The sequence below is a fragment of the Inhella proteolytica genome (assembly GCF_016093275.1).
Taxonomy (GTDB): domain Bacteria; phylum Pseudomonadota; class Gammaproteobacteria; order Burkholderiales; family Burkholderiaceae_C; genus Inhella; species Inhella proteolytica.
This window is the reverse complement of sequence record NZ_JAEDAK010000005.1, coordinates 54,389-108,616: the sequence shown is the minus strand read 5'-3', so window position 1 is coordinate 108,616 and position 54,228 is coordinate 54,389. Positions and strand designations below refer to the sequence as shown.

The window sequence follows — 54,228 nt, the reverse complement described above, 5'->3', positions numbered from 1 at the left end:
CCGGCCTGCGCGCCGACGCTGGCCTGGCCCCGGTGCTGGCCGCGCTGATGCAAAGCCGCCTGCCGGGCCCGCTGCCGCTGCCACCGGAGCCCCCGCTGCCCCCGGCGCGCCAGGCCCCCACGGTGACGCAGGTGGTGGACGCGCTGTTCACGCGCTTCGACGGCAACCGGGATGCCGGCATCACGCTGACCGAGCTGCTGGCCGTGCTGGACCCCAAGGGCCACCGCGGCAAGCTGGAGGCCGCGATGCAGGAGCTCGTGACGGCGGTGGACACCGACCACAACGGCAGCATGAGCCTCGCCGAGATGCAGGCCGCCGTGGCCTCGCTGGACCGCAACCAGGACGGCCAGCTCGACCACGACGACCATGTGCCCGGCCCGCCGTCCGACGAGGCCGTCGACCTGATCGGCGTGCTGCTGCCGCATCTGCGCGACTTCGACATCGGCACGCTCGGCCACTTCGGCTGAGCCGCTGACCGCCTCTCAGTCCGTCGCGCCCGCCAGTTCGGCGGACCAACGCACCGCCGCATTGCGGCCGCGCCGCTTGGCCGCATACAGGGCCTGATCGGCGCGCCGCAGCAGGGCCTCGCGGTCGGCGTCATCGGGCTGCGATTCGCTGAGCCCGAAGCTCGCCGTCAGCGTGATGGGTGCGCCGGCAGCGCCGCGGAGCTCCAGCGCCGCCACGGCCGCACGCAGGCGCTCGGCCAGGCGCTGCCCTTCCTGCGCCACCTGCGCCTGCGGCATCAGCACCAGGAACTCCTCGCCACCCAGGCGGCTGAGCTGGTCGGTCTCGCGCACCTGCGCCTGCAGGGCCTGGGCCACGGCCTGCAGCGCGCGGTCGCCGACGGCGTGGCCATGCTGGTCGTTGATGCGTTTGAAGTGGTCCACGTCCACGGCGATGGCCACCAGCGGCCTGCCGTAGCGGCGCGCGCGCTCCCACTCCAGGTGCAGGCGCTCCTGCATGGCGCGGCGGTTGGCCACGCCGGTCAGTGCGTCGCGGCTGGCCTGCTCGCGCAGGCGGTTCAGCAGGCGCAGCGCCACCAGGAAGATAAACAGGAAGTTGAAGGTGCCCGCGCTGACCAGGGCCACCGCCCAGGTGGCGGTGGGCACCGCCTGCGCGCCGGTGATGTCCAGCGGCAGCTGCAGCAGGCCCCAGCCGACGAAGAACAGGTTCAGCGCCAGCTGGGCCAGCACCGGCAGGGTGGCGATCCAGGCCATGCGCCGGCCGAACTCGGCCAGGAAGGCCGGGCGCGCCTGCATGAACACGGCGCCCAGCAGCAGCGCATTGAAGAAGGCCATCGCGCCCACGCGCGCCGACGTGGCCGCCGGCCCGATGAACAGCAGCACGCCCAGCGCCAGCAGCGGCAGGCCGAACCAGAGCGCATCGGGCGGGCGTAGGCGCAGGAACACCAGCACGCCACGGCCGGCAAAGGCCAGGCTGAACACGGTGGCCACGTTGCTGCCGGTATGCGTCAGCCACACCGGCCCCTCGGGGCGCCAGGCCACCAGCGCCGCCTGCAGCGCCGCCAGCAGGGCAAAGCCCAGCCAATGCAGCAAGGCCGGGCGTTCTTCCCTGTGCACGGCACAGCCCAGGCCCCACACCAGGGCGTACAGGATGAGCTGCAGGCTGGTGAGAATGCTCATGGCGGGGCAGTATGCCGGCCGACCCGGGCGCGCTAGGCTGGCGGCTCAGCCACCCGCCGCCTTGCGCCATGCCCCCCTTCGCCCTTCAACGCATCGACCACCTCGTGCTGCGCGTCAGCGATCTGGCGCGCAGTCTGAACTTCTACGAGCAGGTGCTCGGCTGCCAGCTGGCGCGCCGGCGCGACGACCTGGGCCTGCTGCACCTGCGCGCCGGCAGCTCGATGCTGGACCTGGTGGCAGTGAGCGGCCCGCTGGGCCAGCGCGGCGGCGCCGGTCCGGGCGCCGAGGGCCGCAACGTCGACCATCTGTGCCTGCGCATCGAGCCCTTCGACGCCGAGGCCCTGGTCGCGCACCTGGCACGCTTCGGCCTGCAGCCGCTGGGGCCGGTGACGGACAACTTCGGGGCCGAGGGCGACGGCCCCTCGCTCTACTGCACCGACCCCGATGGCAACACGATCGAGCTCAAGGGGCCGGCGCACGCGGCTTAACCGCGCACGTAGCGCAGGCCTTTGACGCGCTCGCTGTTGTACTCAAGGCCCTGCACACGGCCCTTGGCATCGCGCTGCAGCAGCAGCACGAAGCCGGGGCCCTGCAGCAGGTCGTTCGCCACCAGCTCCAGTGGCGCCGGGCCCTGGCCTGGCATCTGGGCCTGCAACTCTCCATCCTTGAACTGCAGCTCCCAGCGGCTGTTCAGCCCGGCCGCCGCGTAGCTGCCGGCCAGGGCCTGCAGCTGCGCCGGCTGGGGCTGGAAGGCGGGCAGGCGCTTGAGCAGCAGACGGACCTTGTCGCTGCGGCGCTGCAGCTCGACGCTCTGACCATCGGCCGACCAGCTCAGGCGCGTGATGCCGCTGGCCGATTGCAGCTCGCGCTCACCGAGGGATCGCAACGGCGCCCCGCCCCCGCCCAGGCGCATCTCGGTGCCACCGGGCACACGCGGGTCGGGCTGGATGCGCAGCAGGCTGCGGCTTTGCGGGTCGAAGTAGCGGCCGTGGAAGGCCTTGCCATCGAAGGGCTGGGGCGCTCCGGAAGGGCGGCTGACCGGCTCGGTGAACTGCTCGGCCAGCAGCAGGTTGGCCACCTGCTGCGCCAGGGCATCGGGTCGGGTGCTGCCCAGGTTGCAGGTAACGGCCAGGCCCAGGCGCTGCTGCGGGTACTGCACGGTCACGGCGCGGTAGCCCGCCCAGGCGCCGCCATGCTGGGTGCGCGGCAGGCCGCGGTCGCTGTCGATCATCAGGCCCATGCCGTAGCCCAGCAGCGTGCCGTCGTTCAGGCGCCCGGGGGTGCGCAGGGTCTCGATCAGCTCGGGCTTCAGCACCTTGGGGTTGGCCAGCTCGCCGTCCCAGCGCGCCAGGTCCTGCACCGTGCTCTGCACCGCACCGTCGCCGGCCTGGTTCCAGTTCGACATCTCGATGACGAAGCCCTTCTCGCCGGGCCCGTAGGCGGTGGCGCGGTTCGGCACGATCTGCGTGTGGTCGGTGCGCACATGGGTGGCCTGCATGCCCAGCGGCTGGAACAGGCGCGCCTGCAGCAGGGCGTCGAGCTTTTGGCCGCTGACGCGCTCGACCAGCTGCGCGGCCAGGAAGTAGCCGCTGTTGCTGTAGCTGTGCCGGCTGCCGGGCTTGAACTGCAGGGCGGGTGCGGCGCGCAGCGCCAGCAAGGCCTCGGCATCGCCGGTGACGTTTTCCAGCGCATGGCCGGCCAGCATCATCAGCTCGGTGTAGTCGTTCAGGCCGGCGGTGTGATGCAGGATTTGGCGCACGGTGAAGCGCTCGGGCAGGGCCTTGGCGAGCTCGGGCAGGTGCTGCTGCACGGCGTCGTCCAGGCCCAGCTTGCCGTCCTGCACCAGCAGCAGCACGGCCACGGCGGTGAACTGCTTGGAGCTGGAGCCGATGTCGAACACGGTGTCGGGCCGGATGGGCACGCCATGGTTCAGATCGGCCAGGCCATAGCCCTTGGCGTAGAGGATCTCGCCGGCGCGGTACACGCCGAGCGCACAGCCGGGGCTCTGCGCACCGAACTCGGCAAACACGGCGTCGATGCGCGCCGGGTCGAGCACGGGCTCGGCGGCGTGGGCGCTGCCCAGCAGGGCGGTCAGCAAGGCGGTGAGCAGGGGCTTGAGGCGGTGCGGCATGCAGGGTTCCTGGGTTGCAAAGGCGCGCAGCATCGTCGGCACCGGCGGCCTGACCCAGCGCGACGCGACAGGCTGCGCATTGCCACGCACAGGGCGCGGGCCGCGCGGACGGCTGCGCTGCGTTTGCTCACAAGGCCTGTCAGCCGGATGGCCAGAATCCGCGTTCCTTGCCAGCCGGCCTGGCCGGCCAATACGTCCAAACCGATGGAGCAACGAATGAGAACAAGCGGGATCCTGGTGGCGCTGGGTGCGCTGGCCCTGGCGGGTTGTGCAACCAAGGAATACGTCAACGAAGCCGTGGCACCGGTGCGTGCGGATGTGCAGGGCCTGCAGCAGCGTGCGCAGGCGCAGGACGACGGCCTGAAGGCGCTGGACGGCCGGCTGATGGGCCAGGGCGAGCGCATCAAGGCGCTGGAGCTGGAGGCCCAGGCCCGCGCCGCGGCGGCCGGCAAGATCAAGCAGCCCGGCTTCCTGATGAGCACGGTGCTGACCGACGACCGCTTCAAGTTCAAGCTCGGCCACGCCCAGCTGAGCCCCGAAGCGGGCACGCAGCTCGATCAGCTGGTGGCCCAGCTCAAGGCCGACAACCAGCCGGTCGTGCTGGAGATCCAAGGCCATACCGACAGCAGCGGCAGCAGCGCCTACAACCAGCGCCTGGGCCTGGAGCGCGCCGAGGCCGTGCGACAGCACCTGGCGCGCGCTGGCGTGCCGCTGCACCGCATGGCCACCATCTCCTACGGCGAAACCGCGCCAATGACCGACAACCGCAGCGCCGAGGGCCGCAGCCTGAACCGGCGCGTGCAGGTGGTGGTGATGCGCTGAGCGACTGAAGCGCAGGGCCGGCCGCGCCGCTCAGGCGGCGGCCGGCTCCAGCCCCCAGTGCGCGCGCGCCTTGCGGCATTGCGCATCACCCGGCTGCACGGTGCGGCAGGGCGAAGGGCGCTGCGCATAGATGCCACAGGCCACGGAGCGGCCCACCTCGCCCTGCAGGGCCACGCAGCGCGGCGGCAGGCTGGCGGTGCCCTGCATGCAGCGCTCCAGCGGGCGCAGGGCCTGCGTCAGCGCGGCCGGCACCTGGCCGCCGGGGGCGTCGTCGGCCTCGGCCCAGTAGAAGGACACCCGGTAGGTGGCGCAGCAGGCGCCGCAAGTCTGGCAATCCGGCACGGTGGCCAATCCCCTCAATGCTCAGCAGGGGCGGGATTTTGGCGGGCTCAGTGCAGCAGGCCGTAAACCCGCTCGGGCGGCAGCCGGGCCACCAGTTGCCGATCAGGCTCCAGCGCCTTGAAGGCGAACTCGGGCTGGCTGGTGTCGCGCTTGAGTGAGGCCTGGCAGGGCATGCCGCGCTTGTCGGTCAGCGTGGCCACCAGCGGGGTCTGCGGCGTGGCGCCGCGGCGGATGACGACGCCGCGCTCGCCATTGGCCAGGCTCACCACCTCGCCGGGCGGCAGGGGCCCGAACTCGCGGATCAGCGCCGCCACCATCGGGCTGCTGGGGTACTCGGCATAGGCCTGGCGCTCGGCCTCGCGCAGGTCCAGCGCGGGGCGGGATTCGCGCCGGCTGATCTTGGCCAGGAACACATCGGCCAGGCGCAGGAGTTGGGCGGGCTCGCAGACCTCGCGCAAGCCACGCGGGTAGCCCAGGCCGTCGGCATGTTCGTGGTGCTCGACCACGGCGCGCAGCCAGGTCTCGTCCTCGATGCCGGCGGCGCGCAGCCGGGCCACCGCGGCATCGGGGTGGGCGCGCAGCTCGTCGCGCTGCTCGGCCGTCAGGCGGCCGTAGATGGCGAAGCGACCCTGCAATTCGAGGCAGGACAGGTTCATCGTCAGCGCCGCCATCAGCAGGGTGCGCTGCTGCTCGGGAGCCCACTGCAGGCGCCGCGCCAGCAACCAGGCCAGGGCCGCGGTGTAGACGGCGTGGGTCAGGCCGTACATGCGCAAGTGGTGGGACTCCTGGCGCAGCATCAGGTAGAGCGCCACATCGGGCTGCTGCTCGACCAGGGACTGCAGGTTGTCCCCCAGCTCGTTGCAGGCGGCGCGGAAGTCCTCCGGCGCCAGCGGATCGCGCGCCAGCGCATCCAGGCCCCAGTAGCAGCGCCCCCAGCGCGCAAACAAGGTGGGCGGCTGCGGCTCGACCTTGCGGCCCGCGGCCAGAGCCTTGATCTCCTCGACATCGGCATGGATGCCGCGCGCCAGCAGGGCTTCGAGCTGGCGTTCGCTGCGGATGACCTGGGCCGCGGCCAGCAGCAGATGGCCGTGCTCGTCCCGCACATTGAAGGGCAGGGGCGCGCCCACCTTGATCTGGCTGGCCACCAGCTTGAGCAACTGCATGCGCAGCTCCTGCGTCGGTCGGCCTCCCTGGTCCGGATTGAGACCCAGGCCAGGGGCCGCTGTCAAGCCGCCGGCCGGGAGTCCAATGCGGGGCATGCGCATTCCTGCTCCTGAATTCCTGCCCCTGGACCCGAGCGAGGCCGACCAGGCCCGCCGCCTGCACGCGCTGCTGCAGGCCGCCTACCGGCAGGAGGCCGAGCAGCTCGGCCTGGGGGCCGACTACCCGCCGCTGCTGCGCACGGTGCATGCGCTGCAGGGCAGCGGCGAGTGCTGGATCGCCGCGGCCGAGCAGGGCGAACTGCTGGCCGCGCTGGGCTTCTACCCTGACGAGGACGATGAAGCCGTGACGCGCATCGGCGCCCTGGTGGTGCGGCCGGACCGGCAGCGCCAGGGCCTGGCCACCTGCCTGCTGCATGCGCTCAGGGCCAGCCTGGGTGCCCACGCCCGGCTCACGGTGCAAACCGCACAGGCCAACGCCGCCGCGCTGGCCTTCTACCGCCAGGCCGGCTTCAAGGAACTGCGCCGCTGGCAGGAGCGCTGGCCGGGTGGACAGCTGCGCGTGGTGAAGCTGCTGCGCTGAGCTTTCCTGTTGGGCCAAAGTCACGCAATCCGCTTTCTTTAGGGGAGCAACCTAGGAAATTTTGTTTCCTGAGGTAGGGGAGCCCGCTTAGAATCGCTTCGCTTGCCACGCCTTGCTCTCGCACGTGGCATCTGTCGTCTGACACCGCGCGGCCGCTCAAACTGCCCGCCGCCCAAACTGCCAGCCGCCCTGCTCACGGGGCCGCTCCAGCCGTCGACTACTCCAAGCGACGAGCCTCCCGGTCGGACCGCTCCCCGGCCAACATCCAGCGGCGCTGCGTTCGCCCTCCCCGTTTTTCCATTGCCCGGCGCACTGTCCCCGGGTCACGGTCCAAGGCCCAACGCAGGGTCCGGGCCGGTCGGCGCTCACGCGCCCATTCCATGAATCAAGTCGTACAACAACAAAAAAATCCTTCCAGCTTCGAGCTGGGCAAATACCTGATCTCGCCGCTGGCGCGCATGACGGAGCCGGGCGTGTACCGCGCCTCGGTGTCGATCCGCAGCGGCCGCGGCCGTGCCAGCCACGACCGCGTGTTCCGTTTCCTTCCCCAGTTCTCCAGCCTCGAGAGCGCGTGCAGCTATGCCGCGGAACAAGGGCGGGCCTGGGTTGTGTCCCCGGCGCGATAACGCGCGCCCCAACCGGAGTCCCCCCATGGCCAAAGAAGAACTGATTGAGATGCGCGGCAAGGTCGACGAAGTGCTGCCCGACTCGCGCTTTCGCGTGACGCTGGACAGCGGTCACCAGCTGGTGGCCTACACCGCCGGCAAGATGCGCAAGCACCGCATCCGCATCCTCGCTGGCGACAACGTCAGCCTTGAAATGTCGCCCTATGACCTGAGCAAAGGCCGCATCACCTTCCGGCACATCGAAGCGCGCGCTGGCGCGGCCGCTTCCCGTCCTGCCTACCGTCCGCGCTGAGCCCTTTGATTGGAAACACCATGAGCACCAAGATTTACGTCGGCAATCTGCCCTACACCGTGCTGGACGCCGAGCTGCGCGACCAGTTCTCGCACTTCGGCAGCGTGGCTTCGGCCCGCGTCATGATGGACCGCGACACCGGCCGCTCGAAGGGCTTCGGCTTCGTCGAGATGGGTGATGCCGAAGAGGCTCGCCAGGCCATCGCCGGCCTGGACGGCGTGCAAGTCGCCGGCCGCGCCCTGAAGGTCAACGAGGCGCGTCCGCGCGTCTAAGGCCCACGCTCCGCAAGGAGCGCGCAATACCGCACAAGGGCGCCGCAAGGCGCCCTTGTGTCTTTATGGCCTTGCGGGGCTAAGCTGCCCGCATGGACTGGCCCCTCGCCAAAACCAGCCGGCGCTTCGCGCTGAACTGGACCTACCTGAGCGCGATCGCGCAGGGCGTTTCGCCCATCGATCTGCAGGGCTTGGCGCTGCGCAACTTGGCCGACGCGCGCCAGTACGCGCGCGAGTACGGCTACGACGTCGACCAGCCCGGCGTCACCGACTACCTGCGTGCCATCCAGCAGGAAGCGCTGGGCTTCGTGCGCAGCCAGTTCCTCAGCGCGGCGCAGCAAAGCCTGATCCCCCCCGAGGTGGCGCAGCCGGAAGACCCGCTGCAACTGCTGCTGCTGGCCTCGCACAGCAGCCACCGGCCCGACCCGCAGCGGCTCTGGGCCTGCACCCTGCTGAAGGTGATGCACGGCCTCTTCTACATCGACAACAACCTCAAGCTGCGCCACTTCGAGACCATCCGCCAGCAGGTCTTCGCCGGCCTGGACGAGGTGCTGGTCGAGCGCGAGGGCCGCAGCTATCTGCGCGACGGCCTGCTGGAGCTGCCGCTCGTGCATGTGGAGCGCAAGCGCAACAAGGGCCGCCACAGCATCCTCCTGAAGCTGCTGCAAAAGCCCGAGTACGTGGCCGCCGACATCCACGACCACCTGGGCCTGCGCCTGACCCTGCAGACGCGCGTGGAATGCCTGCTCGCACTGGAGCTGCTGCGCCGCGCCCACCTGGTCTCGGCCAGCAATCTGGAGGTGAGCCGCACGCGCAACACCCTGGTGGACCTGGACGCCGCCAAGCAGGTCTTCACGCGCTGGCGCGCCCTGCTGGAACGCAGCCCCGGCTACCCGCAGGCCCTGCTGCAGCGCATGGATGAAGAGCTGGCCGCGCTGGCCCCGCAGCCGCAGCGGCGCGACAACCCGCACAGCGCGGCCGAGTTCCACAGCCTGCAGCTGACGGTGCGCAAAATGATCCAGCTGCCGCCCGACGCCGGTAGCGAGGCCGGCTGCCGCTTCTTCTTCGCCTACGAAATCCAGCTGCTGGACGCCGCCAGCCTGGCGCAGAGCCAGCAGGGCGCAGCCAGCCACGAGGCCTACAAACAACGCCAGGTCGAGACCGCGCGGCGGCGCGTGTTCGGGCCGCAGCTGCTAGCCTGGCTGGGAGCGCAAGACAAGCATCCGCCGCCTTCCTAAGATCGCACGCACGCCACCACCTCGAGCGGTGAACAGGGAGACTTCCATGCAGCCAAGCCCTCTGCGCGTGACCCTGGGCCTGACCGTACTGCTGCTGGTCAGCTGCTCGGATGCACCTCGCAACCAGATCAACGTGCCCTTGACGCAGTACGCCAATCAGCTCGCGCTGGCTCTGGGCAGCCCCTTGTGGAACCTCGACAGGGCGGCGACTGACAGGATGCTGCAGCTTTTCCTGGTGCCGGGCATCGAGCACATCGAGGTGCATCCGGGGGATCCGAAAAGTGCAGCGCTGGAAGTGGGGCAACGACCTGCGCAGGTTCCGCTCTGCCAGATCAAGCGGCCCATCATCTATGGATCCGGCGACCACCAGGTGCAAGTCGGCACGCTGCTCATCAATCCGCGCTGCGAAGCCCTCAGTTGAGGGCCTGATGGCCGTCGCGGCGGCTGGCCGGAGCGGCGCGCGGCACACTGGCAGCGAAGGAGAGCTCCCACATGCAGACTTGGCTCATGCGCCTGCCCGGCCTCTTGTTCAGCGGTGTGTTCATGCTCGCCTTCGGTCTCGTGGGCATCTTCTTCGGCATCAAGCCCACGATCGAGACCCTGGCCATGGCCTGGACGGTGCAGGGCTGGCAGGCCGTGCCGGCCGAGGTGCTGCATGCGCAGCTGCATGAGTCCCACGGCAGCAAGGGCAGCATCACCTACCGGGTAGAAGCGCGCTACCGCTATGTGATCGACGACCAGGCGCACGAGAGCGATCGCATCGGCCTGGATGAGTCCAGCGGCAGCGACAACATCGGTGACTGGCACCAGCGCTGGGCCGACCGGCTGCAGACCTCGCAGGCACAGAACCTGAAGGTGCTGGCCTATGTGGACCCGACCAACCCGGCGCGCGCGGTGCTGGAGCCGCACATCCGCTGGCCGATGCTGTTCTTCCGCCTGCCCTTCGCGCTGGTGTTCACCGGCGTGGGCCTGGGGGCGGGCTGGGCCTTCCTGCGCATTTGCCGCGGCCAGCCGGCGCAGCCTGAAATCCAGCGCAAGTTGGACACACGCGGCGGCGGCGCGGCGGCGCTAGGCCTGTTCGCCTTCTTCTGGTGCGGCCTGTGCCTGCCCATGGTGGCGCTGGTGTGGAGCGACGGCGACGCATCCTGGGTGGCCAAGCTGGTGATCTCGATCTTCGGCCTGATCGGCATCGGCCTGGCCGTCGGAGCATGGAAGGCGCGGCGATGAAACGAATCCTTCTTGCAGCCCTGCTGCTGCCGGCCTGGGTGCTGGCCCAGCCCATCCCCACGCTGAGCCTGACGGGCGGCCGCTACGCGCTGGAGCTGCCCTATCTGGACCTGGGCAGCGGCAGCGCGCGCACGGCCTGGAGGGCGCGCCTGCAGTCCGGCGATCTGGCCGTCTTCGAAGTCGAGGCCGGCTCGGTGGCGCAGCAGGCCTTGCAGGGCAGCGGCAGCAGCGCGGCGCGCCTGGAGGGTGGGCCAGGCGCTTACCGCCTGCAGCTGCCCTATCTGGAGTTCACGCGGGATGGCCAGACGCGAGCCTTCCGTGCCACGCTGCAAAGCCCCGACCTGGCGCGCTTCCAGGTAGAGGCCGCCAGCGTGGCCGAGCTGGGCCTGTACCCCGCCGCACCCGGCGGCCTGCAGCTGAGCGAGCAGAGTGTGCAGACCGTCGGGGCCCAGCGCTTCGGCAGCTCCACCCAGCTGCTGCTGAGCTGGCAGGCGCCTGGGGCCTTGCCGGCGCAGTACGAGATCGAGGCGCTCGACGCCAGCGGCAGCGTGCTGCGCTTCCAGGCCGGCGCCGTGGCCACCCAGGCCCTGCTGAGCGGACTGAGGGCCGCCACGGCCTACCAGGTGACGCTGCGCGCCTGTGCCGATGCGGCCTGCAGCCGTTCGCGCAGCGCCAGCGTCAGCGCGAGCACGCCCACCGAGTTCTGGCAGCTGCAGGGCAGCGGCAACACGGTGGCCGGCCTGCTGCAACCAGTGAGTGACGGCAATGCCCGGCTCTCGGCCACGCGCTTCGGGCCCGAGGCCGGGGTCAGCGCAAACACCGTGCAGTTCTATTACGGCCCGCGCGGCTTCAGCGGGCTGGCGGTGGCCAGCAGCGCGGCAGGCAGCTATCAGAGCTTCACCAGCCTGGCCGCCAGCAGTGGGGTGCGTTCGCCCGGCAGCAGCGGCAACCCCATCCAGAGCATCATGACCGGCCAGGGCGTGCCCCTGGGGGGCACGCTGGGCGCCAAGGTACGGCTGTTCTTCGAATCGAACGACGCCGATGGCCGCACGCGCATCTACTGGGTGGACAGCGTGGACGGCTATGCCGGGCGCGATTTCCACAGCGGCGCCGCCACCCAATGCAGCAGCCCGGCCGACTACGCCGCCGGCGGCCCCTGCGCGGCCACCCTGGTGATCGGCGTGGAGGGCGACGGCGCCTTCGCCAACGCCAAGCTGCGCGCCGCCCGCCAGCAGAAGCTGGCCTGGCCCACGCAGGACGACTGGCGCTGGCGCGGCGAGGCCGGCAGCTTCATGGTCTTCACGGTCGATGCCATCAGCGGCTGCAGCACCGCCAGCCACAACCACGGCTATGCGGTGTGGGACGGCAGCCGCTTCCAGGTGCAGTACGAGGCCGCTGGCTGCCCCAAGCTCTTCAAGAGCATGCAGGCCGCCGTGCCCATGCACCTGGGCGGCGCGCGCTACAAGCTCTACTTCGGCGACCCCTCCGTCACGAGCGGGCGCCTGCAGGGCTCGGGCCTGCCCTTCGTGGGGCCGAAGAAGCTGCTCTACGCCGATGGCGCGCTCAGCGGGGCGGCCGGCACCGTGGAGTTCGAGGACTGGGAGCCCATCGCCCAGGCGCGTGGCCTGGTGTTCCTGTGGCCGAACGGCGAGCTGCTGGACGAGCGCGCCGAGGGCTATATCGACGACTTCCACTTCCTGGCACCGGCCGGCAACCTGGCGCAACAGCTGGGCTACCTGAGCATCACCGATGGCGTGGTGGTGCCCTTTGCGGCCCTGGCGGTGCTGCTGAACCCCTGAGAGGGCGGGCCCATGTTTGGGCATAGTGCGGCGCTCCACCACGCTGGGAGGTTTGCATGGGGCCGCTGACACCGACGCACTGCACCGTGTGCGACAAGATCCTGCCGCTCTGGCAGGACGCCCGCCAGCCCCCCTGCTGCACGGACGCTTCCTGCCGGCTGCTGCTGGCGCAGCGCGCGCAATTGGGCGAGTTCCTGTTCCAGCACCAGGTGAGCCAGGGCCGCGCCCGTGCACGCGAACGGGCCGAGGAAGCGCGGGCCGTGGCGGCGCGCGCCGCCGCTGAAGGCGCCGAGAGCGAACGCGCCTTTGCGGCCCTGCGCGCCCAGCGCGGCACGGGCCCCGGCGTGCTGGAGACCGTGCTGCCCAGCGGGCCGCGGCGCACGCGGCCGGTGTCGGCGCGGCGGCGCGCGGCCTACGAAGCGCATCTGCGCGCCGTCGTGGCCGAGGCCTTTGTCGAGCCCCCTCCCAGTGCCCCGCCACCCGCGCCTGCGGGCGCTCCGGCGCTGGACTCGCGCCTGCCCGAACGCCTGTGCACCGCCTGCGGCGGCGGCTGCTGCACCGCGGGCAAGGAGCACGCCTACCTGATCCCCGCCAGCATCCAGCGTCTGCGCTTCCAGGACCCCAGCCTGCAGCCCGAGCAGATCGTGCAGTTCTATCTGCGCCACATCCCGGCGCAGGCCTGCGTGAACTCCTGCGTCAACCAGACCCGCCAGGGCTGCGCGCTGCCGCGCGAGTGGCGCTCGGACACCTGCAACACCTGGGCCTGCAAACCGCTGCAGACCCTGTACGAAGGCCTGCAGACCGAACCGCGCGTGCATACCGTGCGCGTGCTGCGGCGCCGCCAGGACCAATGGACGCAGACCCTGCTGCAGGCCGACAACGGCATCGTGGCGCGCGCCGAGTTGCGCGAGGACGCCCTGCTGACCCTGCGCGCCCCGCGCGATGACTGAGGCCGCCCCCCAGCTCTGCGCCGCCTGCGGCGGCCTGATGCGCTTCGAGCCCGGCAGCCAGCGCCTGCGCTGCGCCGCCTGCCGCGGCGAGCAGGTGCTGGACGACCCCGGCGGCGCCGCGCTGGCCCAGGCCCTGGCCGAGCAGGACTACGCGCACTACCTGGCCCTGCGCGCCGGCCAGGAGCCGGCCATTGCCGCGCAGACCGTGGACTGCCCGCAATGCGGGGCGCGCTGCGAGTTCCCGCCCATGGTGGTGGCCATGCCCTGCGCCTTCTGTGCCGCGCCACTGCAGGCCACGCAGGCCCATGCGCAGCGACAGATCCGCCCGCACGCGCTGCTGCCCTTTCAGCTGGACGACGGCGCCGCCCGCCAGGCCTTTGCACGCTGGGTGGGCAGCCGCTGGTTCGCGCCGAATGCACTGAAGGCCCTGGTGCGTTCGCCCGATGCCGGGCGCGGCGTCTACCTGCCGGCCTGGACGATCGACGCGCACAGCCATTCCGAGTACCGCGGCGAGCGCGGCACCCACCGCCAGGTGCGCGAGACGCGCCAGAACGCCCAGGGCCAGAGCGAGACCGTCACCCGCACGGTGACCGACTGGACCCCGGTGGCGGGCGAACTGGACCTGCAGTTCGACGACGAACTCATCCCCGCCAGCGCCAGCCTGCCCGCGGCCGGCGCGCCGGCCCTGGCCATGCCGGAACTGGCCGCGCTGCGCGTGGTCGATGCGGACTACCAGGCCGGCTTCCAGACCGAGGCCTACGCCCTGGGCCTGGAGCCCGCCTTCGCGCAGGCGCAGGCGCGCTTCGAGGCGCGCATCCGCAGCGCGGTGGAGCGCGAGATCGGCGGCGACGAGCAGCGCATCCACAGCCTGCACAGCCAGTTCGACGCGATCCGCTTCCGGCTCATCCTGCTGCCGGCCTGGATCTACAGCTACCGCTTCCAGGGCAAGGTCTGGCAGGTGGTGGTGAATGGCCACAGCGGCACGGTGGCGGGCGAGCGGCCCTGGTCGGCCTGGAAGATCGCGCTCACCGTGGCCGGCGTTGCGCTGGGCGCCGCGCTGCTGTGGTGGCTGGGGCAGGGCGGTAGCGTGGCGTGAGCCCGGCGGGCCGCTGAGGCGCACCCGAGCTCGCGCGCGCTTGGCAGCCGGGGTGCCTGCGGCGCAGCATGCCGGGCATGAACACGCCCATCGCCGACACGCGCCCCGCGCCAGCCCACCCCGCCCGCCACTGGCCGCTGGCCCTCGCAGCCTGGTTGCTGCTCTACCTGCTGGCTTTGGGCCTGGGCGAGCTGCCCGGCCTGCAGGCCCTGGGCCAGGCGGCCCACACCGGCAGCGCCGCGCACGGCCACCCCTATGCCGATACGCGCGCCTGGCTCGGCCTGCCCTTTGCGGCCGACACGCTCAGCAACCTGCCCTTCGTACTGCTGGCCCTGCTGGGCGCCGGGCGCCTGCGCCGCCACCCGCTGCAGGGCATCGGCCGCCGCGCCGCCTGGGTGTTCTGCGCCGGCCTGCTGCTCACCGGCCTGGGCTCGGCAGCCTTCCACCTGGCGCCCAGCGCCGGCAGCCTGGTGCTGGACCGCCTGGGCATGGCCGTGGCCTTTGCCGGCCTGTTGGGCCTGGCCAGCACGGCGCGCCTGGGCGAGGCCGCGGCGCGCTGGCTGCTGCCCGTCTACCTGCCGCTGGCGCTGCTGGCCGCCGCGCTGCCGGGTCTGGGCGGCACGGTCTGGCCCTGGGCGGTGGCGCAGTACGGCGGCGTGCTGTGGCTGCTGGGCCTGTGCCTGCTGCCGCAGCCCGTGGGCGCGCCGCGCTTGGGGCTGGCCTGGGTGCTGCTGGGCTATGCCCTGGCCAAGCTGTTCGAAGGCCTGGATGCGGCGATCTTTGCCGCCAGCGCGGAATGGGTCAGCGGCCACACGCTCAAACACCTGGCCGCGGCGGCGGCGTGCTGGCCGGTGCTGAGCGCTCTGCGAAACAAGGTGTGACGCGTTTGTCGCCGTTGCCACGCTGAACAACCAATCCTCACCCGCATTCGCAAAGTCTTACCGCCTACCCCCGGGCAAGCCCGATAGGTCAGATCGCATATTGGATCCAATATATCGGCTCCAGCAGATGCACTGGCGCGGTGCGTAGGACTGCTGGTGTGCGGCCCCTCCGCTTCGCGACGGTGGGGCGGCAGCGCCCGGGCAAGGACCCGGGCGTTCCCCCACATAGACCGATGGAGACACCCCGATGCGTACCCCTGCCCTTTCCGGGCTGGGCCTGGCCCTGGCTTGCTGCCTGAGCCTGGCCCATGCCGCCCCCCGCCCCAGCGACACCCTGCCGCGCCCGCACAGCCACCAGGCCGTCAGCCCCAAGGACCGCGCCCCGCTGCCCAGCACGCGAGAACACCTGCGCGACGACGCCGGCCAGACCCTCAAGCGCCGCCTCGCCGCACGTGCGGCCGCCGCGGCCTGTGACACGAGCCTGTACACCACGCGCAGCGGCAGCGCGCTGGTGGAGGCCATCCGCGCCAGCAGCACCGATTGCATCAACCAGCTCTTCACCCTGAGCGGCGCAGACGCGCAGAAGGCCTTCAACGAAACGCAGATGCGCAGCGCGGCCGAGGGCCTGCGCCTGCAGGCGCTGAGCTACGCCGGCAACAACAACGGCGCCATCCAGCAATTGCTGCTGTACCTGCGCGCCGGCTACTACGTGCAGTACTACGCCCCCGAGGTGGTGGGCAGCTATGGCAGCGGGCTGAAGACGGCGCTGCGCGGCGCGCTGGACGCGCTGTTCGGCAATGCCGCGATCCGCCAGGTGAATGACGCCAACGGCGGCGTGCTGGCCGAGGCCGTGACCCTGATCGACTCGGCCACCGAGAACGCCCGCTACCTGTGGGTGGTGCGTCAGCTGCTGGACGGCTACGGCGCCGACTGGAATGCCTACTGGGGCATGAAGAACGCCGTCAACAACGCCTTCACGGTGTTGTTCCGCGGCCATCAGAACGACGACTTCCAGGCCGTGGTGCAGAGCGACACCAGCGTGCTGCAGGCACTCTCCAACTTCGCCAACCGCAACTGGGGCCAGCTCGGCGGCGCCGAGGGCTATCTGGTGACGAACGCCGCGCGCGAGCTCGCGCGCTTCCTGCAGTACGGCACGCTGAAGCCCGTGGTGCGCCCCATGGTGCAGACCCTGGTGCAACGCAGCAGCGTCAGCGGCGTCACCGCCCCGGTGTGGATCGGCCTGGCCGACATGGTGGACTACCACGACCCCGGCCGCTGCACCGACTACGGCCTGTGCGACTGGCGCGCCCGCGCCGAGGCCGCCGCGCTGCCGCAGCGCCAGGTCTGCAGCCCCACCCTGACCCTGCGCACGCAGTCCATGAGCGCGGCCGAACTCAACGCCACCTGCGCCTCGGTGGTGAACCAGGAAAGCTACTTCCACGCCAAGCTGCAGACCAACAAGCAGCCGGTGGCCAATGACCTCAACAGCGCGCTGGAGCTGGTGGTCTTCAACAGCAGTGCCGACTACGAGACCTACGCCGGCGCGCTGTTCGGCATCGACACCAACAATGGCGGCATGTACCTGGAGGGCAACCCCGCCACGCCGGGCAACCAGGCGCGCTTCATCGCCTACGAGGCCGAGTGGCTGCTGCCCAAATTCCAGGTCTGGAACCTCAACCACGAGTACACGCATTACCTGGACGGCCGCTTCAACATGCTGGGCGACTTCGCGGCCGGCCAGACCACGCCCACGGTGTGGTGGGTCGAGGGCCTGGCCGAGCATGTCTCCTACTGCTACCTGAACCAGCGCTACGACCGCGCCTTCACCGAGGCCCCCAAGCTCAGCTACACGCTGAACCAGCTGTTCGACACCGACTACAACGGTGGCAGCACGCGCGTCTACCAATGGGGCTACCTGGCGGTCAGCTTCATGATGGAGCGCCACCGCGCCGACGTGACGACGCTGCTGGGCCATTACCGCAAGGGCGAATGGGCGGCCGCGCGCACGCTGCTGAAGACCACCATCGGCAGCCGCTACGACGCCGAGTTCCGCAGCTGGCTGCAGGGCGTTTCCGCCACCGGTGTGAACTGCGCCAATCCGGTCGTCAACCAGCCGCCGGTGGCGCGCTTCGAGAGCACGGTGAATGGCCTGTCCGCCAGCTTCCGTGACACCTCGACCGACGCCGATGGCCGCGTCACCACCTGGCGCTGGACCTTCCACGACGGCAGCCAGTCCACGCTGCCCAACCCGAGCAAGACCTACGGCGCGGCCGGCGACTACCCGGTGACGCTGGAAGTCTGGGACGACGGCCGCCTGGGTGCGCGCACCGACGGCAGCGTGCGCATCACCGCCAGCCCCTGCCCGAGCCGCAGCGATGCGATGGGCAATGGCTGCGTGCGCAGCGGGCTGAGTGCCGCGCAGGGCGGGCTGCTGTACTACTTCATCCAGGTGGACAAGCCCAACACCACGCTGACCATCCAGACCAACGGCGGCAGCGGGGACGCGGACCTGTACTTCAGCGGCAGCGGCTGGGCCAGCCCGGGCAGCTACCAGCTGCGCTCGGCGGGCAATAGCAACAGCGAGACGCTGCAGATCCCGATCGCACAGCCGGGCTACTACTACCTGACCCTGCACGCCTACCAGGCGTTCAGCGGGCTGAGCCTGAGCACGCGTTACTGAGCCCTGCCTACGACGGGCCGGCCGCTCAGGCCGGCCCGTCCAGGCGCTGCCACAGCGCCTCGAAGCGCTCGCCGAAGGCGGTGAGCAAGCCAGGCTCCTGGCTCAGCACCAGGTTCTCCTCGTTCAGCTCGCTGGCGCTGCGCGTCCAGTTGTAGCTGCCGTTCAGCAGCCAGCTGGCGTCGAACAGGGCGAACTTGTGGTGCATGTGCGCGCGGCTGCGGTCCACCCGCGTGGGCACGCCGTGCGCCATCAGGCGGCGCGCATCGCTGCCGGCGTCGAAGGCCTTGTCGTTGTCGGTGATCAGGCGCAGCTGCACGCCGCGCCCGTGCGCGGCCAGGATCTCGGTCGTGATGCGGTCGTCGGAGATCGTGAACACGCACAGGTCCACGCTGCGGCTGGCACCGCGCAGCCGGCCCAGGATGGCACGCAGGCAGTCCTCACCCGGGCTGAAATGCGCGCGGCTGGGTGACAGGCCGGCGGGCAGGCGCGCCTGGTCAAGGGCGCGCATCACGCCCTCCAGCCAGGGCAGCAGGTCGGCCGCGGCCTCGCCGGCTTCAACGCGTTGCCGCGCCAGCGCGAAGGCCTGCTTGCGCAGCTGGCGCAGGCCGTCCTCGGGCGGATTGGCCTCGCGCAGCGCGGCAATCAGGTCGCGCCGCTCAGCGTCGCTAAGGCGGCTGTCGGCCAGGCTGTCGTCCAGGGCGGCAAGCAGGGGGGCGGGGTTCCAGCTCATCGGCGCATGATCGCTGCCACTCAGCGCTCGAACACCCGGTAGGTGCGCGTGGGCACGTCCATCACCCAGGCCTGGTACTCGACCCAGCTGATCTTGCCGCGGTGCGGCGGCCAGGGGTCCAGCACCAGCAGGTGCGTGCCTTCGCCGGTGGGCTGGTTGTCGCTCACCATCGCGCTCACGGCCACCCAGTGGCCGGGCGAACCGCGGCCGGCCGCGTAGTCCTGCGCGCGCCACAGCATGCTGAAGATCAGGGGCGTGCGCTTGAGCGTGTTCACCAGCGCGCCCACGCTCCAGCTCATCGGCGGGTTGCAGCGCAGGCCATGGGCGGCCGCGAAGCGCGCGCCCAGCGGGGCGCCGAGGTCGGTGGCGGAGCCGTTGTTCAAGCCGCCGTCGGCCGACACCATGTCGCGCGGCGTGCGGGCGATCACCGCCGGCACCGTGCTGCGCGTCAGCATGGCCGTGCTGGCGGCCCAGCAGGTGCTGGGCGTAGGCTGCGGAATGTGGGTGAGGTTGTGATTGGCGCTGGCAATGTTCAAGCCCTGGGCCAGCGCGGCCTGGGTGATGGGCCCGGCCACGCCGTCCGCCGAGAGGCGGTTCTGGCGCTGGAAGGCCAGCACCGCGGCCTGCGTGCGCGGGCCGAAGTCGCCGTCCACCTTCAAGCGCGGCTGCGCCCCCTTGGCATTGAGCTGCACCTGCAGCACCACGACATCAAACCCGCGGGAACCCTGGCGCAGCAAGGTGGGCATGGCAGACCTTTCGGCAGCGGTGACGAAGGGCGCGATCTTGACAAGCCGTGGCGACGCAAGTGCAAGCACTTGCAACGACACCCCGGTCACGGGGGCCTTGCGGCCGGTCCCCTACTGGCAGCCCGCCTGCGCCAGAAAGCCGCTGAGCGAACCGAGCCCCTGCAGCTGGCCCTGCTGCAGCAGGTAGACCTGTTGATCGGCGGCGGACACACCGACGTACAGCGCGCCGGCATAGGCGCGGTAGCGGTAGGGCGCCAAGTCCTGCGAGAGGGCCGGCGGCTGCAGCAGCGTCGGGTAGCTGCGCTCGCCCCAGTCGAGCAGGCATTCGATCGCCGTCGTGCCCGTGGCCAGGGCCTGGGCCCAGCGCAGGCTGCGGTTGCCGCGGTCCACGATCAGCAGGCGGCCGTCGGCCCCGGCCGCCACGTCCTTGGGGTTGAAGAAGCGTGCGGCGCTGCCCACGCCATCGGCGCGGCCGGCCTGCAGGCCCAGGGGGCTGCTCACCACACCCTGCGGGGTGACATGGCGCAGGCGCTGGTTGTCAGTGTCGGCCACCCACAGGCCGCCATCGGGTGCGGCCGCCAGCCCGGTGGGGAACTGGAAGCGCGCGCTGCGCCCGCTGCCGTCGGCAAAGCCGGCGCTGCCGCTACCCGCCAGGGTGCTGAGCTGGCCGGCATCGAGCACGCGCACGGCGTGGTTGCTGCGGTCCAGCACATAGACCTGGCCCTGCGTCCCCACCGCCACATCCACGGGCGAGCGCAGGCGCGCCGTGGTGGTGGCGGCGCCATCCACGAAGCCGCCCTGGCCGGCACTGCCCGCCACGGTGCTGACGAGCCCGGCCGCCGTGACGCGGCGCACGAGGTGGTTGCCGAAGTCGGCCACGTAGAGCGTGCCATCGGGTGCCAGCGCCAGGCCCATGGGTTCGTTGAACTGCGCGGCGCTGCCCGCACCGTCGCGGCTGCCGCGCTCGCCGTTTCCCGCCAGGGTGCTGACCTGGCCATCGGGCGCGATGCGGCGCACTGCGTGGTTGCCGCTGTCGGCCACGTAGAGCGTGCCGTCGGCCGCCGCGGCCAGGCCAGCGGGCTTGCGAAAGCGCGCCGCGATGGCCGCGCCCTCCGTGTAGCCATAGCTGCCGGGCCGGCCGGCCCAGACGCTGCTGCGGCCCGCCTCGTCCACGCGGCGGATGGCGTGATCGGCCGCGTCCGCCAGATAAGCCTGGCCGGCCGCATCCACGGCCACGGCGAAGGGGTCCTCGAAGCGCACCGCGTTGCGTTCGCCCTCCACCGCCGCGCTGTGGCCGGGCAAGCCGGCCCAGAGGCTGAGCTGGGCACCCTGCAGCTGGCGGATCAGGTGGTTGCCGCTGTCCGCCACCAGCACCGTGCCGCCCGGCCCGGCGCCCAGGCCCATCGGGGTGTAGAGGCTGGCGGCCGTGCCGCTGCCATCGGCCAGGCCCGGCTTGCCGGTCTGCCCCACCAGCACGCTGACGGTGCCGGCCGGGCTGCGCTGCAGAAGCTGCTGTTCCTGCGCGTCGGCAATCAGCAGGCTGCCGTCGGCCAGCAGGGCCAGGCCGCGCGGTTCGCTCAGGCGCGTGCCGGGCCCGGCGCTGAGCAGGGTGCTGACCACACCGGCCGGCGTGATCTTGCGGATCGCCTTGGTGGGGCCGGTGTCGGCCACGTAGAGATTGCCGGCGCTGTCCAGCGCGACCGCCTGCGGGTCGGAAAAGCGCGCCGCGCTGCCCGTGCCGTCCACGCTGCCCTGCTGGCCGGGAGAGCCGGCAAGGGTGGTCACCAGGCCGCTGGGCGTGATTCTGCGGATCACCTGGTTCTGGTAGTCGGCCACGTAGAGGTTGCCGGCGCCATCCTGGGCAAAACCGCGCGGTTCGTTGAAGGCGGCGGCCGTGCCCTGACCATCGGCATGGCGCGATCCATTCGCGCCCTGACCGCCGCCGGCCAGGGTGCTGACGCGGCCGTCCGCCGCCACATGGCGGATGCGGCCGTTGTTGCTGTCCAGCACCCACACCCCGCCCTGCGGCGCCGGCAGCACGCCGCTGGGTTCGTTGAACAGGGCGGTGGCACCCGCGCCGTCGGCAAAGCCGCTCACACCCATCTGCCCGGCCAGCGTGCTGACCGTGCCATCGGCGGCCATGCGCCGGATCAGCTGGTTGCCGGTGTCGGCCACCCAGACCATGCCCTGCGCATCCACCACCGCCTGGCGCGGCGCGCGGAACACGGCGCTCAGGCGCGGGCCGTCCACGGCGGTGAGCAGCCCGCTGGGGCTGCCGGCCAGGGTGCCGGCGTAATGGGGTTCTGGGGCCGCCGCGGCGAACTGGGCCAGCAAGGCGACAAGACAGAGCAGGCGGCGCATGCACGCTCCCGATCAGGGGGGAGCAGCCACTGTGGGCCGCCGCCCGCGTCGGGTCAAGCCGGGCCGGCGGCCAGCCCTTCCACCAGCTCGTGCTTGGCCAGCACCGTGCTGTGCCCGGCCTGCCAGCGGCTGACCTGGTAGCCATTGGTGAAGACCAGGCTGCCGTCGGGCGCGAGGTCAAAGCCGGCCACATGGCGGGCCAGCACCTCGGTGGCGTGGCCGGGGCGCAGACGCACCAGTTCCCAGCTGGCCGGCACCAAATTGCCGGCGTACTGCGGGTCGTCGCGCACCTTGCGCAGTTCGATCATGCGGCCGTGCAGCCAGAGCTTGCCAAGGTCCTGGTCCAGCTCGGGGCTGCGCGGCCCGCCGGCGCTGCGCAGCGGCTCTTTGCCGTAAATCATGCTGAAGAAGTTCAGGTAGCCGAACACCGCCTTGAGCAGGCGCACCGGCATCAGCAGCATGTCCATCAGCGCGTGGCCGGCGCGCTCGTGCACGGGCTTCTCAACCGGGCGGCGGATGGCGTAGATCGTGCCGTCGGCCGCCTGGCGCGGCGCGATGTGGTCGTAGCGGGCGTCATCCACCAGGATGCAGAGCGCGCCGCTGCGGTAGTCGAGCTGGCAGAGCGTCGCGTGTGCCACCGCGGTCAGATGGCCCTGCTCGGGGTGGCGGGCCACGCCGCTGCTCTGGTAGACCACGCTGGCCGCACTGCCGGGCACCAGGGCGGGCGCGGCGTCGATGCTGTCGCCGCCGGTGATCGCGCCCTTGAGCGTGCCCTCCTCGTCGTAGACCTCCAGCTGCGCCGTGCCGTCGTGCAGGCGCACCGAAAGGATCAGGCGCCGGTCGGCCGGGTTCCAGGCCAGGCCCTGCACGGCCAGCGCATTGCGGTGGAACAGGCGCACTTCGCGGTCTTCGCTCAGGTGCAGGCGAAACAGACCGGTGGACTCGCCGACGCGCAGCAGGTAGTAGAGGGTGTCGGCGTCCGGCCCGAAGCAGGCGTAGAGGAAGCGCGGCGGCGGCAGCGGTGCGCCCTGCTGGCGGCCCCAGAGCGCGTTGGCGGGGATCACCCCGCTCTGCTGCTCGCTGTCGCGCGGCGCATGCTTCCAGCTGCTGTTGCGGCGGCTGCGCTCGTCGCGCTCCTGCACCTCGCGCGCAAAGGCGCTGGTGATCTGGCGTGGCGCCGCACCCTCGCGGTGCAACCACAGCTCGCCCTTGGCGATGACGACGGTCTGCACGGTTCTTCCTCCCCGGCCCTGTGAAGCGGCGCATCGTAGGCGCGTCGCGTCGGGCCTCGGCCCCTCAGTAGAGGGTCTGGCGCTGGCGCTCCTGTAGCGCGCCGTCATAGCCCGCGGCGTCGAAGCCGGCGCTGAAGGCGGCGATCAGGCTGCCTGTGGAGGGCAGGCTGCTGCGCGCCACCTGCGCAGCCGGGTCCCACAGCCCGCCGCGCTGCGCGGCACGGGCGCATTGGAAGAAGACCTTGTGCACGGCGATCACCAGCACGCTGCGCGGCAGCTTGTCGCCGGCGGCAAAGCGTTCACACAGCTGCGGCTGCGCGCTGATGCGGGCGCGGCCCTGCACGCGGATGGCCTCGCCCACGCCGGGGATCAGGAAGAGCAGGCCGATGGCGGAGTCGGCGGCGAGGTTGCGCAGGCTGTCGATGCGGTTGTTGCCACGCCGGTCGGGCAGCAGCAGGGTGCGGCCCGCGTCCACCACCTCGACCAGACGCTCAGCTCCCCCATTCGCGCGGCCGTCGCCACGCGGCGAGAGATCCAGCGCACCGCTGCCGGCATTGCGCGTGGCCAGCACGCACCAGGGCGCGGCCTCGATGAAGCGCTGGTACAGCGGGTGGATGTGGTCGCACTCCTTGTCCAGCGTGGCCGCGGCGGCGGGGCGCTGGGGCTCGGGGTAGAGGGCGCGCAGGGCGGTCAGGGTGCGCAGGTCGTGGGTGTCGTCGTGCCAGCAGTGCATCGGGCCATTCTGGCCGCGGTGCTGCCTACACTCCGCGCCCCTTGATGGCACCACGCCTCTTCATGTTCCTTCGATTGCTGCGCCTGCTGCCCCTGCTGCTGGCGCTCGGCGTGCAGGCCGAGGAGGCGCCGCTGCGCTTCAGCCTGCCCGGCGCGGCCCAGGGCTTCGACGCCGGCCAGTACCCCGCGCACTGGCGCTTTCGCCGCCTGGCCGAGCCGGTGTTCGGCAGCCGCATCCTGGTGCTGGAGGCCGGCGACCCGCAAGCGCAGCCCCTGATGCTGGTGCATGGCCTGGGCCAGAACGGCTTGCGTGACTGGCTGGGCCAGATCGAGCCGCTGGCGGCACGCTACCGCGTCATCGCGCTGGACCTGCCGGGCTTCGGCCACTCCGAGCCTGGGCAGGGTCGCTACTCGCCGACGAACTTCGCGCGCCTGCTGGCCTGGCTGCATACCGAGCTCGGCCTCGCGCCCGGCCCGGTGGTCGGCCATTCGATGGGGGGCGCGGTGGCGCTGCGCTACGCGGCCAGCCACCCGGAGCAGGTGACTCAGCTGGTGCTGGTGGATGCCGCCGGCATCCTGGAGCGCAGCAGCTTCCTGAAGACCCCGACCACGCTGCCGCGCGAGCTGGACGGTGCGCCGCGCCTGCTGCGCCGCTTGGCCCACCAGGCCAAGGACCTTGGCGACAGCCTGGTGGAACTGAGCGGCCTGGGCGCCGACCCGACCGCCTGGCTGAGCGCCCACGACGGCGCCTGGCGCCTGCTGCTGCAGGACCAGCCCAACACGAACGCCGCGCTGGCGCTGATGGAAGAGGACTTCAGCGCCGCCGCGCACCAGCTGCCGCGCCCCACCACGCTGATCTGGGGCGAACGCGACCGCGTGGCGCCGCTGCGCACCGGCCAGGCCCTGCTGGCCACCCTGCCACAGGCGCGGCTTTACACCCTGCCCGAGGCCGCTCATGTGCCCATGGCCGACCAGCCGCAGGCCTTCCAGCAACTGCTGCTGCAGGCCCTGGAGGCCCCCTGGCCGGCTGCCGCCCCTGCCGAGCCCGCGGCCGGCTCACTGCCCGATCTGCACTGCCAGCACCAGACCGGCACGGTCTACCGCGGCGCCTACCGGCGCGTGCTGATCCAGGCCTGCACCGGCGTGCAGCTCGAAGACCTGCAGGCGCAGGAGCTGCGGGTCGAGGATTCCCTGGTGAGCCTGGCACGCGTGCGCATCCAGGCCCCCCGGGGGGCGGCCCTGCACAGCCTGCGCTCGGTGCTGACGGCCACCGCCAGCCAGCTGAGCGGCGAGTGGGCAATCCGTGCCGACGACAGCCGGCTCGACCTGGCCGGCGTGCAGCTGCAGGGTGAACAGACCGCCGTGCAAGTCGACGGCCGCTCGCGCCTGCTGCTGTCGATCAGCCGCCTGGAGAGCCCGCAGTACCGGGGCTACGCCCATGGCCTCTACCGCTTCCGCCAGCGCAGCCTGGACGGCCTGCTGGCGCCCATTCGCTAGGGTCGGATCACCACCGAGCCGGCCAGCTTGTCGTGCCAGCCCTGCTTGCGCGCGTCCCAGGCGATCCACAGGAAGCCCAGGCCCAGAGCCAGGGTAGAGAGGAAATAGCCCAGATAGCGGATGCAGGCCTGGCGCGTGCTGAGGGCCTGGCCGGTACGGGCATCCACCACCTGGCAGCGCAGCCAGAGCTTGCCCGGCGTGGCGCGCAAGCGTTGCCAGAACAGCACCGTGGCCACCGCCGGCGCGAGCCAGCAGACCAGGAAGTCCATCGGCCCGGCGATGAAGACCTCATGGTCGAAGTCGTAGTAGTCCCAGCCATAGCTCGCCACCACCAGGGGCTGGGTGATCAGCAGGATCAGCAGGGTGTCGACGAGGGCGGCACCCAGACGGCGCCAGAAGCCGGCATAGGCAATGGGGGCAGTAGACATGCGAGGCTCCGAAAGGCGGCGCGCATTGTTTCGCGCCGGCGGGTCCTGCTTTTTGAGGAAGAGGGCCACGGCGGCGCCCTGCAAAGGAGGCCCCTCAGGGCCTCCTTCGCTTCCGCTGCTGCGCGGCTTACGGCTTGGCCGCCGCCTCCTTCAGGCCCGGCACATGCTCGGCACCCTGCGCGATCTGCGCGGTGCTCTGGCGCACGGCCTCGCCCAGGGGCTCCACGCGGCCGCCCAGGCAGTTGCCCAGGAAGGCTTCGGCAATGGCGTTGAAGCCGATGCGGTTGTTGGGCTTGCGGAAGCCGTGGCCCTCATCCGGGTAGAGCACGTAGCTGACCGGGATGTTCTTGGCCTTCATGGCCGTGACGATCTGGTCGCTCTCGGCCTGCTTGACGCGCGGGTCGTTGGCGCCCTGGCCGATCAGCAGCGGGCGCACGATCTGGTCGGCCTTGTAGAGCGGCGAGGCGGCGCGCAGGATGGCCTTGCCCTCGTCAGTCGTCGGGTCGCCCATGCGGCTGTACATCTGCTTCTTGCCGGCTTCCCAGTAGGGCGGAATGGTGCCCAGCAGGGTCTCCAGATTGGAGGGGCCGACGATGTCGACCGCGCAGGCGAAGGTGGTGGGTGTGAAGGCCACGCCGGCCAAGGCCGCATAGCCGCCATAGCTGCCGCCCATGATGGCGACCTTGTCCTTGCTCGTCACGCCCTGCTTGACGGCCCAGTCCACGGCGTCCAGCAGGTCGTCGTGCATGCTCAGGCCCCACTGCTTGTTGCCGGCGTTGAGGAACTTCTTGCCAAAGCCGGTGGAGGCGCGGAAGTTCACCGACAGCACCGCGTAACCGCGGTTGGCCAGCCACTGGTGGGTGCCGTTGTAGCCGTAGTCGTCACGCGCCCAGGGGCCGCCGTGCACCAGCAGCACCAGCGGGGTGGGCTTGTCGGCCTTGCCGTCGCCATTGGTGTCGGCGCCGGCCGGCAGGGTCAGGTAGCTGGGCAGGGTCAGGCCGTCGCGCGCCTTGATCTCGACCGCGTGCATGGGCTGCAGCGGGGCGTTCTGCAGTTCGGGGCGGGCCACGTAGAGCGCGCTGAGCTTCTTGGCCTTGCGGTCGTACAGATAGGTGGCGGCCACCTTGGAGACGGGGTCGATGCCGACGATCCACTTGTCATCGGCGCGCGTGCGGCTGGCCACATAGACCTCGCCCTTGCCGAGCTGCTTCTGCAGCCATTCGAAGTCAGTCTTCAGGCTCTTGTCGATGAACTTCCATTCATTGGTGAGGTAGTTCACCGCATAGGCCTGGATCTCGCCCGTCACCGGGTGGCGCAGGGTGTCGCCGAGGTCGGCGCGGGCATCGCGCGCGATCAGCTTGCGCTGGCCACTGGCCATGTCTTCGGCGAACACCGCGGTGGTGTCGCCGTCGCGCGAGTCCATCCAGTACAGGGTCTTGCCATCGGCGGTGAAGTCGATCGGGCTGGTGGCGTTGTCTTCCAGGCCGGTGCTGAGCAGGGGCTTGTCGGCCAGCGCGTCGCCTTCCACCTTGAAGAAGTCCATGCCGCCGGCGGCATTGGGCTTGGCGGCCAGGCGCAGGTTCAGGTCGTCATCGGCCTGGAAGCCGGCCACGCCGTCGGCCTTCATCACCAGCTTGAGCTCGCCGGTCTTGAGGTTCAGCAGGTGCACGTCATGCCAGCGCGGGTCGCGGTTGTTGATGCCGACCAGCACCTCGTCCAGACGCTTGCGCGAGCCACCCAGCATGCGCACGCGCACCTTCTCGAAGGGGGTGTAGTCGCGCTGCTGGCCGCTGCTGACGTCCACGCCGTAGAGGCGGAAGTTCTCGTCGCCGGCCTTGTCCTGCACGAACAGGATCTGCTCACCGTTGCCGCTCCAGAAATGGCCAGGAATCGGGCGGTCCTTGGAGTCGGTGACGGGCTTGGCCGCATCGGGCTTGGCGGCCGGGGCCACCCAGACGTTCATCACGCCGTTGACAGGCGCCATCCACGACAGCCACTTGCCGTTCGGGCTGAGCTGCGCCCCCGCCTTGACGGGGTTGCCGAACAGGGCGGCGCGCGGGATCAGCGGGGTGTCGCCCACCGTGATCGAGGCCGCCGCGGCGGGCAGTGCGGTGGCCAGCGCCAGGGCGCTGAGCAGGAAAGGGGCGCGACGGATGACAGCAGATGCAAGGGACATGAAGGCCTCTAGGGGTTGAAAGGTCGCGCAGCATAGTCAAGCCCGCAGCCCGCCCGGCAGGGGCCGGACAGAACGTGCTGCGGACCGACTGGCCTGCAGAAATCGGCGCCTGAATGGTTGCCCCGTTTGGTTCCCGTTTGGTTCCCGTTTGGTTGCCGTTCACGCCGCCGCGCCACCGTTCAGCGGCGCGGGCGCTCGTTCATCGCAGGGCCCTGGGCGGAGCGGCCGCGGGTTTGCACCATGCACACCTCGCCACCCAAAACCCCGACACGGAGCCCTGCCATGCACCCCGAACTGAACACCGACGACCTGCACCGCCTGGCCAAGAAGCGCGTCGAACAGAAGATGGGCTTTCTGACGCACCTGCTGGTGTTCGTGCTGGTCAACAGCGGCCTGTACCTGCTGAACCTGCTGCGCGGCGGCGCCGACTGGCAGATCTTCCCGCTCTGGGGCTGGGGCCTGGGCCTGACGATCCACGGCATCGTCACCCTGCTGAGCCTGCAGGGCCAGGACCTGCGCGAGCGCCTGCTGCAGGCCGAGCTGCGCACGCTGCGCGAGCGCGCCGGGCGCTGAGCGTTCAGACGATGGTGTTTTCCACCGCCGGCCCCCGCGTGGTGGCCGGCACGGCCAGGGCCTTGCCGGCCTTGGCGCGCGCCAGGCTGCCGCTGATGGGCAGCACCCAGCGCGCCTGCAGATCGCGCACCAGATCCTCCAGCGCCTGGCGCTGACCGATCTTGGCGGCGTGGCGGCGCAGCACCGACATCGCCATGTCGATCAGCTTGGCATTGCGCGTGGTCTCGCCCTGCTCGGCCAGCAGGTGCACGGCCTGCTCGGGCCGGCCGCGCAGGGACAGGGTCAATGCCTGCTCGGCGATCTCGAACACGCGGTCGTGCGCGCCGCGCAGCAGCTCGGCCACGGTGCGGTCGCCCTCGGCCATGGCCACCAGCACCTCGGTGCTGGCCTTGTTGACGCAGTAGCGCAGCGCCAGGCGCTGCACCACCGCCTCGGCCTCGCCCAGCGGGCCGCCGGCATCCTGCACCCGCCGCCACAGCGCGATCACCAGGCAGCCGGCCTCCAGGTCGGCATCGGGCTGCTCCAGCGCGCGCGCCAGGCGCTGCGCCTGCTCCTGGGCCTCGCCCAGCCGGTTCTCGCGCAGTGCCAGCAGGGCCTGTACGGCCCAGCGCTGGCGCGTCAGGCGCGGCGAGTCGGGATGCTGGAACAGCAGGTGGTCGAAGGTCTCGAGCAGCTGCCGCAGCTTCTTGGTCTCGCCCTCGTCGAAGTGGATCAGGGCCAGCAGCACCAGGCTGAAGTAGTCGAACAGGCGCGAGCGCAGGCCGCTGGCGGCCGCCCCCTCCAGCAGGCGCGTGGCCTCGGCGCGGTGGCCGGCGTAGAAGGCCAGCGTGCCGGCGCGCTGGGCGCGCAGCAGGCAGCCGGGCGTGAGCGCGAGCGCCTGCTGGTAGGTGCGCAGGGCCTCGTCGAGATGGCCTTCGTCCATGTGCACGCGGCCCAGCACGTCCCAGCCGTCGGCGTAGTCGGGCATCTCGCCCACCAGCAGCTCCAGGGTCTGGCGCGCCTGCTGCAGCTGGCCGGCGGCGTACTCGGCGCGCGCCACGCCGAGCTTGGCCCAGGGCACGGTGCGGGCCGCGATGATGGCCTCGTAGAGCTCGCGCGCCTCGGCATTGCGCTTCTGGCGCAGCAGCAGCTCGGCACCGATGCGCGCGGCCGACAGGAAGTACTCGCCGCGCTGTGCAAAGCGCTGCAGGCACAGCGTGCAGGCGCGCTCGTAGTCCTCGGCCGCCATGGCCTCGAAGATCGGGCGCAGCACCTGCTTGCGGTGGCGCGCCTGCTGCAGGCGCTCGGAAAAGCTCGCCAGCGTGTAGGGCTTGAGCAGGTAGACGTCCAGCGCCGCCTCGGCCGCACCGGCCACGGCGGCGTAGCTGGCGTCCGTCGTCACCATGATGAAGACGGTGGACTGCGGCAGCACCTGCTCGCGGCGCAGTTCGTCCAGCAGGGCCTGGCCGCTTTCCTCGTCCTCGCCGAAGTCGTTGTCGCAGACCACGATGTCGTAGCTGGCCGCCTCCAGCGCCAGCCGGGCCTCGCGGCTGCGCATGACGACGCGCACCGTGCCCACCCCCAGCTCGCGCAGATGCGCCACGATCAGCATGCGCGCGTTGTGGTTGGCGTCGATGACCAGCGCCTTGGCCTGCTGAAGACTCTCGAACATGGGCTGGGACTATGGCAGCGCAGGGCGCCGGCGTGCGCGCAGGAATCGGCCAAACGCAGGCGGATGTCGCACGCGCCGCAGGAATCGCACCCACGCACCCACGCGCCCGCACAACCGGTGGGCGGATTGGCGCTAAGGTGCACGGCTCCTCGCGAAGGAGCAAGGCATGGCCGTCAAGCCGCTGATCCTGTTTCACTACCCGCTCTCGCCCTTCTCCGAAAAGATGCGCGCCATGCTGGCCTGGGCCGGCATCCCCTGGCACTCGGTGCGCGTGCGCGAGATGCCGCCGCGGCCGCTGCTGCAGCGCCTGGCCGGCGGCTACCGCAAGGTGCCGGTGGCGCAGATCGGCGCCGATGTGTTCTGCGACACGCGCTGCATCGCCGCCGAGATCGCGCGGCGCACGCGCCGGCCGCTGCTGGCGCTGGAGGCCTGCAGCGCCGAGGCGCAGGCGTTCGCCGCCCGCGCGGACGGCGAGCTCTTCATGGCCTGCGCCCTGAGCGCCAACACCCTGGCCATGGGCCAGCGCGTGCTGCACTCGATGTCCCTGCCCGACCTGGCCCGCTTTGCCTGGGACCGCGTGCAGATTGGCCGCAAGTCCAGCCTGGGTGCGGCACCGCTGCGCCAGCCACGCCAGCGCGTGCGCGCCCATCTGCAGGAGCTGGAGCAGCGCCTGGCCGGGCAGGACTTCCTGTTCGGCAGCGCACCCCAGCACGCCGATTTCTCGGCCTTTCACGGCCTGTGGTTCCTGCACGACCTGGCGCGCGCGCCGCTGCTGGACGGGCACCCGCAGGTACTGGCCTGGATGGCGCGCATCCGCGCCTTCGGCCACGGCCGCTGCACGCCGATGACGGGCGAGCTGGCGCTGGAGTGGGCGCGCACCAGCCAGCCGCGCCGCCTGGAGCCCGGCAGCCGCCTGAGCACGCCACAGCGGGTCGCCATCGGCCCGGCCGACTACGCGCAGGACCAGAGCGAGGGCCTGCTGGTGGCCGCCACGCCCACGCGCTGGGTGCTGGCGCGCGACGAGCCCGGCCTGGGCCGCCTGCACGTGCACTTCCCGCGCGAGGGCTACCGGCTGGTGGCGCTGGACTGAAGGATCTCGACCAGGCGCTGCCCCACCGCCGTGCTGCCCAGCAGCTCGATGTGGCCGAGGCCCTCGAACACATGCTGGTGCGCGGCTGGGAAGTTCAGGCACAGCGCCGGGTTGCGGTGCAGGCCCAGGGCGCTGTTCAGCGGCACCAGGCCGTCGCCCAGCAGCCGGGTCTTGGCGGCGGCGCGCGCGCCCAGGGTGCCGGCCAGCGCGTGGCAGGCCACGCCGGGCGGCAGCGGCACTGTGGCGCGCGGGGCGCGTTCCACCGGGCCGCTGTCGAGCAGGCGGCCATGGCGCAGGTCGGTGATGCCGGCGCTGCGCACCTTGCCCAAGCGCGCCAGGGGCGCGGCGTAGGGGGCGGCACCGAGCAGCAGGTCCACGCCGCGCCCGGCGCGCTCCAGCGGCGCGCCCAGGTGCGGGCTGCCCAGGCAGAGCAGATGGCTGACGGCGCGTGTCCAGGCCGCGCCCTGGGCCTGGTACAGCGCGCTGCGCAGCAGCAAGCCACCCATGCTGTGGCCCAGCAGCACCAGGCGCTGCTGCGGCGCGCGGGCGTGCAGCTGCGCCAGCAGGCCGGCCAGTTCACGCGCATTGGCCGCGATCGGCAGGCCGGTGTTGTAGTGCAGATAGAGCGGCTGCAGGCCCAGGGCCTGGGCGAGCTGGGCGCCGTGGTCCTGTTCGCCCTGCTGCCACTGCAGATCGTTCATGCACAGGCCGTGCACCAGCAGCAGCAGGCCGGTTCCCGCTTGCAGCGGCAGTTCGTCCGGCAGGCCGCGCTGCTTCTGGCCCCCGGCGCGCAGGCGCATGGGGATGGCCAGCGGGTTGGCGCTGCGCTGCAGGTGGTCGCCCAGCACGCCGTTCAGCGCGGCCAGCCAGGCCTCGCGCGGCGGCTGCAGCTCGGGCCCGAGCGCGACCGGCAAGCGGGCCAGCAGCAGGTCCAGGCCCTGGCCCACGCCGCGGGTGACGCCGCGCACCGCGCCGTAGACCTGGCGCGTCAGCCCGGCGGTGCGGCCGCTGGCGCCCGCCGGCAGCAGCGGGGCTGAGGCGATGCGCGCGTGCATGGCCTCGACGATGTCGGTCACGCCCAGCGTGGCCTCGGTCAGCAGGCGCGTCAGGCCCGGCAGGTCCTGCGCATGCAAGGGCAGGGGCTTGGGTGCTCGGGCCATGGAAGCTCCCTCAGGAAACGGGGCGGAGTGTGCACTCAGTGCCCGGCCGCGCGCACGGTGGCCATCCAGTCGTCCAGCGCGCCGTAGTCCAGCACCTGGCCGCCGGTGAGCGCCGGGCCCAAGAGGTAGAGCCGGCCGTTGGCCGCGCCGATGTAGTTCTGCGCCGCCGGGTAGTGGCGCACGTAGTAGCCGCTGAGCAGGAAACTGGGCACGAAGCCGGGGAAGAACTGCGGGTAGAAGCGCTCGGCAAAGCTGAACACGCGGTCGGCGCGGGCATCCACGTTCACCAGCGCGCCCACGGCGTTGCCGCGCGGTGCGCCCAGGCGGTCGTAAGCGGCCTGGCTGGGGTGGGCGATGGCCAGGCCGAGCAGCGGGCTGCCGGCGCGCGGGGCCAGGGCGTCGAGGAGGCTGGCGCTCAGACGCGCGGTGCTGCTGGCCTCCACGCTGCCGCCCACGATGGGCGCGCTGCCACCGGGGAAGCGCGAGGCCGGGCCTTCGCTGAGCGGCGAGCAGGCCGCCAGCGGCAGCGCCTGGCCGCCGTTCCACCAGTAGTTGGCGTTGAAGCTGATGGGGGCCGTGCCTCCGCTCGCGTTCAGCGGGCAGGGCACGACGGCGCCGCCGCCGCGGCCGAAGCTGCCGCCCTCGGCGCTGAAGAGGTTGTTGACGACCGTGAGGTTGGCGTTGCGCAGCACGCGGTTGATGGGCGCCGGGGCATTGGCGCCCACGCCCCAACAGGGGTCGACCGTCACATAGTCCTGCGCGCTCTCGTCCCAGGTCTGGCAGTCGCTGCCGGCGCCGTCCGGCGCGGCCAGCACGCGGCTGTCGTGCGCGCGCAGGGCATCGCCGCCGAACACCTCGCCGCCCGCGCTGGGCGCCTGGTAGGCGGCCGTGAAGACGATGCTGTTGCCCACCGCCACGCAGTCCTGGCAGCCGCTGAACTCCAGCGCGGCCTCGCGCGCGTCGACGATCAGGTTGTTGCGCGCCACGGTGCGCAGGGCCTCGTAATCCCAGCGCCCGTCGGCGCTCATGTAGTAAGTGGCGTCGGTGTCCTCGCCGCCCAGCTCCACCCGGCGCACGCGGTAGAAGGTGTTGCTCTCGTAGAGCACATCCACCGAGCCGCCCTTGGCCTCGATGCCCAGCCCCCCGCCGCTCTGCGCCACCAGGTTGCGGCAGAAGGCGGCGCGGTGCACGCCGACGTTGTCGATGCCGTGCCGCGTGGTCTGGCGCACGCTGCTGTCCAGCACCCAGAGGTCGGTGACCTGGTTGAACTTCATGCCGTCCATGTTCTGGCCCTCGCTGGTCTCGCCATCGCGCTCGTCGCGGCCGAACAGGTTCTGGATCGTCACGCGCCGCACCAGGATGTGGTGGGCGGGCTCGAACTGACCATACACCGCCGTGTTCAGCACGCCGCCCTGGTTGGCATTGCTGCGGCCGTTGCGCGCCGCGCCGGCCACGTGGATGCCGGCGGCTGTCTGCAGCGGCTGCGGGTCGGCGTGCGCGCTGCCACTCCAGGCGCCCACGGTTTCGGGGCCGATGGTCAGGCCCTCGATGGCGAGGTAGGAGACCCCCAGCAGGTTGATGCCATGGCCCAGCACCGTGGCGTTGGGGCGCGGGTCGGTGGCCTGCAACCAGATCGGGCTGCTGGCGCTGCGCAGCAGGCGCTGGGCGTAGATCTCGCTGCCCAGGTTGTCGGCATAGCTGCCCGGCGCCAGGCGGATGCGCACCGGCTGCGTGGGGTGCTGGCTCTGCGCCTGGCGCAGCGCGTCGCGCACGCCGCGCGTGCCCTGGGCCGGGCTGACGTCCAGATTGACCCAGGCGGCTTCGGCGATCGTGTCCACGAAGACCGTGTCGGTGCAAGTGGCAGCGGGGCTGGGGCGGCTCAGAACCAGGCACAGGGCCAGGCCGAAGGCAAGCGCGGGCATCAGACGCATCGGGGCTCCTCCTGCAGGGCGGGGTGGCGGGCCGATGATGGCAGAGGCCGCCCGCGGCGGATGCCACGCAGCGCCCGGCGCCGCCAAAAGTTTTGCGGCCCGCGCGCGCACCCATCCCAGGGGGCAGAGGGCCGCATGGGCCTGCCCACAATCCGCCCGATGACGAACGCCCCTTCCCGCCTGACCCGCCGCCACACCCTTCTCACCCTGCTCGGCCTTTTCAGCCCTGTTGCCCTGGGCCTGAGCGCCTGCAGCAGCGTGCCCCTGCAGGCCGAGCTGCCGGCCGAGCTGGCCGGCGCCATGGCGCTGGAGGTGAGTGGCCGGCAGGGCTGGCTGCCGGACCGCCAGCCGCTGCGCTTTGGCGACTTCCACACCAGCAGCCGCGCCGCGCGCGCCGAGCTGCAGAGGCGCCCCTGCCCGCAGGGCTGCAGCCGCTTCGACATCGGCGTGCTGCACACCCGCTTCGAGAGCCGGCGCGAGCAGGCCCGCCAGAGCCTGCGCTTCCTGCTGCAGGCCCCGGGCGTGGCGCCGCTGGCGGTGTCCGGCTTCCAGGCGCAGGAGCGCGAGCTGCGCGAATGGACCTGGCAGCTGTTCGGTGCGCGCCTGCGCGGCACACAGGGGCGCGAGGTCGAGACCCCCTTCACCGCCACCCTGCAGCCGGAAGGCGCAGCGCCGGCCTGGCGCGTCGTGCTGGGCGACGCGCCGCTGCTCGTCGGCCCGCTGCCACCGCAGCTCGGCTGGGCGGAGAGCGAGGACGGCCAGCGCATCGAGCTGCGCGCCCTGTTCGGCCGCGCCCAGCCCGCGGGCGGCGGCCCGCAGCGTCTGGCACTGGGCTATGTGCTGGAGTCCGAAGGCCGCGCGCTGGCCGCCGTGGCCGTGCAAGGTTTGGGCCAGGGCCGGGTGTGGCTGGCGCCGGAGCTGAGCCCCGAACGGCGCCAGCTCGCGGCGGCGCTCAGCACCTTGCTGCTGCTGCGACCCGGCGGCCTGTAGAGCCTGCGCGGGCTCAGCCCAGTCGCACCGCGCTGACGGCCACGATGCGCCAGTCCTGCCCCTGCGGATCCACCAGATAGAAGCCGTGGAAGCGTTGGGCGGTGGCGGGGTTCGCACCGCCCACCAGCGCCTGCGCGTCCAGCGCGCAATAGGGCCCGGCGGACACCAGCTGGCGCAGGCTCAGCACATGGTCGTCCTCGGCGCCCAGGCTGCCGAACAGCGCGGTGAAGAAGTGCTCCACCTCGGCGCGGCCTGCGGCGCTGGCCAGGGCCGGCTGCAGGCGCAACTGGCCCTGCGGGTGGTAGAGCGCCGCCATGCCGGCGGCGTCACGCGCCTGCCAGCTCGCATCGATGCGCTGCAGCAGGCGTTCGGCGGCCTGACGCCCCTCGGCGCTGTCGCAGGCGGGGGCGGCCAGGGCCGGTTGCAGGGCAGCGGCCAGCAGCATCGCGGCAAGGGGGCGGCGCGGTCGAACGGTCATGGTTTCTATCCTCCTGAATGTTGTGGAGGCGCGAACATAGCCACCGCCGCGCGCACGCGCCAGGCCGTCGCGATGGGTGGCGGGCTCGAGGGCCCCAGTGACGGCAGGCGCTCAGGCGCCGGCGGGCCGCGGCCGCCGGAACACCAGCACATTGCCCAGCATCACCAGGCCCAGGCCCAGCAGGGCGGGCGCCGTCCAGCGGTAGCCCTCCACCCAGCTGGAGACGTTCAGCGCCACCACCGGGAACAGCACCGTGCAGTAGGCGGCGCGCTCCGGGCCCAGGCGGCCGACCAGGGTCAGGTAGGCGGTGAAGCCGATCACCGAACCGGGAATGGCGAGGTAGAGCAGGGCCGCGCCGTAGCGCCAGCCGCTTTCGAACACCAGCGGCAGGCCGGTGAACAGCGCGTAGGCCAGCAGCACCAGGCAGCCCATCAGCATGCCCCAGGCGTTCGTCTGCGCCGGGCGCAGGCCCTGGGCCTGCAGCGCGGCCGAGAGCAGATTGCCGGCCGAGAAGCACAGCGTGCCGGCCAGCGCCCAGGCCAGGCCTTGCAGGCTGGCCCATTCGGCGCGCGCGATCTCCGGCCAGAACAGCAGCAGCAGGCCGGCCAGGCCGAGCAGCCCGCCGCCCAGCACCTGCGGCGCCAGGCGCCGCCCATGCAGCAGGCGCGCCAGCAGGGCGTTCCACAGCGTGGCGCTGGAGAACACCACTGCCACCAGGCCGCTGGCCAGGCTCTGGCTGGCCTGCAGGAAGCAGACGAAGTTCAGGCAGAACAGGCACAGGCCCTGCGCCGCCACCAGCGGCAGGGCGGCGCGCGGCGGCAGGCGCAGCTGGCGCCGCCAGGCCAGCCAGGCAAACAGCACCAGGGCCGCGAGCGCGAAGCGGTAGGCGATGGACAGCGCGATGGGCACGCTGCCGAGCTGCCATTTCAGGGCGATCCAGGTGGTGCCCCAGATCAGCACCACCAGCACATAGAGCAAGGCCGTCATGGCGCCAGCATCGCGGCGCCGCGGCCCGCAAACTTGCACCGGCCTGCGCTTTGCTGGCCCCAGGCCGCCGCGGGCCAGGCGGCCGCCCCTAGCATCCGGCCCATGGAAGCCCCGGCCCGTGTCGATCAAGTGCTGAGCCGTTCGCGCGCGCAGCTGGAGCGCCGCCTGGAGCTGGGCGATGGCATGGCCCTGGCCCTGTGGCGCAATGCCCATGACAGCCCGCGCTACGTGCAGCCCGGGCACCACACGCTCTCGGTCTATCTGCAGGGGGGCCAGGGCACGCGCGCGCTGGGCATGCCGGGCGAGGGCTCGCCGGGCTGCCACTGCGTGTTGCCGGCCGAGCATGAATCGCGCTGGCAGGTGGGCAGCGGCCAGCGCTTCCTGCACCTGTACTGCAGCGGCCTCTCCTGGGCCGAGCGGGTGGTGCGCCTGCTGGATGCCGAGCCGCGCGCCCTCAGCTTGGGCCTGCGCCTGTTCGCGCAGGACGCGACCCTGCGCCACTGGGGTCAGGCCGTGGCCGCGCTGGACTGGGCCGCGCCCGAAGCGCGCCTGCAGGCCGAGGCCCTGGCCCATCAGGCGCTGGACCGCCTGCTGCTGGAAGCCGCCACACCGGCCCAGCGCCAGGGTGCGCAGCGCCCGCGCGGTGGCTTGTCGGCGGCGGCGCGGCGCCAGCTGCTGGCCTTTCTGGAGGCCCATCTGGACGCACCCAACGAGGCCCTGAGCCTGGCCGCGCTGGCGGCGCGGGTGCACCTCTCCGAGTTCCATTTCGCGCGCATGTTCCGCGTCTCGATGGGCTGCTCGGTGCACGAGTGGCTGGCCGCGGCGCGGCGTCGGCGCGCGGTGCAGCTGGTGCGTCAGGGCCGCCTGCCGCTGGCCGAGGTGGCGCGGCGCTGCGGCTACGCCAACCCCAGCCACCTGAGCCGCACGCTGCGCGGCAGCCTGGGCCTGAGCCCGCGCGAGCTGCGCCGCCTGGGCCCGCCCTGAGGGGTTTCAGGCGCGGCGCGCCTGCTGGCGGCGGTACTCGGCCGGGGTCTGCCCGGTCCTTTCCTTGAACACTTTGTAGAAGCTGTTGCGGTTGTTGAAACCGGCGCGGTAGGCGATGTCCGCCACGGTCAGCCCGCCAGCCTGCTGCGCCAGCAGTTGCAGGGCGTCGCGGTGGCGGCAGTCGTTGAGGAATTCGTAGAAGGTGCAGCCCATGTGCACATTGAGCAGCTCGGAGAGCTGGTGCGGGGTGATGTCCATGCGCTCGGCCAGGCGCGGCAGCGAGATTTCGGGGTCGCAGTGCGGGGCCTCGGCCTGCACCAGGGCCTGCAGGCGCTCGCGCAGCGCCTGCGCCAGCGTGGGGCTGAGCTCCACCGCGCGCGGGGGGGCCGGCTTGGGCGCCGGCTCGGCCGGGGCCTCCTGCGCCTCCGGTGGGTCCAGCCAGGCGGGCTGGTGCAGGGCCAGCAGGGCCACTGCATCCACATACAGGGCCAGCACCAGGGCCACGCCCAGCAGCAGGCCTTGTGCGGGCAGCTGGCCGGCCAACAGGGCCAGCCAGGTGGCCAGGTCCACCCCACTGGCCAGCAGCAAGCCGGCGGCCAGGTAGATCAGCCAGTAGAGCCCACTGTTGCGGTGCCCGCGGGCCAGGCGCCGCAGGTGGGCGCGCGCCTGCCAGGCGGCACGCAGCGTCAGGCCCGCGTAGCCCAGCACCTGCAACAGCACCAGGGACACGAGGGCGGGGCTGGCGGCCCAATCCCAACCTGCCAGTGCGCCCAGGGCCGCCAGCGCAAAGGGCAGGAAGTGCAGCGGATGCTGCCAGCGCCCCGGCGGCCACAGCAGCGCCAGGCCGGCACAGCGCCACAGCAGCGGGCCGAAAGTCCAACTGAGCGAATGGCTGAGGATCAAGAGCGCTGGCGCCGCCCAGCCGGGCTGCGCCAGATCGAGATACACGCGCAGCGGCGGCAGCAGCAGCAGCGCCACGAACAGCGCCACCGTGCGCCGCAGCCGCGCATCGCCCCGGCGCGCCAGCAGCAGGCTCAGCGCCGTCCAGGCCCCCAGGCTGACGGAGATCAGGGTGACAGCCTTGAGGGCTTCGGTCATGGGCGCGTGCCGGTCAGCGAGGGAAGGTGTCGAAGGTGCCGTTGAAGCGGATCAGGCCGTTGCCGAAGTCCTGGTACCAGCTGCCCGAGTTGGGCGTGCGGAAGGTGTACACCATCGTGTAGGGCAGGGTGAAGAAGTCGCTGGTCTGCACGGTTTCCTCGACCGCGGTGTTGGCCGAGACCTTGCGGTAGCGGTAGGTGCCCTTGGAGTTCAGATTGCCCGGGCCAAAGCCCTGGAAGACCAGCGTGCCGTCCACCGCGTAGCTCTGCAGCACCAGGCCGGCGGAAGGGTAGCTGCCGGCCGGCAGCTGGGTGGAGCTGGCGCTCTTGATGATCAGCGGCACATGCAGGCCGGCAATGGTGACCGGGGCCAGCTGCTGATCGGCCGGGGCATTGCTGGCCACGCGCGTGAAGCGCCCGCTCAGGCGCGCCTGGCCATTGGGCAGGTCCCAGAGCCAGCGCCCGCTGTGCGTGGTCTCGAACTGGTAGCGCAGCTGCGAGAGCTGGCCGCTGGCGTCCGTGCTCTGTTCGATCACCGTCTGCGGGCCGGCTGGGCGCAGGCGGTAGCTGCCGCTGCTGGTCTGGTGGTTCGGGCCGCCCACGCCGGTGGCGCTCCACTGCTGGGCCGAAAGGTAGCGCCGCACGATCACGCCCTGGCGGGGCTGGGTAGCGGCGGCCGGGCCTTCGACGGCCTCGATCTGCAGGTTCAGCTCGTGGCCGCTCCAGCCGGCGCGCAGGCTGGCTTCGGCCAGCGCGTGTTCGGGCACGGCGGGCACCTGGGCCTGGGCCTGGGCCAGCGGCAGGGCCAGCAGGGCGGCCAGTTGCAGGGCATGGCGGCGGTGGCCGCGCGGGGTGATGCAAGTCATGGAGGGTTCCGGTTGGGTCACAAGGCCGCCCCGATGGCGACGGCAGTCATGCTCTCGACCGACCCCCTCCGAACTGTCCTTCTCGTTCGAAAAGGACAGTGAATCAAGGGTTTGCGTACGCCGCCGTGCGGCTCAGGGCCGCCCGAGGCGCCGCTCGAAGAAGTTCAGCGCGTCGCCGATGGCGCGCGCGCCCTGGCCCGGGTTGGGCTTCAGCGTGACCGCGCCGCCTCGGCCGAAGTGGCTGTAGGGGTCGTTCACCACCACCTCGGGCTCCAGGCGCTCGAAGCCGTGGAAGGCATTGGCATAGGCCTGCACCTGCACCTGCTGGCCCGCGCCGTCCAGCCGCAGTGCCAGCGCCTGGCAGGCGGCGCTGCCCTCGTCGTAGTCGTCCTTCTCGCCGACGCCGATCTGCAGCGGCCCGTACACCTGGTTCAGCTCGTAGCCGGGCACGCGGTTGTAGGCCCAGCACAGCGGGTACATGGCGCGGAAGGCCGCGAAGCGCGGTTCGCCGGCCTGCGGGGCCGTGCGCGCGGCCAGCATCGTCTGCACCCCGCCCCAGGAGAAGCCCAGCACGCCGATGCGGTCGGCGCGCACCTCGGGCCGGCCGGCCAGGTAGCGCAGCGCGCCCCAGACCGAGGGCATGGTCTCGTGCACGGTGCGGGGCCGGTTGCTGGCGCTGACGCCCATGGCCTGCCAGACATCGGCCTCCAGCGTGACGAAGCCGGCCTGGCGCAGGCTGTCTGCATAGCGGGCGGTGCGCGAATCCACGCCCGAGGAGCCGTGCAGGATCAGCACCGCCGGCGCGGGCAGCACCTTGGGCAGCAGCAGGCGACCGCCCACCGCGGCGGGCAGATTGGGCACGGGCAGGGCCGGCGCCACCGGCGCGAAGCTCACGTAATGGTGGTTGCCCTGGGCAAACCATTCATTCAGCACCCGCGGGCCGGCATGCGCCGTCGCGCTGTCGGGTTCGGCCAGGGCCGGGGCGGCCAGCAGGGTTGCCAGCAGGGGCAGGGAGGGCAGGAGTCGGGAGGGCTTCATCGCGCACTTGGGCTGGTGAGGTTCATCCAGGAGCCGGCCCCGGAGGGGCGGCGGCTGACGGAGGCGGCACCTTAGCGAGCTTCGGCCCCCCGGGGTGTGAGCAGCTGTTTCACCCGTGCGCCTAGGCTCGCAGCACGCCGGTCATGGGGTTCAGCGCCTGGCTTGCCGACCGGTTCGCACGGCGAGCCCCAAGGCGCGCGCTACTCGATCAGCGCCACCACCACCAGCGGCAGCGCGGCCACGCGCAGCTGAGTGCCTTCGGCCAGGCGCTCCCAGCGCAGTGGCACCACCGCATGCTCGCGGTCGCTCTCGCCCGGGTAAAGCGGGCCGGGGCTGGCGGCCAGGGGGATGGACGGATCGGCCGGCTGCAGGCTCAGGCCCGGGTTGGTGCCGCGCGCGAAGGCCAGGCTCACGCCCACGCAGCGCTTGCCCTCCAAGCGGCCGGGCTCGATCTGTTGCTGCACGGCCAGCACCTGGGCGCAGGCGGCACGCAGTTCGCTCAGCGCGTACAGGCCGTCGGGCCGGGGGCTGATGGACACGCGCACGCGAAAGGCAAAGGCACTGGCGGGGCGGTTCAGGCGCAGCGCGGCGTTGTCGTCGAAGGCGGACTTGAGCAGCGGCACCTGGGCGTGCAGCGCGGCATCCAGCGGCAGCTCCAGCGCGGTGCGCGCGCCCTGCAGGCTCAGGCGCAGGCCTTCGGTGGCCGTGCCGGGTGTGCGCGGCTGCACCTGCAGGCGTTGCTGGATGAGGTGCTTGGGCGTGCCCAGCTTGTCGAAGCGCACCAGCGCGCGGTAGGCCTCGCGGTAGCTCCACCAGGCGCCCTCCTCCGCGCCCTGCGCAGGGCTCTGCAAGGGGGCTGCCAGGCAGACCACCGCAAGAGCCAGGGTGCGCAGGAGGGACTTCATGCGGCGACGCTCAGAACCGGTAGACCAGCGCGGTGGACAGGCTGGTGGCGCCGGCGCGCTCCACCAGGGGGCTGCGTGCAGCGGGGCCCTGCAGGCGCTTGTACTCAAGGGCCGTGCTCAGCACCCAGTCGGGTTGCAGCAGCCAGTTCCAGCGCAGTTGCGCGCGCAGTTCCTGCAGGCCGCCGCCGGGGCGGTAGACCGGGTTGCGGCTGCGCGCGGATTCCGGCTCGGTGACGCCGAAGTAGCGCTGCGTGAAGCGGGCATTGGCCCAGCTCAGGCCGGCCGAGGCCGTCAGGCTGTGCTGGGGGCTGCGCAGGGGCAGCAGCCACTGCAGGTCGGCGCCCCAGCGCAGGCCGCCGCTGCAGGCGCCGGTGCCACCGAGCAGGCTTTGCGTGAAGCGCCAGGACGCCGCGGCCCGCAGATTGAAGAAGCCGCCCAGCTCCACGCAGGCATCGACATCGTCCATGCCCAGCAGGCGGTTGCCGCGCGGGCCCACGGCGATGCCGGGGTCGATGGCGGTGGTGTTCAGGGGGCCCAGCGAATCGGCAAACCAGCTGCGCCCTTCGCTGCCGCGCGGCGGCTGCAGGTTCAGCAGCGGCCCCCATTCGGCGCGCGGCCAGGCGGGGGCGAGTGAGTCGCCCAGGTGCCAGCCGGCCTGCAGGCCGGAGATGAACAGACCGTTGCTCCAGCTCGCCTGCACCAGGGCCTCGGCACGCAGGCGTTGTTCGTGCGCGCCCTCGTAGCGCGGGCGGTAGCCGGCGCCCAGGCCCAGGAAGACGTCCTGGCTGCCTTCGGGCATGGGTTCAAACACGGGCGCCTGCGCGGCAGCCCCGCCGCACAGGCTGAGCAGGGTGAGAGCGGAGAGGAGTGGCTTCATGGGCTGGGGGCGGCCACCACGCGGGGCGGGGGCCGCAGGCACCCCCAACGCCGTCATGCGCAGGCCGGGCCATTCTCCCCAGTGCCCCTCGAGGCGCCTGCCTGAGTTCGTCCTGGAATTGTCATGAATTTGTCCGGGCCCCCAGGCACAGCAGGGGGCCTTCCTAGAATTTCGGGAAGGAGACGAGCGATGTGGCGCGTGATGCTGGTGGAAGACGATGAGCGGCTGGCCAGCCTCGTGAGCGAGTACCTGGGCGGCTACGAGTTCCAGGTCGACGTGGTGCCGCGCGGCGACTTGGCGCTGGCGCATTTCCAAGCCACCGAGCCGCAGCTGGTGGTGCTGGACCTGAGCCTGCCCGGCGTCGACGGCCTTGTGGTGTGCCGGCAGATCCGCGAGCGCAGCGCGGTGCCCATCCTGATCCTGACCGCGCGCGAGGACGCCTTCGACGAGGTCTCCGGCCTGGAGCAGGGCGCGGACGATTTCGTCAACAAGCCGGTGCAGCCGCGCGTGCTACTGGCGCGGCTGCGCGCGCTGGCGCGGCGGGGGGGAGCGGCCGTGCCGGCCGGCGCGTCGAGCGACTTGGTGATCGGCCGGCTGCGCATCTCGCGCGAGAACCATGCGGTGTACTGGGGCGAGGAAGCTGTGGCGCTGAACCAGCCCGAGTACAAGCTGCTGCTGGCGCTGAGCGAGGCGGCCGGCCAGGTGATGAGCCGCAACGACCTGCTGCTGCGCATGCGCGGGCTGGAGTTCGACGGGCTGGACCGCTCGATCGACAACGGCGTTTCGCGCCTGCGCCGCAAGTTCGACGACGCGCGCGGCGAGAAGATCAAGACGGTCTGGGGCGAGGGCTATCTGCTGAGCCCGTCGGCCTGGGAATGAAGCCCCGATGAACCGCCTGTTCTGGCGGCTCCTGCCCCTCACGCTGCTGGCCCTGCTGGCCGCCAGCGCGGTGCTGTACGTCCTGTTCAGCCGCCTGTATGGCGACCCGCTGGAGGACATTGCGCGGCGCCAGGCAGCCGCGCAGCTCTTCGTGCTGGAGCACTACATCGACGCCGCCCCGCGCGATGAATGGCTGGAGCGCCTGAACAAGGTGCGCGAGGTCTCGCCGCAGCGCTACGAGCTGCTGCCCTTGGACGAGGCCCTGCGGGGCCTGAGCCGCGCGCAGCAAGAGCGCCTGCAAGCGGGTGCGGTGGTGCTGGACGTGGCTGGGCGCCGCCTGCTGCGCCGCGTGGACCTGCAGGGCGAGCGCTATGTGGACAGCGAGCGCGAGGTGCTGCGCATCAGCGGCCTGCCGATCGACGTGGCGCAGGCGCTGCGCCAGGAGGCGCTGCGCTGGGGCGTGGTGGCGCTCTTCCTGCTGGTGCCGCTGGCGCTGTGGTCGCGCCTGCACTGGCGTGGGCTGCTGGCGCTCTCCCGCACGGCCGAGGCCTGGGGCGCGGGCCATTTGAGCGCGCGCGCCGAAACCCCCGCCAGCACCAGTCTGCAGCCGCTGGCCCAGGGCATGAACCAGATGGCCGAGCGCCTGGCCGCGTTGCTCGAAGGACGGCGGCACCTGCTGCACGCGGTCTCGCACGAGCTGCGCACGCCCATCGCCCGCATGGGCTTCGACCTGGAGCTGCTGCGCGACACCGACAGCCCGGCCGCGCGCGGCGCGCGCATCGACGCCCTGGAGCGCGACCTCGCCGCCCTGCAGGCCTTGGTGACGGAGCTGCTGAGCTACAGCAAGCTGGAACAGACCCAGCTGCAGCGTGAGCCCTTTGACATCGAGGACCTGCTGCGCCAATGCCTGGGTGCCCAGGAGCTGGAGGGCACGGCACGCGCGCTGCAGGTGCAGATCGCACCCGACATCGGCCGCATGTGCGGCGACGCGCACCTGGTGGCGCGCGTGGTGGGCAATCTGCTCGGCAACGCCCTGAAGTACGCCCGCCACGAGGTGCGCTTCAGCGCCCGCACCCTGCCCGCCGGGCAGTGGGAGCTGCGCGTGGAAGACGATGGCCCCGGCATCCCCGAGGCCGAGCGCCAGCGCGTGTTCGAACCCTTCGTCCGTCTGCCGCAGACCGGCAGCCTGCCGGGCCATGGCCTGGGCCTGGCGATCGCCGCACGCGGCGTGGCCCTGCATGGGGGGGCCATCCAGATTGAAAAAAGCGCCCTCGGGGGCGCTTGCTTGGTGGTGCGCTGGCCGCGCGGCGGCCAGACTTGAATGCAGCCGACGTGGCGGGCGGGGTCCAGCCCCGCCCGCCCGCGGGCCTACTTCTCCTCCACCAACTCTTTCACCACCAGGGGCAGTTCGCTCTTGGGCACCACCAGCAGCCACACCGGGTTCCACACATAGGCCGCGCACATCACCCCGGGCGGGGCCGGGCGGGTCTGCACCGTCACCTGCAGGCTGCCGTTCACCGGCGCCACGTCCAGCACATCCGCCGAGGCGCAGGGGTTCAGCGCGGGCCAGACGATGGCCAGCACCATGTGGCGCTCGAAGTCGATGACGTCGTCCGACTGCGGCTCGGCCGGCACCAGGCGCGACTTCTTCCACTCGGCCCAGGCGGCCTCGCTGCGGATCACCGTCTGCTCGGGCTTCAGGCCGGCGGGCTGCAGCGGCAGCGCGATGTGGCTCAGGCTCTGGAAGGACGCCACGCGCACCGTGAAGCTCAGGTTCACGTTCGGGAAGTCGTCGCGCTGCACGCGCAGCGTGTAGACCCCGGGCTTGGCCGGCGCGGTGTACTCACCGTCCAGGGTGATGCTGCCGCCGTCGGCATCCAGCACCTTCCAGCTCACCGGCGGGCGGATGTAGGCGTAGCCGGGCTGGTAATTGAAGCGGGCATGGAACCAGTGCTTCTGGCCGGGCATCAGCACCACGGCGGAATCGCTCGGCTCGATGGCCAGGCGCGGCTCGAAGGCCGTGACCTGCACGGTGATGGTGGCGCTGACCTGCGCGAAGTCGTCGCGCTGCACCTTCAGGTGGTAGGTGCCGGCCTGGTTGGGCGCGGTGTAGGTCCAGCCCTGGCCTTCATTGCGCAGCGTGCCGCCGTCGGTTTCCACCACGCTCCAGCTCAGCGGCGGGCGGATGTAGCGCACATTGGGCGGGTAGTTCAGATCGGCCACCAGGGGCAGGGACTCACCCACGCTCAGGCTCAAGGTGCTGCTGCGCACGTACAGCTCGGGCTTGAAGGGCTGCGGGTCGGGCAGCGGGCCCTTGGTGGCCAGCAGCTGGTTCAGGGCGGCGAACTTGTCGGCCGGCAGGCGCTCCTGCAGGCGGTCCAGCACCTGGTCATGCGGGTCGCTCGAGGCCGCGCCGGGCTGCGCCGCCTTCAGCGGGCTGCGCACGAAGCTGGCAATGCCGCTCGCGTCCACCGTGCCGTTGAGCAGGCTCACCACCTGGCTCTGCGCGGCGGCCAGCGCATCGGGCTTGAGGCTGGCGGCCAGCTGGGGCGAGAAGCCGTCGAACACCTGCGCGGCGGGCAGCTGCGCGGCGCGCGTCAGCAGCAGCTCGGTCAGCGGGGTGATGTTGGCCACGGCGGTGTTGCCCTGGTCCTGCGTGACGGTGTGCAGTTGCAGGCCGGCGGCATTGCGCACGCGCAGCACGCAGGGCAGCTGGGCCCCGGTGAGCTGCAGGCTGTAGCTGCCGTCGGCGGCCGTCTGGGTCTGGCCGGTACCGGCCAGGCATTTGGCCTGCACGGTGGCATTGCCCAGTGCGGTGCCCACGGCGGCGGTGCCGCTGATGGCCAGCGGCCGCGAGACCGCGGGGGCGCCGGCTTCGGCCGCGCCACCACCGCCACAGGCGGCCAGCAGGGCCGCACTGCCGCCCAGCGCCAGGCCGGCGGCCCAGCGCGAAAGCAAGGGGAATTGCATAGGGGTTGCTCCACAAGAGGGGCGTCTAGGCGCCCCGTTCAAGCCTCCCTCGTGGAGCAGTCAAGCCGCATCCCGAGGACTGGCCGGAATCCTATGAAGCGTGCCCTTCCCAGGCATCCGCGGACTGTCGGGGATTTGTCTTGAATTTGTAGCGACGTGCGCCGGCCTCAAAGACCCATGCGCTCGGTCTCGGCCCAGGCCGTTTCCAGGGCGGGCAGCTCCAGCGCCGCGCTGCGCTCCTGCGCCAGCGTCTGGTCGTACAGCAGCTCCGCGGGCGGCGGTGCCCAACTCACCGAGGGCAGGGTCTCGGAGAACGCAAAGCTCATGGACAGGGCGTGGCGGCTGTCGTCGGCGCTGGAACGGGCAAGCAGGCGATGGGGCATGGTGGCTTTTCTGAGGGGTGTTGCAAGAGCGGCGCAAGGCTATCCAGCACCTTCGGTGGGCGCCATACGGGGCCACCCCGCGCGGCGTGAAGCGGATCACGGCGGGCCTCGATTGCTGTGCCTCCGGCAGCGGCACGGACAATGCCGGCCCATGGACAACGAACACGACGAACCGGCGCTGGTGCAGGAACCGCGCCGCTGGCGCGACAAGGGCTGGACGGCCCAGGTCATCAAGAACGAGGACGACGAGGGCTGGGCCGTGGCGATGTACCTGGACGGCCAGTCCGAGCCCGCGCTGGTGGGCCCCTGGACCATGGGGCGCGACAAGAAGAACCCCAAGCCGCTGGACAGCAGCGCCTTCAACACCCTCGTGAAGACCGCCAGCGAGGTGATCCAGCGTCACGAGCAGCAGCTGCGCGCGCAGCTGCACAAATCGCTCTACGTGGCGCAGGACGGCGAGTGGCTGAAGGTGAGCCTGGAGATCGTGCCGCTGGAGGACGAGCCCTACGCGCTGCTGCGCGCCGAGGACGCGGCCGGCAAGCAGCTGGCCGAGCAGCGCGTACCGGCCGAGTTCCGCTTCACCAAGGCCGCGGCCGAGGCCTGGGTGGCGAGCGGGTTCGAGCGGCCACGCTGAAGCCGCTGCCCTACAAGCGCCCGCGCAGCCAGGCCTCCAACTCCGCCGCCGGCATCGGCCGGGCCAGGCCGTAGCCCTGGTAGGCGTCGCAGCCCAGCTCGCGCAGCACCTGGGCCTGGGCCTCGGTTTCCACGCCTTCAGCCACCAGTTGGAGCCGGCAACCGCGCGCCATGGTCACCATCGCGGCCACCAGGGCGCGGTCTTCGGGGCGCTCGGCCAGTTCGTGGACGAAGCTGCGGTCGATCTTCAGCTCCGAGATGGGCAGGCGGCGCAGATAGCCGAGGCAGGAATAGCCGGTGCCGAAGTCGTCGATGGACACGCCCACGCCGAGCGCGCGCAGCTGGCTGAGCGGCTCCACGGCGCGGCGGTCCTGGCGCTCGTCCAGCATCAGGCGCTCGGTCACCTCCAGCGTCAGGGCCGAGGGCGGCAGGCCGGTCTGCGCCAGCAGGCGCAGCACCTGGTCCTGCAGATCGCCATGCAGCAAACGCGGCGGGGAGAGGTTCACCGCCAGGCTGGGTAGGGCCAGGCCCTGGGCGTGCCAGCGCGCCAGCTGCCGCAGGGCGGCGTCCAGCACCCACGCGTCAAGCGCCACGATCAGGCCGCATTCCTCGGCCACGGGGATGAAGCGGTCCGGCGGGATCAGGCCGCGCTGCGGGTGGGGCCAGCGCAGCAGCACCTCGGCGCCGAGCACGCGGCCATCCTGCAGGCTGCATTGCGGCTGGAAGTGCAGCACGAAGCCACCGCGGGCCAGGGCCTCGCGCAGCTCGCCCTCCATCCAGGCCTTTTCCTGCAGGGCCTGCGCCTGCTCCGCGCTGAAGCCGCGCGCGGTGTTGCGCCCGCTGAGCTTGGCGGCGTTGAGTGCGATGTCGGCGTGCTTGAGCAGGGCGTCAAGCGTGTGGCCATCCTGCGGGAACAGGCTGAAGCCCACGCTCAGGCCCAGGCGCAGCTGCTGGCCGCGTTCCAGCACCAGGGGCTCGGCCGCCAGCGCGCACAGGCGCAGGGCCTCACGCTCGGCGGCGGCGCGGTCCGCGCCGGGCAGCAGTACGACGAACTCGTCATCGCCCAGGCGCGCCAGGGTGTCCAGGCCCGGCAGGGCCTGCGCCAGCCGCGCGCCGATGCGGCGCAGCACCTCGTTGCCCACCGCATGGCCCTGCAGCTCGTTGACGGCCTTGAAGCGGTCCAGGTCCATCAGCAGCAGCGCGCCGCCAGTGCCCGCGGCGGCCTGAACCTGCAGCAGGGCCTCGGCGCGCTGCGTGAAGCGCGCGCGATTGGGCAGGCCGGTGATGTCGTCGCCATAGGCCAGCTGCTGGATGCGGCGCTCGCGCTCGTCGTGCAGCAGGGCCACGCGCACCATCTGGCTGCAGGCCTGCACCAGGTGGCGGTGGGAATCGGCCACCGGCGCTTCCTCGCGGTAGTACAACGCGAAGGTGGCGCCGACGCGCCGCTCCACATCCGTCAGCACCGGGGTGGACCAGCAGGCGGCCAGGCCGAAGGACAAAGCCAAGTCACGGTAGGGGGCCCAGAGCGGATCGGTGGCGATCGAGCGCACATCCACCGGCTCGCGGCGCCAGGCGGCCGTGCCGCAGCTGCCCGCCACGGGTCCGATCGGCAGGCCTTCCAGCGCCTGCGTGTAGGCCACTGGCAGGCTGGGGCCGGCCAGGGGGTGCACATGGCCCTGGGCATCCACCGCCAGCACGCTGCACATCAGCTCGGGCGCAAGCGCCTCCACCTCGCGGCACAGCAGGTCCATCACGGCGCGCAGGGGCTCGCCACTGGCCACCGCGCCCAGCACGGCGCGCTGCAGCGCGTCGATGGCCAGGCGCTCGGCTGCTGGCAGGCTGCCCAACAGGCTGAGCATGCACAGGCCGTCGGGCGCCGGGTCGGCCTGCACCTGCACCACGAGGGGTTCGCCGCCCGGCGCGCCGAGCTCCAGCGACAGCACGTCGGCAAAGCCCTCGGCCTTCCAGCGCGCCCAGCGCGCGGGGGTCAATACGGGCAACAGCTGCTCCAGGCGCTCGGGCCGGGCCTCGCCCAGCCAGCCGCGCAGCGTGGCATTGAACGAGAGCAGCTGCCCGTCCGCGCCCACCCAGGCCAGGCCGACTTCGCGATGCAAGGTCTCGCGCGCGCTCATCTCCCCTCCGCTCTGCGCTGCTTCCCTGGGAACCAAACCGGGGCCTGAAGGGGCAGCGGGGCTCAGGATAGCGCGCCCCTTCGCCGCTTCAGACCCATCATCAGACGGGCTTGCCCACCCCCCGGCAGCGCCGGATGGCCTGGTCCAGCGGCACGGCCAGCTGGCGCGGGTCGGACTTCGCCAGGTAGAAGCCGGAACGCCGCGGCTTGCCCTCGCTCAGCTGGTAGCCGGCGGGCCAGATGGCATTCATGTCCTCGAACAGCGAGCGCGGCAGGATGACGGCATCCACCATGTCGCGCAGCAGCAGCTTGGCGAGTTCCTCATAGGTCACGGCGCCCACCACGCGGGCGTAGCCCTGGCCCTGGTGGTCGTCGTGCTGGGGTGAGCCCAGACGGGCCCCCAGGCGCAGGCGTTTGTCCTGCACCTGGATGGGCTTGAGCGAGACCCAGACGTCGGGGTTGTCCCAGCCGGGTTCGCTTTGCAGCAGGCGGGCGGCGCGCTCCTCGTTGAAGCCCATCGGGAAGGCCAGGTCGAGCTGCTGCTCCGCCACCATCTGCAGCACGCGCCGCGTGGGGTAGGCGGACCAGACGATGCGCACATTCAGGGCCTGCTCGACGCATTGCAGCAGCGCGGCCTTCTGTGGCGACTCGACGCGCAGCTCGCCCTGCGGCCCCAGCGCATAGCCGGGCAGGCCTTCGGGGGTGCCGCCGCGCAGCAGGGTCTGGCCGGCGGCCGGGTCCATCAGCGCCGCCAACAGGGCGCCGCACCCCCACCAGGAAACACGCATGCCAAGCTCCGCTCGCGCGGCTCAGGCCGCCGCTCTGTGTCTCCCCGTCGCCCGGTTGTACCCAAGGCGGCACCGGGCGCACAACGGGGGAAGCGCGAAGGGCGCCCTACAGCGCCAGCTCCTTGTGCACATTGGGCAGGCCGGTGGCCGGCCCGCGCGTCTGGCCGCTGAGCGCGCAGTCGAACAGCTTGACGACCCAGTCGATGAACACGCGCAGGCGCGCAGGCACATGGCGGTTGGGCGGGTAGACGAGGTAGAGCGGCGAAACGCCGGCCGACCACTCGGGCAGCACGATCTGCAGGCTGCCGGCCGCCACATAGGGGGCGGCCATGAAGGCGCCGGTGCGCGCGATGCCCAGCCCCGCCAGGCCGGCAGCCAGCATGGCCGAGCTGTCGTTCACCGCGATGCCGGACTTGGGGTGCACCTCCACGCGTTCCTTGCCGCGCTCCATCACGTAGGTGAGCCGCTCGCTGCCATGCGCGAAGTAGCTGATCACCCGGTGCGTCTCGTCCTCCAGATCGGAGGGGTGCTGGGGCATGCCGTGGCGCCGCAGGTACTCGGGCGAGGCGCAGGCCACGCGGCGGATCTCGCCCAGGCGCCGCGCGATCAGCGAGGGGTCGGTGATGGTGCCGCCGCGGATCGCGCAATCCACCCGCTCGGCTACCAAGTCCACCACGCGGTCGCTGATGCCCAGGTCGATCTGGATGTCGGGGTACTGGGCACAGAACTCGTGCAGCGCCGGCAGCAGCACCAGGGTGGCGGCGGGCGAGGGCACGTCCACGCGCAGGCGGCCGCGCGGGTGGGCCTTGGCGTGGGAGAGGCTGGACTCCAGCTCCTCCACATCGTCCAGCACGCTCACCGCGCGCTCGTAATAGGCGGCGCCCTCGGCGGTGGCGGTGACGCGACGCGTGGTGCGGTTCAGCAGCAGGGTGCGCAGCTCCTGCTCCAGGGCCTGCACCTGCCGCGTCACCTGCGCCTTGGGCACGCCCAGGGCCTCGGCGGCGCGGGTGAAGCTGCCGGCCTCGACCACGCGCACGAAGGCCCTCATTGCGCTGAACTTGTCCACGTTCGCTCCGGTACGGGGGCGCTAGGCCCCAGGGAGATCGATTGTGCGAGCGCCCGGGTCAGGGCCCGAACAGGACCCGATCAGGGCGCGGTCGCGGTCAGCGTCTCGCCGCGCCGCTGGGCGATGGCCTGCACGCGCACCGCGAACTCGGGCGACTGACGCAGCGCGCGGTAGCGCGCCAGCGCGGCGCGGTAGCGCTCGCCGCGGAACATCTGCAGATCGTCCTGCTCGATGGCGCCCAGGCCCGAGCGCTGGTAGATCTCCAGATCGGCCAGCACCTCGGCACGGCTGAGCGCCTGCGCCTCGCTGCTGCTCTGCGCCATGGCGGCACCGGTGCCCAGCAGGGCGGTGGCAAGAACAAGGATGCGGGGGATGGACATGGGAACTCCTGACTTCGACTGTTGGGACACCCGGCCGCCGTAAGGCCCTGGCCTGGGTGAGTGGTTGAAATTCTGGAGATCGCGGCGTTGCAGAAAAAGACGGCAGGCTGCAACCCGTTGTTGCCGGGAACGCAACAAAAGCGAGACCCGCGCGCCGGTGCGAAGCTGCGCGGCCGGCGTGGTGAGAATGCGCGGCCCCGCGTCGGCACGGCGCGGGCTGTCTGTCTGCATCTCCAAGGAACACCGATGTCGAGCTATGTCGAGGGCGCGCTGGTCAAGGGCGAAACCATCCTGCACGAAGGCCACCTCAGCCTGTGGGGGCTGGCGCACCTGATTGCGCTGGGCCTCATCACGCTGCCGCTGTTTGGCCTGGGCCTGGTGTTCCTGGTGGCGGCCTACATCCGCTACAAGTCCACCGAGCTGGCGGTCACGACCAAGCGCATCATCGTCAAGCACGGCTTCATCAGCCGGCAGACGATCGAGATCAATCTGAACAAGGCCGAGAGCATCCAGGTCGATCAGGGCGTGCTGGGCCGCCTGTTCGACTTCGGCACCCTCGTCATCTCAGGTACCGGCACCTCCCACGCGCCGCTGACCGGCATCGCCGAGCCGATGGCCTTTCGCAAGGCCTTCATCGAGGCGCAGGACAGCGGCAGCCGGCGCGAGGGCTGAGCGGGTTCACGCAGCCGGGCGCGGGCTGCGTGACTTTCTTGGCATTCGCGCGCACCCGCCCGCCTGCAGATCGGGGGGTGTCCGCCCGGTGCCGGGCCCGCAGGGCATGGAAAAGTGTCAGCAAACGTCAAGGCCGGGCGGGATGCCGCTGCCGACACGCTTCACCCCCTGTTTGCCCCCTCTTGTTGCGGAAACTCCATGCGTCAACTTGCCCTCGCCAGCCTTTTCTCCCTTGCCGCGTTCGCCGCGCAGGCCAACCCCGTCAACCTGGTGGCCAATGGCGACTTCCAGACCGGCAACTTCAGCGGCTGGACGAAGTCGGGCAACACCAGCCTCAGCGACATCATCGCCAACACGGTGACCTCCAACCACAGCTACGTCTGGCGCGTCGGTGCCACCGGCTCGGCCGCCGTCATCAGCCAGTTCCTCAGCACGGTGGCCGGTGAGATGTACACGCTGGAGTTCGACCTCTACAACACCGCCACCAGCGGCGCCGTGGCATTCACGGCCAGCTTCGACGGCGACCTGGTGTTCAGCACCGCCAATCTCGCCTACAACTGGACGCACTTCACCTTCACCGACCTGGTGGCGGACAGCGACAGCACCAAGCTGTCCTTCAGCGGCCGCAACGACCCGTCCTTCTACCGCCTGGACAACGTGCGCGTCACCCTGCAGCAGGCCGCCAACGCCGTGCCCGAGCCCGCCGCCCTGGCGTTGGCCCTGGTGGGCCTGGGCCTGATGGCCGGCGTCGCGCGCCGTCAGCGCGGCTGAGTCGCCGCCTGCAGCTGCTGCAGCACCCAGGCCTGCACGGCGGCGCCGTCGTGCATCCGGCCCGGGTAGCGGCGCTGCGGCACAAAGGGCTGCTGCGCCGCCTGCTCGCTCACGAAGTAGGCCGCGGGCAGGCGCAGCGTGCCCTGGCCGCTGGGTAGGGGCAGGGGTGCAATCTCGCCGTAGGGCGAGTAGCCCACCGTGGCCTCGCCCAGCACCAGGGTGTCTGCCGGGCCCTGCAGCATCTGCAGCAAGGCCATGCAGGAGCTGAAGCAGCCGCGGTCGATCAGCGCCGCCAAGCGCGGGCCGCCGGGGCGCTGGCGCAGCTGGGCGCGCAGCGCGTCACGGGCAGCGGGCGGCGCCACCGGGCTCAGCGTGGCCACGCGCTCGCCGCGTTGCTGGGCGGCCTCCAGCGCCTGCAGGGCCTCGCGCACCTGGCCCTGCACCTCGGCGGGCAGGTCCGTGCGCGCGGCAAGCCCGCGCAGCATCTGCACGGCGTCCGGATGCACCACGACCTGCTTGCCGTTGTAGGGCAGCTCAGCCAAGCGGCCGCCGTAGGCCTCCCCATACAAGGCCTTCAACGCCCGGCCGCCGGGGCTGGAGGCGCCGCCGCCATTGCCGCGCAGGTCGAACACCACCCACTGCGCCCTCGGGCCCTGCTCGGCCAGCTGCGCGATCAGCGTGTCCAGCGCCTGCGCGGTCTTGGGGTCGCCCAGGTTCAGGCTGCCGATGGCGGCCCACAGCACACCCGGCGCCGGCTGCGTCAGCCCGATGGGCAGGGGTGTGAAGCCGGTCTGCGCGAGCGCGCGATCCAGCCGCTCCTCGGGCCAGCTGGCGCTGAAGGGCCGCGCCGGCAGCGACCACTCACGCAGCGGGCCGTCGGCCAGGCGGAAGCGGCAGCGCCCGGGGGCCCAGCCGAGGTCGTTGTCGAACATCACGCGGCGGGCCAGCTGGCTCAGGCCGCTGGGCTGCTCCAGTCCCTCGGTGACGCCGGGCGCCACCTGGGCCTTCAGGTAGCTGCCGATCCACACGCCGTCGCAGTCCAGCAGTTCGCTGCCCACCGGCGGCAGGTCGGCATCGGGTTCGGTGTGCACGACCTCGAATCGGCCCTCGGCCGCGTCGATCAGCAGGCCGTTCCAGCCCTTGAGCTTGCCCACCGTCTGCAGGCCCAGATGCGGGTCGCCAAAGCCGGCCACGAAGCGGCGCAGCAGCGCACGGTGGTCTGCGGCGCTGTGCACCCGGGGCAGGTCGGCACGCGCATGGCGCAGGCCGCGCTCCAGCTGGTTC

Annotated in this window: 53 protein-coding genes (2 of these 53 only partly in view); 25 read left to right on the top strand and 28 right to left on the bottom strand. The window is 71.7% G+C overall.

From position 1 onward, the window contains the following. Positions 1-467 carry the 3' portion of an EF-hand domain-containing protein gene (locus I7X39_RS08935; RefSeq protein WP_198110771.1) on the top strand. Its footprint begins 304 nt before the window's first position, so 467 of the gene's 771 nt are visible here — the last part of the coding sequence; its start codon lies off the left edge, out of view; the stop codon is at positions 465-467. Positions 468-482: 15 nt separating this feature from the next. Here the strand turns inward: I7X39_RS08935 and I7X39_RS08930 are convergent, their stop codons facing one another. Next, on the bottom strand, positions 483-1,643 hold the full coding sequence (locus tag I7X39_RS08930; protein WP_198110769.1) for a diguanylate cyclase: 1,161 nt from the start codon (positions 1,641-1,643) through the stop codon (positions 483-485). 68 nt (positions 1,644-1,711) lie between these two features. Here I7X39_RS08930 and I7X39_RS08925 point away from each other — a divergent pair, with 68 nt between their 5' ends. Then, complete coding sequence (locus I7X39_RS08925; RefSeq protein ID WP_198110767.1) at positions 1,712-2,131, top strand: VOC family protein; 420 nt, start codon at positions 1,712-1,714, stop codon at positions 2,129-2,131. Here I7X39_RS08925 and I7X39_RS08920 read toward each other — a convergent pair. Continuing rightward, entirely contained in the window at positions 2,128-3,774 is a 1,647-nt protein-coding gene (locus I7X39_RS08920; RefSeq protein ID WP_198110765.1) for a serine hydrolase domain-containing protein, read from the bottom strand. The genes I7X39_RS08925 and I7X39_RS08920 overlap by 4 nt on opposite strands. A 216-nt stretch (positions 3,775-3,990) precedes the next feature. Between I7X39_RS08920 and I7X39_RS08915 the strand changes: the two genes are divergently transcribed. Then, a complete protein-coding gene (locus tag I7X39_RS08915; protein ID WP_198110763.1) occupies positions 3,991-4,596 on the top strand; it encodes an OmpA family protein in 606 nt (201 codons plus the stop codon). 30 nt (positions 4,597-4,626) lie between these two features. On the opposite strand, the gene I7X39_RS08910 is transcribed toward I7X39_RS08915, so the two are convergent. Both I7X39_RS08910 and I7X39_RS08905 read right to left on the bottom strand, forming a co-directional pair. Then, positions 4,627-4,956: a YkgJ family cysteine cluster protein gene (locus tag I7X39_RS08910; RefSeq protein ID WP_232351840.1), complete on the bottom strand. Its 330-nt coding sequence runs from the start codon at positions 4,954-4,956 to the stop codon at positions 4,627-4,629. Positions 4,957-4,985: 29 nt separating this feature from the next. Continuing rightward, positions 4,986-6,101, bottom strand: coding sequence for an HD-GYP domain-containing protein (locus I7X39_RS08905; protein WP_198110761.1), 1,116 nt, complete (start codon positions 6,099-6,101; stop codon positions 4,986-4,988). A 94-nt stretch (positions 6,102-6,195) separates the two neighbouring features. On the opposite strand from I7X39_RS08905, the gene I7X39_RS08900 reads away from it, so the two are divergent. The 12 genes from I7X39_RS08900 to I7X39_RS08845 all read left to right on the top strand — a co-directional run bounded on the left by I7X39_RS08900 (position 6,196) and on the right by I7X39_RS08845 (position 17,742). Then, a complete protein-coding gene (locus tag I7X39_RS08900; RefSeq protein WP_198110759.1) occupies positions 6,196-6,681 on the top strand; it encodes a GNAT family N-acetyltransferase in 486 nt (161 codons plus the stop codon). A 380-nt stretch (positions 6,682-7,061) separates the two neighbouring features. Beyond that, entirely contained in the window at positions 7,062-7,307 is a 246-nt protein-coding gene (locus I7X39_RS08895; RefSeq protein ID WP_198110757.1) for a hypothetical protein, read from the top strand. A 25-nt stretch (positions 7,308-7,332) separates the two neighbouring features. Next, on the top strand, positions 7,333-7,599 hold the full coding sequence (infA, locus tag I7X39_RS08890) for a translation initiation factor IF-1 (protein ID WP_198110755.1): 267 nt from the start codon (positions 7,333-7,335) through the stop codon (positions 7,597-7,599). A gap of 20 nt (positions 7,600-7,619) precedes the next feature. Then, complete coding sequence (rbp, locus tag I7X39_RS08885; protein WP_198110753.1) at positions 7,620-7,871, top strand: RNA-binding regulator; 252 nt, start codon at positions 7,620-7,622, stop codon at positions 7,869-7,871. 92 nt (positions 7,872-7,963) lie between these two features. After that, positions 7,964-9,109, top strand: a complete 1,146-nt coding sequence (locus I7X39_RS08880) for a TIGR04552 family protein (protein WP_198110751.1) — start codon at positions 7,964-7,966, stop codon at positions 9,107-9,109. 46 nt (positions 9,110-9,155) lie between these two features. After that, entirely contained in the window at positions 9,156-9,530 is a 375-nt protein-coding gene (locus tag I7X39_RS08875) for a hypothetical protein (RefSeq protein ID WP_198110749.1), read from the top strand. Positions 9,531-9,601: 71 nt separating this feature from the next. After that, the gene (locus tag I7X39_RS08870) at positions 9,602-10,336 is read left to right on the top strand and encodes a DUF3592 domain-containing protein (protein WP_198110747.1); all 735 of its coding nucleotides are present in this window, start codon (positions 9,602-9,604) and stop codon (positions 10,334-10,336) included. After that, a complete protein-coding gene (locus I7X39_RS08865) occupies positions 10,333-12,135 on the top strand; it encodes a fibronectin type III domain-containing protein (RefSeq protein ID WP_198110745.1) in 1,803 nt (600 codons plus the stop codon). Before I7X39_RS08870 ends, I7X39_RS08865 begins: the two co-directional genes overlap by 4 nt. 56 nt (positions 12,136-12,191) lie before the next feature. Further along, positions 12,192-13,085 carry a hypothetical protein gene (locus I7X39_RS08860; RefSeq protein WP_198110743.1) on the top strand — a complete coding sequence of 298 codons (894 nt, stop codon included), beginning with the start codon at positions 12,192-12,194 and terminating at the stop codon, positions 13,083-13,085. Then, positions 13,078-14,181, top strand: a complete 1,104-nt coding sequence (locus tag I7X39_RS08855) for a hypothetical protein (RefSeq protein WP_198110741.1) — start codon at positions 13,078-13,080, stop codon at positions 14,179-14,181. The genes I7X39_RS08860 and I7X39_RS08855 overlap by 8 nt, the downstream gene beginning before the upstream one ends. A 77-nt stretch (positions 14,182-14,258) precedes the next feature. Then, positions 14,259-15,062: a hypothetical protein gene (locus I7X39_RS08850; protein ID WP_198110740.1), complete on the top strand. Its 804-nt coding sequence runs from the start codon at positions 14,259-14,261 to the stop codon at positions 15,060-15,062. 247 nt (positions 15,063-15,309) lie between these two features. Further along, a complete protein-coding gene (locus I7X39_RS08845; RefSeq protein WP_198110738.1) occupies positions 15,310-17,742 on the top strand; it encodes a collagenase in 2,433 nt (810 codons plus the stop codon). Between the two features lie 25 nt (positions 17,743-17,767). On the opposite strand, the gene I7X39_RS08840 is transcribed toward I7X39_RS08845, so the two are convergent. The 5 genes from I7X39_RS08840 to I7X39_RS08820 form a co-directional block, all read right to left on the bottom strand. Further along, entirely contained in the window at positions 17,768-18,472 is a 705-nt protein-coding gene (locus I7X39_RS08840; RefSeq protein WP_198110736.1) for a phospholipase D-like domain-containing protein, read from the bottom strand. A gap of 20 nt (positions 18,473-18,492) precedes the next feature. After that, positions 18,493-19,218: a peptidoglycan-binding protein gene (locus tag I7X39_RS08835; RefSeq protein WP_198110735.1), complete on the bottom strand. Its 726-nt coding sequence runs from the start codon at positions 19,216-19,218 to the stop codon at positions 18,493-18,495. Between the two features lie 111 nt (positions 19,219-19,329). Continuing rightward, positions 19,330-21,579, bottom strand: coding sequence for an NHL repeat-containing protein (locus I7X39_RS08830; protein WP_198110732.1), 2,250 nt, complete (start codon positions 21,577-21,579; stop codon positions 19,330-19,332). A gap of 53 nt (positions 21,580-21,632) precedes the next feature. After that, positions 21,633-22,811, bottom strand: coding sequence for a hypothetical protein (locus I7X39_RS08825; RefSeq protein WP_198110731.1), 1,179 nt, complete (start codon positions 22,809-22,811; stop codon positions 21,633-21,635). 64 nt (positions 22,812-22,875) lie between these two features. Then, on the bottom strand, positions 22,876-23,544 hold the full coding sequence (locus I7X39_RS08820; RefSeq protein ID WP_198110730.1) for an MSMEG_1061 family FMN-dependent PPOX-type flavoprotein: 669 nt from the start codon (positions 23,542-23,544) through the stop codon (positions 22,876-22,878). A 62-nt stretch (positions 23,545-23,606) separates the two neighbouring features. Between I7X39_RS08820 and I7X39_RS08815 the strand changes: the two genes are divergently transcribed. Continuing rightward, positions 23,607-25,040, top strand: a complete 1,434-nt coding sequence (locus I7X39_RS08815; protein ID WP_198110729.1) for an alpha/beta fold hydrolase — start codon at positions 23,607-23,609, stop codon at positions 25,038-25,040. Here I7X39_RS08815 and I7X39_RS08810 read toward each other — a convergent pair. Further along, positions 25,037-25,468, bottom strand: a complete 432-nt coding sequence (locus tag I7X39_RS08810; RefSeq protein WP_198110727.1) for an RDD family protein — start codon at positions 25,466-25,468, stop codon at positions 25,037-25,039. The genes I7X39_RS08815 and I7X39_RS08810 overlap by 4 nt on opposite strands. A 127-nt stretch (positions 25,469-25,595) precedes the next feature. Continuing rightward, positions 25,596-27,644, bottom strand: coding sequence for a S9 family peptidase (locus tag I7X39_RS08805; protein WP_198110725.1), 2,049 nt, complete (start codon positions 27,642-27,644; stop codon positions 25,596-25,598). 282 nt (positions 27,645-27,926) lie between these two features. Between I7X39_RS08805 and I7X39_RS08800 the strand changes: the two genes are divergently transcribed. Continuing rightward, positions 27,927-28,217: a 2TM domain-containing protein gene (locus I7X39_RS08800; RefSeq protein WP_198110723.1), complete on the top strand. Its 291-nt coding sequence runs from the start codon at positions 27,927-27,929 to the stop codon at positions 28,215-28,217. A 4-nt stretch (positions 28,218-28,221) separates the two neighbouring features. Here I7X39_RS08800 and I7X39_RS08795 read toward each other — a convergent pair whose 3' ends face one another. Further along, complete coding sequence (locus I7X39_RS08795) at positions 28,222-29,868, bottom strand: response regulator (RefSeq protein WP_198110722.1); 1,647 nt, start codon at positions 29,866-29,868, stop codon at positions 28,222-28,224. Positions 29,869-30,034: 166 nt separating this feature from the next. Between I7X39_RS08795 and I7X39_RS08790 the strand changes: the two genes are divergently transcribed. Further along, positions 30,035-30,958, top strand: a complete 924-nt coding sequence (locus I7X39_RS08790; RefSeq protein ID WP_198110720.1) for a glutathione S-transferase family protein — start codon at positions 30,035-30,037, stop codon at positions 30,956-30,958. Here the strand turns inward: I7X39_RS08790 and I7X39_RS08785 are convergent. Both I7X39_RS08785 and I7X39_RS08780 read right to left on the bottom strand, forming a co-directional pair. Continuing rightward, positions 30,934-32,118, bottom strand: coding sequence for a lipase family alpha/beta hydrolase (locus tag I7X39_RS08785; RefSeq protein WP_198110718.1), 1,185 nt, complete (start codon positions 32,116-32,118; stop codon positions 30,934-30,936). The two genes, I7X39_RS08790 and I7X39_RS08785, sit on opposite strands and share 25 nt — an antisense overlap. Positions 32,119-32,153: 35 nt before the next feature. Next, complete coding sequence (locus I7X39_RS08780; protein WP_198110716.1) at positions 32,154-34,049, bottom strand: hypothetical protein; 1,896 nt, start codon at positions 34,047-34,049, stop codon at positions 32,154-32,156. A gap of 159 nt (positions 34,050-34,208) precedes the next feature. On the opposite strand from I7X39_RS08780, the gene I7X39_RS08775 reads away from it, so the two are divergent. Further along, positions 34,209-35,039, top strand: a complete 831-nt coding sequence (locus I7X39_RS08775; RefSeq protein ID WP_198110714.1) for a hypothetical protein — start codon at positions 34,209-34,211, stop codon at positions 35,037-35,039. Positions 35,040-35,052: 13 nt separating this feature from the next. Here the strand turns inward: I7X39_RS08775 and I7X39_RS08770 are convergent, their stop codons facing one another. Both I7X39_RS08770 and I7X39_RS08765 read right to left on the bottom strand, forming a co-directional pair. Next, positions 35,053-35,517, bottom strand: coding sequence for a Cif family virulence factor (locus tag I7X39_RS08770; RefSeq protein ID WP_198110712.1), 465 nt, complete (start codon positions 35,515-35,517; stop codon positions 35,053-35,055). Between the two features lie 111 nt (positions 35,518-35,628). Next, entirely contained in the window at positions 35,629-36,504 is an 876-nt protein-coding gene (locus I7X39_RS08765) for a DMT family transporter (protein ID WP_198110711.1), read from the bottom strand. Between the two features lie 102 nt (positions 36,505-36,606). On the opposite strand from I7X39_RS08765, the gene I7X39_RS08760 reads away from it, so the two are divergent. Next, positions 36,607-37,488, top strand: coding sequence for a helix-turn-helix domain-containing protein (locus tag I7X39_RS08760; protein ID WP_198110709.1), 882 nt, complete (start codon positions 36,607-36,609; stop codon positions 37,486-37,488). Positions 37,489-37,494: 6 nt separating this feature from the next. On the opposite strand, the gene I7X39_RS08755 is transcribed toward I7X39_RS08760, so the two are convergent. From I7X39_RS08755 to I7X39_RS08735, 5 genes are all read right to left on the bottom strand, one after another. Further along, on the bottom strand, positions 37,495-38,586 hold the full coding sequence (locus I7X39_RS08755) for a helix-turn-helix transcriptional regulator (protein WP_198110707.1): 1,092 nt from the start codon (positions 38,584-38,586) through the stop codon (positions 37,495-37,497). Positions 38,587-38,599: 13 nt separating this feature from the next. Further along, positions 38,600-39,451: a hypothetical protein gene (locus I7X39_RS08750; protein WP_198110705.1), complete on the bottom strand. Its 852-nt coding sequence runs from the start codon at positions 39,449-39,451 to the stop codon at positions 38,600-38,602. Between the two features lie 132 nt (positions 39,452-39,583). Further along, a complete protein-coding gene (locus tag I7X39_RS08745; protein ID WP_198110703.1) occupies positions 39,584-40,489 on the bottom strand; it encodes a dienelactone hydrolase family protein in 906 nt (301 codons plus the stop codon). Between the two features lie 200 nt (positions 40,490-40,689). Further along, a complete protein-coding gene (locus tag I7X39_RS08740; protein ID WP_198110701.1) occupies positions 40,690-41,394 on the bottom strand; it encodes a hypothetical protein in 705 nt (234 codons plus the stop codon). A 10-nt stretch (positions 41,395-41,404) separates the two neighbouring features. Further along, positions 41,405-42,271 (bottom strand): MipA/OmpV family protein, encoded by an 867-nt coding sequence (locus tag I7X39_RS08735; RefSeq protein WP_198110699.1) that lies wholly within the window; start codon positions 42,269-42,271, stop codon positions 41,405-41,407. A 189-nt stretch (positions 42,272-42,460) separates the two neighbouring features. On the opposite strand from I7X39_RS08735, the gene I7X39_RS08730 reads away from it, so the two are divergent. Together I7X39_RS08730 and I7X39_RS08725 are read left to right on the top strand one after the other, a co-directional pair. Then, positions 42,461-43,150: a response regulator gene (locus tag I7X39_RS08730; protein ID WP_232351839.1), complete on the top strand. Its 690-nt coding sequence runs from the start codon at positions 42,461-42,463 to the stop codon at positions 43,148-43,150. 7 nt (positions 43,151-43,157) lie between these two features. Beyond that, complete coding sequence (locus I7X39_RS08725) at positions 43,158-44,471, top strand: ATP-binding protein (RefSeq protein ID WP_198110697.1); 1,314 nt, start codon at positions 43,158-43,160, stop codon at positions 44,469-44,471. A gap of 47 nt (positions 44,472-44,518) precedes the next feature. On the opposite strand, the gene I7X39_RS08720 is transcribed toward I7X39_RS08725, so the two are convergent. Both I7X39_RS08720 and I7X39_RS08715 read right to left on the bottom strand, forming a co-directional pair. Next, complete coding sequence (locus I7X39_RS08720; RefSeq protein ID WP_198110695.1) at positions 44,519-46,120, bottom strand: hypothetical protein; 1,602 nt, start codon at positions 46,118-46,120, stop codon at positions 44,519-44,521. A 167-nt stretch (positions 46,121-46,287) separates the two neighbouring features. Beyond that, positions 46,288-46,503: a hypothetical protein gene (locus I7X39_RS08715; protein WP_198110693.1), complete on the bottom strand. Its 216-nt coding sequence runs from the start codon at positions 46,501-46,503 to the stop codon at positions 46,288-46,290. A gap of 151 nt (positions 46,504-46,654) precedes the next feature. On the opposite strand from I7X39_RS08715, the gene I7X39_RS08710 reads away from it, so the two are divergent. Next, positions 46,655-47,137, top strand: a complete 483-nt coding sequence (locus tag I7X39_RS08710; RefSeq protein ID WP_198110691.1) for a hypothetical protein — start codon at positions 46,655-46,657, stop codon at positions 47,135-47,137. A gap of 10 nt (positions 47,138-47,147) precedes the next feature. Here the strand turns inward: I7X39_RS08710 and I7X39_RS08705 are convergent, their stop codons facing one another. The 4 genes from I7X39_RS08705 to I7X39_RS08690 form a co-directional block, all read right to left on the bottom strand. Then, positions 47,148-49,268 (bottom strand): putative bifunctional diguanylate cyclase/phosphodiesterase, encoded by a 2,121-nt coding sequence (locus tag I7X39_RS08705; protein ID WP_198110690.1) that lies wholly within the window; start codon positions 49,266-49,268, stop codon positions 47,148-47,150. 100 nt (positions 49,269-49,368) lie between these two features. Further along, entirely contained in the window at positions 49,369-50,055 is a 687-nt protein-coding gene (locus tag I7X39_RS08700; RefSeq protein WP_198110688.1) for a transporter substrate-binding domain-containing protein, read from the bottom strand. 106 nt (positions 50,056-50,161) lie between these two features. After that, a complete protein-coding gene (locus I7X39_RS08695) occupies positions 50,162-51,103 on the bottom strand; it encodes a LysR family transcriptional regulator (protein ID WP_232351838.1) in 942 nt (313 codons plus the stop codon). A 98-nt stretch (positions 51,104-51,201) separates the two neighbouring features. Continuing rightward, positions 51,202-51,501 (bottom strand): DUF4148 domain-containing protein, encoded by a 300-nt coding sequence (locus tag I7X39_RS08690; protein ID WP_198110685.1) that lies wholly within the window; start codon positions 51,499-51,501, stop codon positions 51,202-51,204. Positions 51,502-51,747: 246 nt separating this feature from the next. Here I7X39_RS08690 and I7X39_RS08685 point away from each other — a divergent pair, with 246 nt between their 5' ends. Beyond that, positions 51,748-52,173, top strand: a complete 426-nt coding sequence (locus I7X39_RS08685; protein ID WP_198110683.1) for a PH domain-containing protein — start codon at positions 51,748-51,750, stop codon at positions 52,171-52,173. A 198-nt stretch (positions 52,174-52,371) separates the two neighbouring features. Next, a complete protein-coding gene (locus I7X39_RS08680; protein WP_198110681.1) occupies positions 52,372-52,944 on the top strand; it encodes a PEP-CTERM sorting domain-containing protein in 573 nt (190 codons plus the stop codon). On the opposite strand, the gene I7X39_RS08675 is transcribed toward I7X39_RS08680, so the two are convergent. Next, on the bottom strand, positions 52,932-54,228 hold the 3' portion of the coding sequence (locus tag I7X39_RS08675; protein WP_198110679.1) for a S41 family peptidase. It continues 167 nt past the right edge of the window; the window shows 1,297 of its 1,464 coding nt (coding positions 168-1,464); its start codon lies off the right edge, out of view — the gene reads right to left on this strand; the stop codon is at positions 52,932-52,934. The two genes, I7X39_RS08680 and I7X39_RS08675, sit on opposite strands and share 13 nt — an antisense overlap.

Coding starts and splice junctions, on each gene's coding strand:
- I7X39_RS08760 (WP_198110709.1), top strand. CDS start 36,607: ATGGAAGCCCCGGCCCGTGTCGATCAAGTGCTGAGCCGTTCGCGCGCG.
- I7X39_RS08720 (WP_198110695.1), bottom strand. CDS start 46,120: ATGCAATTCCCCTTGCTTTCGCGCTGGGCCGCCGGCCTGGCGCTGGGC.
- I7X39_RS08800 (WP_198110723.1), top strand. CDS start 27,927: ATGCACCCCGAACTGAACACCGACGACCTGCACCGCCTGGCCAAGAAG.
- I7X39_RS08860 (WP_198110743.1), top strand. CDS start 12,192: ATGGGGCCGCTGACACCGACGCACTGCACCGTGTGCGACAAGATCCTG.
- I7X39_RS08845 (WP_198110738.1), top strand. CDS start 15,310: ATGCGTACCCCTGCCCTTTCCGGGCTGGGCCTGGCCCTGGCTTGCTGC.
- I7X39_RS08835 (WP_198110735.1), bottom strand. CDS start 19,218: ATGCCCACCTTGCTGCGCCAGGGTTCCCGCGGGTTTGATGTCGTGGTG.
- I7X39_RS08680 (WP_198110681.1), top strand. CDS start 52,372: ATGCGTCAACTTGCCCTCGCCAGCCTTTTCTCCCTTGCCGCGTTCGCC.
- I7X39_RS08905 (WP_198110761.1), bottom strand. CDS start 6,101: ATGCAGTTGCTCAAGCTGGTGGCCAGCCAGATCAAGGTGGGCGCGCCC.
- I7X39_RS08865 (WP_198110745.1), top strand. CDS start 10,333: ATGAAACGAATCCTTCTTGCAGCCCTGCTGCTGCCGGCCTGGGTGCTG.
- I7X39_RS08810 (WP_198110727.1), bottom strand. CDS start 25,468: ATGTCTACTGCCCCCATTGCCTATGCCGGCTTCTGGCGCCGTCTGGGT.
- I7X39_RS08755 (WP_198110707.1), bottom strand. CDS start 38,586: ATGACCGAAGCCCTCAAGGCTGTCACCCTGATCTCCGTCAGCCTGGGG.
- I7X39_RS08730 (WP_232351839.1), top strand. CDS start 42,461: ATGTGGCGCGTGATGCTGGTGGAAGACGATGAGCGGCTGGCCAGCCTC.
- I7X39_RS08830 (WP_198110732.1), bottom strand. CDS start 21,579: ATGCGCCGCCTGCTCTGTCTTGTCGCCTTGCTGGCCCAGTTCGCCGCG.
- I7X39_RS08870 (WP_198110747.1), top strand. CDS start 9,602: ATGCAGACTTGGCTCATGCGCCTGCCCGGCCTCTTGTTCAGCGGTGTG.
- I7X39_RS08915 (WP_198110763.1), top strand. CDS start 3,991: ATGAGAACAAGCGGGATCCTGGTGGCGCTGGGTGCGCTGGCCCTGGCG.
- I7X39_RS08685 (WP_198110683.1), top strand. CDS start 51,748: ATGTCGAGCTATGTCGAGGGCGCGCTGGTCAAGGGCGAAACCATCCTG.
- I7X39_RS08765 (WP_198110711.1), bottom strand. CDS start 36,504: ATGACGGCCTTGCTCTATGTGCTGGTGGTGCTGATCTGGGGCACCACC.
- I7X39_RS08775 (WP_198110714.1), top strand. CDS start 34,209: ATGACGAACGCCCCTTCCCGCCTGACCCGCCGCCACACCCTTCTCACC.
- I7X39_RS08815 (WP_198110729.1), top strand. CDS start 23,607: ATGTTCCTTCGATTGCTGCGCCTGCTGCCCCTGCTGCTGGCGCTCGGC.
- I7X39_RS08795 (WP_198110722.1), bottom strand. CDS start 29,868: ATGTTCGAGAGTCTTCAGCAGGCCAAGGCGCTGGTCATCGACGCCAAC.
- I7X39_RS08790 (WP_198110720.1), top strand. CDS start 30,035: ATGGCCGTCAAGCCGCTGATCCTGTTTCACTACCCGCTCTCGCCCTTC.
- I7X39_RS08700 (WP_198110688.1), bottom strand. CDS start 50,055: ATGCGTGTTTCCTGGTGGGGGTGCGGCGCCCTGTTGGCGGCGCTGATG.
- I7X39_RS08820 (WP_198110730.1), bottom strand. CDS start 23,544: ATGCACTGCTGGCACGACGACACCCACGACCTGCGCACCCTGACCGCC.
- I7X39_RS08715 (WP_198110693.1), bottom strand. CDS start 46,503: ATGCCCCATCGCCTGCTTGCCCGTTCCAGCGCCGACGACAGCCGCCAC.
- I7X39_RS08780 (WP_198110716.1), bottom strand. CDS start 34,049: ATGCGTCTGATGCCCGCGCTTGCCTTCGGCCTGGCCCTGTGCCTGGTT.
- I7X39_RS08750 (WP_198110705.1), bottom strand. CDS start 39,451: ATGACTTGCATCACCCCGCGCGGCCACCGCCGCCATGCCCTGCAACTG.
- I7X39_RS08770 (WP_198110712.1), bottom strand. CDS start 35,517: ATGACCGTTCGACCGCGCCGCCCCCTTGCCGCGATGCTGCTGGCCGCT.
- infA (WP_198110755.1), top strand. CDS start 7,333: ATGGCCAAAGAAGAACTGATTGAGATGCGCGGCAAGGTCGACGAAGTG.
- I7X39_RS08875 (WP_198110749.1), top strand. CDS start 9,156: ATGCAGCCAAGCCCTCTGCGCGTGACCCTGGGCCTGACCGTACTGCTG.
- I7X39_RS08740 (WP_198110701.1), bottom strand. CDS start 41,394: ATGAAGTCCCTCCTGCGCACCCTGGCTCTTGCGGTGGTCTGCCTGGCA.
- rbp (WP_198110753.1), top strand. CDS start 7,620: ATGAGCACCAAGATTTACGTCGGCAATCTGCCCTACACCGTGCTGGAC.
- I7X39_RS08805 (WP_198110725.1), bottom strand. CDS start 27,644: ATGTCCCTTGCATCTGCTGTCATCCGTCGCGCCCCTTTCCTGCTCAGC.
- I7X39_RS08710 (WP_198110691.1), top strand. CDS start 46,655: ATGGACAACGAACACGACGAACCGGCGCTGGTGCAGGAACCGCGCCGC.
- I7X39_RS08695 (WP_232351838.1), bottom strand. CDS start 51,103: ATGAGGGCCTTCGTGCGCGTGGTCGAGGCCGGCAGCTTCACCCGCGCC.
- I7X39_RS08785 (WP_198110718.1), bottom strand. CDS start 32,118: ATGGCCCGAGCACCCAAGCCCCTGCCCTTGCATGCGCAGGACCTGCCG.
- I7X39_RS08895 (WP_198110757.1), top strand. CDS start 7,062: ATGAATCAAGTCGTACAACAACAAAAAAATCCTTCCAGCTTCGAGCTG.
- I7X39_RS08900 (WP_198110759.1), top strand. CDS start 6,196: ATGCGCATTCCTGCTCCTGAATTCCTGCCCCTGGACCCGAGCGAGGCC.
- I7X39_RS08855 (WP_198110741.1), top strand. CDS start 13,078: ATGACTGAGGCCGCCCCCCAGCTCTGCGCCGCCTGCGGCGGCCTGATG.
- I7X39_RS08925 (WP_198110767.1), top strand. CDS start 1,712: ATGCCCCCCTTCGCCCTTCAACGCATCGACCACCTCGTGCTGCGCGTC.
- I7X39_RS08735 (WP_198110699.1), bottom strand. CDS start 42,271: ATGAAGCCACTCCTCTCCGCTCTCACCCTGCTCAGCCTGTGCGGCGGG.
- I7X39_RS08725 (WP_198110697.1), top strand. CDS start 43,158: ATGAACCGCCTGTTCTGGCGGCTCCTGCCCCTCACGCTGCTGGCCCTG.
- I7X39_RS08880 (WP_198110751.1), top strand. CDS start 7,964: ATGGACTGGCCCCTCGCCAAAACCAGCCGGCGCTTCGCGCTGAACTGG.
- I7X39_RS08920 (WP_198110765.1), bottom strand. CDS start 3,774: ATGCCGCACCGCCTCAAGCCCCTGCTCACCGCCTTGCTGACCGCCCTG.
- I7X39_RS08705 (WP_198110690.1), bottom strand. CDS start 49,268: ATGAGCGCGCGCGAGACCTTGCATCGCGAAGTCGGCCTGGCCTGGGTG.
- I7X39_RS08930 (WP_198110769.1), bottom strand. CDS start 1,643: ATGAGCATTCTCACCAGCCTGCAGCTCATCCTGTACGCCCTGGTGTGG.
- I7X39_RS08840 (WP_198110736.1), bottom strand. CDS start 18,472: ATGAGCTGGAACCCCGCCCCCCTGCTTGCCGCCCTGGACGACAGCCTG.
- I7X39_RS08690 (WP_198110685.1), bottom strand. CDS start 51,501: ATGTCCATCCCCCGCATCCTTGTTCTTGCCACCGCCCTGCTGGGCACC.
- I7X39_RS08850 (WP_198110740.1), top strand. CDS start 14,259: ATGAACACGCCCATCGCCGACACGCGCCCCGCGCCAGCCCACCCCGCC.
- I7X39_RS08745 (WP_198110703.1), bottom strand. CDS start 40,489: ATGAAGCCCTCCCGACTCCTGCCCTCCCTGCCCCTGCTGGCAACCCTG.